Below are 56,404 nucleotides of genomic sequence, written 5' to 3' on the forward strand. Positions count from 1 at the left end.
CGTTCATGTGCGGCGGAAGGGATTCGAACCCTCAAGCCCGATCAAGGGCCACAGATCCTAAGTCTGCTGTGTCGCCATTGCACCACCGCCGCCGGTCGCCTGTCATCGTACCGGCAGTCGCTCGGCGCTTTCCGCCTAGATGTCGAGGTCCTTGATGATCTTTGCTACGTGGCCGGTCGCTCGGACGTTGTACAGGGCTCGTTCGACCTTGCCGGTCTCGTCGACCACGATCGTGGAGCGGATGACGCCCATGTACGTCTTGCCGTAGTTCTTCTTCTCGCCGTACGCCGCGTAGGCCTCGGTGACGGTCTTCTCGGGGTCGGCCAGGAGGGTGACCTTCAGGGACTCCTTGTCGCGGAACCTGCCCAGCTTCTCGGGGCTGTCGGGGGAGATGCCGATGACGTCGTACCCGGCGCCGGTCAGGAGTTCCAGGTTGTCCGTGAAGTCACAGGCCTGCTTCGTGCAGCCGGGGGTAAGTGCGGCCGGGTAGAAGTAGACGATGACCTTGCGGCCCTTGTGGTCCGACAGGGACACCTGGTTGCCGTCGGCGTCGGGGAGGGTGAAGGCGGGGGCCACGTCCCCGGGCTGGAGTCGCTCGCTCATCGGGCCAGCGTAACCGGGGGTCCTGACAGTGCGGCGGCGGGCAGAGCTGACAGACTGTCCAGAACAAGACACAGCTGACTTCGGAGGCCTTACCGTGGCGGAGACGTCGGACACCAGAACCCCGGCGCAGATCGAGGCGGACATCAGGGCCCGCCGCGAGGTGCTGGCGGAGACGCTGGACGAGATCGGGGTGCGGGTGCACCCGAAGACCATCGTCGGGGACGCCAAAGCCAAGGTCGTCGCCAACGTCGATCACACGCTCGGGAAGGCCTACGTCCAGGTCAACCGCGCCGTGAGCGAGGTACGGGCGCAGTTCGTGAACGAGGAGGGCGCGCCCCGGCTGGAGCGGGTCGTGCCGGTGGCGCTCGTGGTCGTCGGCGTGGTGGGGCTGCTCGCGTTCAGCGGGCGGCGCCGCAAGGGCTGATCCCCTGCGCTCCTCGCGTACGCGCGCGGGGTAGGTTCAGGGGTGTGAGCGCCAAGAGAGACGACCTGAGTACCACGCACGACAAGCTGCCCATCCGGATGCTGCACGACCGTGTGCTCGTGAAGCAGGAGACCGGTGAGGGTGAGCGGCGTTCGGGTGGCGGCATTCTGATCCCCGCCACCGCGGCCGTCGGTCGTCGGCTGGCGTGGGCCCAGGTCGTCGCGGTGGGGCAGAACGTGCGGACCGTGGAGCCGGGGGACCGGGTGCTGTACGACCCCGAGGACCGTGCGGAGGTCGAGGTGCGGGGTGTCGCCTATGTGCTGATGCGGGAGCGCGATCTGCACGCGGTGGCGGCCGACCGGTTCGAGGGCTCGGAGGACTCGACCGGCCTGTATCTCTGATCGGGCTGCTGTTGATCGGGCTGCCTCTGATGTAGTGGGCAGGAAGGGCTGGTGACCATGGTCACCAGCCCTTTTGTCGTTTCTTTGCTACGTTGGGAAGGAGCCCGACGAGACGCGCCGTACCGGGAACGCAGGCAAAGACGACGCACCGCCGTCAGTCAGTTCGCGTCTCGGAGGTGTCCCTCATGGCCTGGGTTCTGCTCGTCGTCGCCGGTCTGCTGGAAGTCGGCTGGTCGATCGGGATGAAGTACACGGACGGGTTCACGCGGCTCGTCCCGAGTCTGTTCACCGGCGCCGGCATCGTGACCAGCATGCTGCTGCTGTCGTACGCCGCCCGTTCCCTCCCCATCGGTACCGCCTACGGCGTGTGGGTCGGGATCGGGGCGGCGGGGGCCGCGGTGGTCGGCATGGTGGTGCTGGGGGAGCCGGCGACCGCGGCCAGGATCTTCTTCGTGTGTCTGCTGCTGGTCGCCGTGGTGGGACTGAAGGCGACCAGCGGTCACTGACGTACGTCGGCCGACGTCGGTCCGCGTCAGTCCCAGCCGGTGGCCGTCAGCTGGGGGCCGGTCGTCGTGCCCACCGTGTTGCCGGTGTCTTCGGTCGCGCCGTCGGAGGTGCCGGTGGACGTGTTGCCGTCGGTGGTGCCGGAGCTGGTGCCCGAGGCCGTTCCGCCGGTCGCCGTGCCGCCGTCGGTGGTGCCGGTCGATGTGTTGCCGCTGGTCGTGCCGCCCTGGGTGGTGCTGCCGGAGGTGGTGCTTCCGGTGGTGCCGCCGGTGGTCGTGCCGCCGTTCGTCTGCCCCTGGGTCTGACCCTGCGTCTGGCCCTTGGTGCTGTCGGCGCTCGGCGAGCTGCCGTCGGTCTCCTCGTCGGTGGGCTCGTCCTCGGACGGCGGGGCGGAGGGGTAGGCGGACTGCTCGCCGCCCTCCTGGATCTGGAGGTTGAAGTCCGCGGCCGGTTCGCCCTTCAGGGCGTTCTTGGTGAACTGGGCCCAGATCTCGGTGGGTGCGCCGCCGCCGTTGATGCGGGGCAGACCCATCGCGCCCTTGAGGGACTTGTGGGCGGCGGTCTGCGGGTCCTGGCCCATGACCGCGACCACGGTGGCGAGGTCGGGGGTGTAGCCGGCGAACCAGGCCGCGGTGTCCTCCTCGGCGGTTCCGGTCTTGCCGGCGGCGGGCCGGTCGGCGGCGAGGGCCGCGGTGGCGGTGCCGTTCTGGACGACGCTGCGCAGGACCGAGGTGGTGGTGTCGGCGGCCTCGCGGCTGACGACCTGGGAGGACTTCTGCGCGGGCAGGTCCACCACGTCGGAGCCGTCCTTGGTGACCTTCTCGATCAGGGTGTACGTGCCGTGCTTGCCGTGGTTGGCGAGGGTGGCGTAGGCCTCCGCCATGTCCAGGACGCTGGCGGTGGCCGTGCCCAGCGCGATGGAGGGGTAGGGCTGGAGGTCGGGGGTGTCGGTGGGCAGGCCGAGCTCGATGGCGGTCTGCTTGACCTTCGCGGGGCCGACGTCGACGGCCATCTGCGCGTACACCGAGTTCACCGACTTGTCGGTGGCGGTGCGCACGTCGATGTTGCCGTAGTTGACGTAGTCCTCGTTCTCGGGGGCGTAGCTGCCGCCGCTCCAGCCCTGGATGGGGCGCTTGTTGGTGCCGTCGTAGATCGTGTTGGGCGTGATCGGGCGGCCGTCCTGGGTCTCGGAGTCGTTCTCGACGGCCGAGGTGAAGACGAACGGCTTGAAGGTGGAGCCGACCTGGAAGTCCTGGCGGGTGGCGTTGTTGGTGTACTGCTTGATGTAGTCGATGCCGCCGTAGAGGGCGAGGACCTTGCCGGTCTTGGGTTCGACGGCGGCGCCGCCCGCGCGGACGTAGGTGTCGACCTTGCGGTTCTTCTTGTCGAGCTTCTTGATCAGCTTGTCGTTGACGGCGTCGACGAAGGCGTTCTGCTTCTTCTTGTCGATGGTGGTGGTGATGCGGTAGCCGCCGGCGTCGAGTTCGTCCTGGGTGACGATCTTGTTCTCGCGCAGGTAGTCCTTGATCGCGTTGACGAGGTAGCCGCGCTGTCCGGACATGCCGGTGTCGGCGCCGGAGGTCTCCTTGACCGCGGGGAACTTCATGCCGGTGCGCGCGCTCTCGCCGAGCCAGCCCTTGGTGACCATGCCGTCGAGGACGTAGTTCCAGCGCGACTCGGCGGCGGCCTTGTTCTCGGGGTGGGCGATGATGTCGTACTCGCTGGGCGCGTTGACCAGGGCGGCGAGGTAGGCGCCCTGGGCGGGGGTGAGCTTGGCGGCCTCGACGCCGAAGTAGGCCTTGGCGGCGGCCTGCATGCCGTAGGCGTTGCGGCCGAAGTAGCTGGTGTTGAGGTAGCCCTCGAGGATGTGGTCCTTGGAGGTCTCGCGGTCCAGCTTGATGGAGATGAAGAACTCCTTCACCTTGCGGGTGACGGTCTGTTCCTGCGCGAGGTAGTAGTTCTTCACGTACTGCTGGGTGATCGTGGAGCCGGACTGCTTGCCCTTGCCGGTGGCGGTGTTCCAGCCGGCCCGGAGCATCGCCTTGGGGTCGATGGCGGACTCGGTGTAGAAGTCGCGGTCCTCGGCGGCGAGGACGGCGTGCTGGGCGTCCTTGGAGATCTGGCCGAGGTCGACGTTCTCGCGGTTGACGGTGCCGTCGCGGGCGATCTCGGTGCCGTCGGCGTAGAGGTAGACGTTGGACTGCTTGGTGGCGAGCGCGTTGGCCGGGGGGATCTCGACCATGGAGTAGCCGAGGAAGAAGAGTCCGGCGAGCGCCACGACACCGAGGACGAACGTGCCGAGCACCATCCGCCAGGTGGGCAGGAGCCGGCGCAGTCCGGTGCGCTTGGGTCGCTTCATCTTCTTGCCTCCCTCGCCACTTCCTCCGTCGCCCGCCTCGGGGGCTCCGGGTGCCGAGCCCTCGGTGGGCCGCTGCGGCTGTGGCTCGTCACTCATGTGTTGCTGGACTCCTGTTTCGCGTCGTACGTTCCCGTACGTCTCGTAAGCCTCGTACGCCTTCTGCGTCCCCTGTTGAAGACTCTCGCACCAAGCGTTCCGTTCCCGGCAATCGGCGCGCGTTCGGTCACACGTCGTGCCCGGAAAACGCGTGGCACGCGGCGGGAGCGGCGCACTAGGCTCCTGCGTTTCGGTGCCGAAGAGGGCACCAAGAGTGACTCGCGGGCGAGGAGGACGGTTGCCTTGGGATCGGCGCGGTTGTACGCAGCCGTCGCGGCGGGGGGTTTCAGAAGGTACGCGACGTATCGGGTGGCCACGGCCGCGGGGGTGTTCACCAACACCGTTTTCGGCCTGATCCTCGTCTACACATATCTGGCGTTGTGGGACGAGCGGCCGCACCTGGGGGGCTATGACCAGGCGCAGGCGGTCACCTATGTGTGGCTGGGGCAGGCGCTGTTCGCGACGCTCGCGATCCAGGGCGGCGGTTTCGAGACCGAGTTGATGGAGCGGATCCGCACGGGTGAGGTCGCCATCGACCTGTACCGGCCGGCCGATCTCCAGGCGTGGTGGCTGGCGGGTGATCTGGGGCGGGCGTTGTTCCAGCTGCTGGGCCGCGGTGTGCTGCCGTTCGTGTTCGGGGCGTTGTTCTTTCCGACGGCGTTGCCCCACGATCCGGTGATCTGGCTGGCCTTCGGGGTGACGATCGTGCTGGCGATGGTGGTCAGTTACGGGATCCGGTTCCTGGTGGCGCTGAGCGGGTTCTGGTTGATGGACGGCACGGGTGCGGTGCAGGTGCTGATGGTCACCGGGATGTTCTTCTCGGGGATGGCGCTGCCGCTCAACGCGTTTCCCCAGCCGCTGGGGGACATCGTGACGCTGCTGCCGTGGTCGGCGTTGCTGCAGATGCCCGCGGACGTGCTGATGGGGCGGACGGATCCGCTGTTCGCGTTCGCCTTCCAGGTGGGCTGGGCGGTGGTGCTGCTGGCGGTGGGCCGGCTGGTGCAGGGGGCGGCGACGCGGCGGGTGGTGGTGCAGGGTGGGTGAGGGCGGCCGGCTGGCGGAGGGGTTGCGGGCCTATCGGCTGATCGCCGGGATGTGGATCCGTTCGACGCTGGCCTACCGGGTGTCGTTCGTGCTGACCGTGGTCGGTGGTCTGCTGGTGACCGGGCTGGACTTTGTCGCGATCTTGCTGATGTTCTCGCAGGTGGATGTGCTGGGCGGTTACACGCTGCCGGAGGTCGCGTTTCTGTACGGGTTGTCGGCGACGTCGTTCGGGCTCGCGGACCTGTCGATCGGTTCGGCGGGCCGGCTGGGTTCGCGGGTGCGGGACGGCACGCTCGACACGTTGCTGGTGCGGCCCGCGCCGGTGCTGGCCCAGGTCGCCGCGGACCGGTTCGCGCTGCGTCGGGTGGCCCGGTTGATCCAGGGCGCGCTGGTGCTGGGCTACGCGATCGTGGCGTTGGACGTCGCCTGGACGCCGGTGAAGGTGGCGCTGGTGCCGGTGATGCTGGTGTGCGGCGGGTCGATCTTCGCGGCGGTGTTCGTGACGGGCGCGGCGTTCCAGTTCGTGGCGCAGGACGCGTCCGAGGTGCAGGCCGCGTTCACGTACGGCGGTCAGACGCTGTTGCAGTATCCGCCGACCGTGTTCGGTACGGAGCTGGTGCGCGGGGTGACGTTCGTGCTGCCGTTGGCGTTCGTCAACTGGGTGCCGGCGTCCTATGTGTTGGGGCGGCCGTATCCGTTGGGGCTGCCGGAGTGGGCGGCGTTCGCTCCGCCGCTGGTGGCGGTGGCGTGCTGTGCGGCGGCGGGGCTGGCGTGGCGGGCGGGGCTGCGGACGTATCGGAGTACGGGGAGTTGAGGGTGACCGAGTCGGAGGGTGCGAGGGTGTCGGAGAGCGCGTTCATCGAGGTGGACCGGGTCGAGAAGGTCTTCGACGTACGGCGGAAGACCGGTTTCCTGAAGCGGGAGCTGCGGCGGGTGCGGGCGGTGGACGCGATCTCGTTCACCGTGGCGCGCGGTGAGATGGTCGGTTACATCGGGCCGAACGGCGCGGGGAAGTCGACGACGATCAAGATGCTGACGGGGATCCTGACGCCGAGCGGGGGCCGGCTGCGGGTCGCCGGGATCGACCCGTCCCGTGAGCGGACGCGGCTGGCGCAGCGCATAGGGGTGGTGTTCGGGCAGCGTACGACGCTGTGGTGGGACCTTCCGCTGATCGACTCCTACCGGCTGATGCACCGCATGTACCGGATTCCCGACGGCCGGTACCGGGAGAACCTCGACCGGCTGGTCGAACTCCTCGACCTGTCGGCGCTGTTGGACGTGCCGGTGCGACAGCTGTCGCTCGGCCAGCGGATGCGCGGGGACATCGCGGCGGCTCTGCTGCACGATCCCGAGGTGCTCTATCTGGACGAGCCGACGATCGGTCTGGACGTGGTCTCCAAGGCGCGGGTGCGGGAGTTCCTGCGCGAGCTGAACATCGAGCGCGGTACGACGGTCCTGCTCACCACGCACGACCTCCAGGACATCGAGCAGCTCTGCTCGCGGGTGATGGTCATCGACCACGGCCGTCTGGTCTACGACGGTGCGCTGGCCGGGCTGCACGAGGCGGGGGAGAGCGAACGGACGCTGGTGGTGGACCTGGAGCGGGAGCTGCCGCCGGTGGAGGTGGGGGAGGCGGCGCGGGTGGTGAAGGTGGAGGGGCCGAGGCAGTGGTTGGCGTTCCCCGCGTCGGAGTCGGCGGCTCCGCTCGTCGCCCGGATCGCCGCGGAGTATCCGCTGGTCGACCTGTCGGTGCGGGAGCCGGACATCGAGGCCGTGATCGCCCGGATGTACCAGGACCGGGAGACCGCGAGGGAGACCGTAGTGCCGGCGCCCGGGAACTCGTAGGCTGCTGATATGACCGACGACGCAGCCCCGGGCCTGCCGGATCTCCGTGCCTCCGACGCCGATCGCGAGCGGGTCGCCGAGGTCCTGCGGGACGCCCTCGCGGAGGGCCGGCTCGACATGACGGAGTTCGAGGAACGGCTGGAGGAGACGTACAAGGCGCGCACGTACGGGGAGTTGGCGCCGATCACCCGGGATCTGCCGGTCGCCGGGGTCACGCCGCCCGTCGTGTCGTTGCACAAGGAGCCGGTGGAGGAGGGCAGTTGGGCCGGGCGGATCGTGGGCGGCGAGGGGTCGTCGGCCTGGGCGGTGGCCGTGATGTCCGGCTTCCAGCGCAGGGGCCGCTGGACGGCTCCCCGGCGGTTCAACTGCTTCGCCTTCTGGGGCGGCGGGGAGATCGACCTGCGGGAGGCGAACTTCGCCGCGGGTGAGATCGAGATCAACTGTGTCGCGATCATGGGCGGGGTGCAGATCACGGTGCCGCCGGGGGTAGAGGTCGTGGTCCGCGGGATCGGCGTGATGGGCGGCTTCGACCAGCGGGAGGCCGGTGTTCCCGGTGACCCGGGCGCGCCGCGGGTGGTCGTCGGCGGGTTCGCCTTCTGGGGTGGGGTCGGCATCGAGCGCAAGAAGACGCGGGCCGCCCGGCGGCAGGAGAAGCTGGACCGCAAGGCGGCGAAGCGCGAGCTGCGTTCGTCGTCCCGGGACGAAGAGGGAGAGACCCACCGCCGGATCCTGGAGGGTCACAAGGACATGCTGCACGGGCCTGGACTCGGCCACGGCGCAGGATCCGGGCCCCGGCAGGAACGACGGGAGCGCCGCTACGAGGACTGAGCCCGGCGTGGGGCCCGGCGGAGGTCACAGCCGGGCGGGCGCCGCCCCTGCCAGCTTCGCCAGGTCGATGGTCTCCGCCATCTTGCGGTAGCCCCGGTCGCTGGGGTGCAGATGGTCGCCCGAGTCGTACTCCGAGCGCAGGCTGCGCGGGTCGTACGGGTCGCGCAGTGCCCGGTCGAGGTCGACGACCGTGTCGAACACCCGGTCCGCGCGGATCGCCCGGTTGATCCGTTGCCGTACGTCCTCGCGGCCGTCGTTGTAGCCGCGGTGGCCGCGGAACGGCATGAGGGTGGTGCCGACGACCCTGATGCCGTGGGCGTGGGCGCGGTCGACGAGGGTGCGCAGGCCGTCCACGACCGTCTGCGGGTCGGCGAGTCCCGGGTCGCGCAGGATGTCGTTGATGCCGAGGTCGATGACGACGACCTTGACGTCGGGACGTCCGAGGACGTCCCGTTCGAAGCGGTTGACGGCGGCGGCGCCGCGACGGGAGTCGTCGGCGAGGACCCGGTTGCCGCTGATGCCCTCGTTGACGACGCCGTAGCGGGGCGCGTCCCCGTCGGCGGCGACGCCGGCCCGCAGCCGGTCGGCGAGGACGTCGGGCCAGCGGCGGTTCGCGCCCGCGGTGGAGGTGACGCCGTCGGTGATGGAGTCGCCGAGGGCGACGAGGGTGCCGTCGGCCTCGTTGCTGAGCACGTCGAGGGCGGTCAGGTAGCGCCAGTGGTCGCCGGCCCCGGTGAACGCGGCGCCGCTGACGTCCTCGGTGGACTCGCCCTCGGCGACGTAGTTGGTCTGGCGGGCGTGCGGGTGGTAGGTGACCGGCCCGGCGGAGGTGGGGGAGTAGGTGCTGACCAGGACGTCGGAGTCGTGCGGGACGACGACGGTGACGGCGTCGCTGACCGTCTGTCCGCCGGCCGGGACGACGACGGTGGTGGCGCCGCCGAAGGTGAGTAGGCGCAGCGTGTCGGGGATCGCTGCCGCGCTCCCGCCGCCGGCCGCGAGGGCGAGGGTGGCGTGTGTCACGGTGAGCGGGGCGGTGCCGTAGAGGTTGGACAGCGTGACGCGGGCACTCGTCCCGCCGACGCTGGCGTGGACGACGTTGCGGACCGTGCGGCCCGCCATGCCGTCGGTCGCGGTGCCGGGCTCGCCGCTGACCGGGGAGGCCGCCCAGGTGCCGACCCAGACGCCCGTCGAGATGGGGGCGGCGCTGCCGGGGCCGGGTGCCGCGGCGCGGGTGACGGCCCGGGGGTCGAGCCCGGGGCCGTGGTCGGAGGCGGCGGAGACGTATATGGCGGCGGACAGGCCCACGACAAGGGCGATGATCGCCGACAGGAGGGCGCCGTGTCTTGTGGGGGACACCCCCACACCCCCGACGTGTGGCCTGGTCATGCTGGGGGTTCTCCTCGGTGAGGGGAGCGGCGCGGCTCCGGGTCATGCAGTCGTGCGCGGATGCGTTCACGCAGGAGTTCACCGTTGAGCTCCCCACCAGAGAGACGCCGGGAACTCTTGTTCCGTTCCAGGAGTCGGTCAAGCAGGGACAATATCTGCGTGCGGGACACGGGTGGCACGGGGCGTCGACCGGAACGGATGGAACGGATGGATCGTACGGAAGCGGAGCGGCCGGCCGGCACCGGGGCGGCGCGCACGATGACTGTCTTCAGCGCCGCCGACGAGGAGAAGCAGCGCGGTGTGCGCCGGATGAAGCTCACCGCGGCCGGGCTGCTGCTGTTCGTGGCGGTGGTGTACGTGCTCGCCGAGTGGGCCTCCCATCGGGGCGCGGGCCCCTGGGCGGGCTATGTGGCGGCCGCCGCGGAGGCGGGCATGGTCGGTGCGCTCGCCGACTGGTTCGCGGTGACGGCGCTCTTCCGCCACCCGCTCGGTCTGCCCATCCCGCACACCGCGATCATCCCGAACAAGAAGGACCAGCTGGGTGTCTCGCTGGGTGAGTTCGTCGGAGAGAACTTCCTCTCCGAGGACGTCGTACGGCAGCGGCTGCGCACGGTCGGCATCGGCACCCGGCTGGGCGCCTGGCTGGCCGAGCCGGAGCACGCCGATCGGGTGACGGCCGAGCTGGCGACGGCGCTGCGGGGCGCGCTCACGGTGCTGCGCGACTCGGATGTGCAGGCGGTGGTGGGGGAGGCGATCACGCGTCGGGCGGACGCGCAGGAGATCGCGCCGGGCATCGGGAAGATGCTGGAGCGGGTCGTCGCGGACGGCGGTCACCGGCGGGCCGTGGACCTGGTGGTGACCCGGGCGTACGACTGGCTGGTGCTGCACGGCGACTCGGTGATGGGAGCGGTGGAGGGCGGTGCGCCCGGTTGGACCCCCCGCTTCGTCGACAAGCGGATCGGTGAGCGCGTCTACAAGGAGCTGCTGCGGTTCTGCGGGGAGATGCGGGACATGCCGTCCCATCCGGCCCGGGGTGCCCTCGACCGGTTCCTGACCGACTTCGCCTCCGACCTCCAGTCCGACACGGACACCCGGGCGCGCGTGGAGCGGCTCAAGGGTGAGGTGCTGGGCCGGGGCGAGGTGCAGGATCTGATCGCGTCCGCCTGGACGGCCGTGCGCTCCATGATCGTCGCGGCGGCGGAGGACGAGCGCAGTGAGCTGCGGCTGCGGGTACGGGCCTCGCTGCTGTCCCTGGGGGCGCGGATGGCGACCGAGCGCAAGGTCCAGGAAAAGGTGGACAGCTGGGTCGAGGGCGCGGCGGTGCACGTGGTGACGACGTACCGGAAGGAGATCACCTCCCTGATCACCGACACGGTCGCGGGCTGGGACGCGGAGCACACGACCCGCAAGATCGAGGCCAACATCGGCCGTGACCTCCAGTTCATCCGGATCAACGGCACGGTGGTGGGCTCGCTGGCCGGGTTGCTGATCTACACGGTGGCGCGCGCGCTCGGGGCGTGAACCAGCCGGTCGTGGGAATCCGGTTTTCGTGCCGCCCGATGGGGAGCGTGCCGAGGAGGGAGCCCATGACCAGCACCGAAGCCGCCGTGCCGGCCGAGCAGGACCGCACGATCACCACCGACATCCCCGCCCGCCTCGACCGGCTGCCCTGGTCGCGCTGGCACTGGACCATCGTCTTCGGACTCGGCACCGTGTGGATCCTGGACGGCCTGGAGGTCACGGTCGTCGGGAACATCGCGAGCCGGCTGTCGGAGCCGGGAAGCGGCCTGCCCATCACCTCAGGGCAGGTCACCGGTATCGCGGCCGCGCTGTATGTGGCGGGCGCCTGTGTCGGCGCCCTGTTCTGGGGCCGGCTGACCGACAAGTGGGGCCGCAAGAAGCTGTTCATGATCACCCTCGCGGTGTATCTGGCGGCCACCGCCCTGACCGCGATCTCCTTCGACACCTGGTGGTTCCTGCTCTTCCGGTTCCTCACCGGCTTCGGCATCGGCGGTGAGTACGCGGCCATCAACTCCGCGATCGACGAGCTGATCCCCGCGCAGTACCGGGGCCGCGTCGACCTGATCATCAACGGCAGCTTCTGGCTGGGCGCGGTCGCCGGTTCGCTGCTGTCGATCGTCGCGCTGAACACCGACATCTTCGCGGCGGACGTGGGCTGGCGGCTGACGTTCGCGCTGGGCGCCGTCCTCGCCCTGGTGATCCTGCTCGTACGGCGGCACGTCCCGGAGAGCCCGCGCTGGCTGCTGATCCACGGCCGGGACCGGGAGGCCGAGGAGATCGTCACCTCGATCGAACGGCAGATCGAGGAGGAGAACGGGGAGCGGCTGCCCCGGGCCGAGGGCGAGCTCACCATCCACCAGCGCCGCAGCGTCTCCTTCGTCGAGATCGCCCGTACGGTGTTCTCCTCCTACCGGCGCCGCGCGGTCCTCGGCTTCTCCCTCTTCATCGGGCAGGCCTTCCTCTACAACGCGATCACCTTCGGCTTCGGCGCGATCCTGACCAAGTTCTTCGACGTGCCGAGCGGCAACACCGGCTATTACTTCGCCGTCATCGCCATCGGCAACTTCTGCGGTCCGCTGCTGCTGGGCAAGCTGTTCGACACGGTGGGCCGGCGGATCATGATCTCCTCGACGTATCTGCTCTCCGGTGTGCTGCTGTTCGGCACGGCCTGGCTGTTCGACCAGGGCTCACTGAACGCGACGACGATGACGGCCTGCTGGTGCGCGGTGCTGTTCTTCGCGTCGGCGGGCGCGTCGAGCGCCTATCTGACGGTGTCCGAGGTCTTCCCGATGGAGACCCGCGCGATGTCCATCGCCTTCTTCTACGCCCTCGGCACCGCGGCCGGCGGCATCAGCGGCCCCCTGCTGTTCGCCGAGCTCACCGACACGGGCAAGGTCGGCGACACGGTCCTCGCCTTCTGCATCGGCGCGACGCTGATGTGCGCGGCGGGTCTGGTCGCGGTGTTCCTCGCGGTCAACGCCGAGCGACGCTCCCTGGAGGACATCGCTCAGCCGCTGACGGCGACGGCGCCGGCGACGAAGGGACACGAGACGAGGACGCCGGACGGGCAGACGCCGGGCGGGCCCCGGAAGGCCACCGCCTGAGGGCGCGCGGGGGCTCGCGCGGTCGCCCCACGCGGGTGCCCTCGGCGCCTCCTACCCCTCCTGTTCGGCCCTGCCCGCGGCCCCGTCCCTGGTCCGTCCCCGTCGGCGCAGCAACAGCAGGCCGCCGGCCAGGGCGGTGAGGCCGGTGGCCGCGGTCCACGCGACGAGGTCGGTGGAGCCGGTGGAGGCGAGGCCGCCGCCCTTCGAGGCGGCGGCACCCTCCGCCCCGGCCACCCCCGCCGAGGCGGAGGGCGCGGCCGATCCGCCCGCTGCGGCGGCGCCGGACGGGGAGGGGGAGGGGGAGGGGGAGCGGGACCCCGAGGGGGTCGGGCCGGTCGAGGAGCCGCCCGCACTCGCCGGTGACCTGTCCCGGGTGAACGTCAGTGTCCCGAAGCCGAGTTGGTCGTAACCGCCGCTGTTGGGCCCGTAGTCCCCGCCGCCGCCCTCGGGTGCCGCCTTGGCGGCGACGCGGGTGAGGTAGGGCGCGGACAGCCCCCGGCGCTTGGTGTAGTGGTTGGCGATCATCGCCCAGATCGGCCGGGTCATCGCCGGGTCGACGCCGGCCGCGCCGGAGGCGGTCTCGCTGCCCGACCAGCCGCCCACGGCACCCTTCGCCCGGGTGTTGGCCGTGTAGGCGACATCGCCGCCGAGGCTCCACTTGGCCACGTACTGGGCGCCCTTGAGGAAACGGCTGTCGTCGTGGCCGTAGAGGTCGATGCCCTGGTTCCAGGCCATCTCGCAGAAGGTGCCCATGAGGCCGACGCCGAGCAGCGCGTGTCCCTGGTCCCGGCCCGCCTCCAGCCACTCGGCGAGACCGTCGTCGTGCACCACGGGGATGGCCTTCCTGACGGCACCGAGCCCGGAGCCGTGCTCGAAGTACTCGACGGCCTGTTCCACCTTGGCGCCGTCGTCGCAGAAGATGCCGGTGGCGAGGACGCAGGCCATCGCGGTGAGGTCCCAGTTGGGCCAGTAGTTGGTGACCACGGCGTTGTTGTGGTCGGTCAGGAAACTCTCGCTGAGCGGTGAGAAGACCGTGCTCAGCATCTTCTGGAAGCGTTCCAGTTCGAAGTCGGGCCGGTCGCGCACGAGTTCGGCGGCGTTGGCGGCCTGGTAGCCGTAGAGCCCGGCCGCGAGGAACCGGTCGGCCGAGCCCGCGAGTGAGGTGAGCTTCGCCGACCAGGCGTTGAGGATCGCGACGGCGGTGTCGGCGTACGCGCTCTCACCGCTGACGTGGAACCGCAGGCCGTTCTGGTAGGCGGCGTGCAGGTCGTTGTAGAGGATCGCGTAGTTCTGCGGCGAGCCCGACCCCCGGTACACGGTCGCCTGCGGGTTGGCCGTCCAGCCGCTCTGCGCGTGCCGGTTGGCGGTGAGCCGGGCGTATCCGGCGGTGTAGGGCGCGGCGCCGGCCTTCACCTTGGCGGCCATGCGGGCCAGATCGGCGCCGGTGTGCAGGAGGCCCGGGTGCGCGTATCCGACGGCGGCGGCGGGGGCCGCGGGGAGGGCCGCGGCCACACCGACGGCTCCGGCCGCCGTGCCCGCGGCCTTCAGCAGGCCGCGGCGGCTGATCTGACGGCTGCCGGTCTCGTAGGGGCCGATCCGGCCGCGGCTGGTCTGTCCGGGTCGGGTCAGGTGCGGTTGCAGATGCATGCCGGGGAGACGGACGAGGGGCCGGGCCGATAACGAAAACCTGGCCGGTGGCCGGTACCCGGTGCGGCGGTGCCCGGTGGCGGTGGCCGGCCCCGGGTCAGGCGCCCGTCGTCGACCCCGGCCGGACGATCATCAGGATCGTCACGGTCGCCCACAGCAGGTTGAACACCCCCGTGAACATGGCGAGTCGGACCGTCGTCTCCCGCGCCCCGGTGCCCTCGACGAGCACCTCTTGCCGGGGCAGCACGAGGACCAGCAGCACACCCGCGGCCAGCACGGTCAGCACGATCGACGTGATCAGCCAGGGGTCGCCCATCACGCCCATCGCGCCCGCCGTGGCGAACCCGAAGACGGGGACGGCGAGACCGACGGCCGCGTACACCTGACAGATGCGGTGCAGCAGCCGTACGGTCTCGCTCGCGCGGGCGTCGTCGGGCGCGGCCAGGGCGCGGCGCGCGGCGGGCGGGAACATGCTGGCGGCGACGGTGACGGGCCCGATCGCGACGATCGCGGCGAGGACGTGCACGGCGAGGAGGAACTTGGTCACGCCCCGACGCTAGGCGGAGCGCGCGTCCCGCAGAAGCGGCGGAAATGCCAGAGGGCGACGGGTTCTCGCCAGAGGGGGAGGGGGCGTGGAGGTGCGAGTTGCGGCGATCAGGGGCCGGGGTCCGTCGGCGACCGGGGCCGGGGCCGGCGGCCGTCGACTGCCAGGGCCACCAGGGGTACCAGGGGTACCAGGGGTACCAGGGCTACCAAGGGCTTACCGGGAGCCGAGGTCGGCGGCTGTCCGCAACCGGGGAGGGGAGGGGGCCAGGGTGGCTGTAATCCGTCGTACACCTACTCTCTTGCCATGCACACCGTCGTCGTACTGGTCCTGGACGGGGTCGTCCCGTTCGACCTGTCCGCCCCGATCGACGCCTTCGGCTGGCCGCGGCTGCCCGACGGGCGCCCGGCGTACCGGGTCAGGGTCTGCTCGCCGTCCCCCACCGGGGAGGTGAGCGCGGGGGCGTTCACCGTGCGGGCGCCGTACGGGCTCGAGGCGCTGGCCGAGGCGGACACGATCATCCTGCCCGGGGTGGCGGACCCGCCGGACGAGCTGCCGATCGGCGTCGCGGAGGCCCTGCGGGACGCGGCGGCGGGCGGCACCCGGATCGCCTCGGTCTGCGTCGGCGCGTTCCTGTTCGCCGCGACGGGCCTGCTGGACGGACTGCGTGCGACGACGCACTGGATCGCGGCGCGCGAGCTGGCCGAGCGCTACCCGAAGGTGACGGTCAACCCGAACGTCCTCTACGTCGACAACGGCCAGTTCCTCACCTCGGCGGGCGCCGCCGCGGCCCTCGACATGTGCCTGCACATGATCCGCGGCGACTACGGTTCTGCGGTCGCCGCGCAGGCGGCCAGGATGTCGGTCATGCCGCTCGAACGGGAGGGCGGTCAGGCCCAGTTCATCGTCCACGACCTGCCGCCCGCGCCCGCCGGGGCGACCCTCGAACCCGTGCTGGCCTGGCTGGAGGACAACTGCGGCCGGGAGGTGACCCTGGAACAGATCGCCGGGCGGGCCGGCATGAGCACCCGCACCCTCAACCGCCGCTTCCGCGAACAGACCGGCACGACACCGCTGCGCTGGCTGCACCGGGCGCGGGTACGGCGCGCGCAGTACCTGCTGGAGTCGACGGCGTACCCGGTGGAACGCATCGCCACGCAGGCGGGTTTCGGCTCCCCGACGGCCTTCCGCGAACGCTTCCGCACGGTGGTCGGCACCAGCCCCCAGGGGTACCGGCGGGCGTTCCGGTCGGGGGAGGGGCCGAGGCCGGGAGCCGCGCCACGGGAAACGAAGATCGTATAAGGTGACGCGCCGTGGCACGCGCAAACGCGTGAACCGTACTCGGGGGAGACCTGCACGTGAACACCGGCAGCCCGGGCCGCTTCGGCGCGCGGCGCATCCTGCCCAACCCGTTCGCCGTCGCCTCGGCGCTGGCCGAACCCTCCCGCGCCGACCGGGTGGACGACCCGGCGGTGCGCGTCCTGGCCTGGGCCCGGACGGCGGTGGGGCTGGCCGCGACGATGTGGCTGCTGATGGCGTACCCGCTGCGGGAGGGGCGCGAGCAGTTCGTCATGGACAAGCTGGAGGACCTGCTGATCGGCTGCGGGATCACCTTCGGCACGGCCTTCGTCGCCGTGGCGGCGTTCATCGCCACGGCCCGCTCACCGCTCGGCCGGGTGTACGCGCGTCGGCTGCTGGGCCCGCTGCTGACCGTGTTCGCGATCGCGCTCGGTGCCGCGGTGTGCTGGTTCCTGGTCCGGCTGCTGAAGGGCGAGATCATCACGCTGGGCGACTTCGGCTACCACGGCATTCTCTTCAGCATCCTGCTGATCGTGGTGTTCTTCCTCGGCACCCTCGCCTGCGCCGCCGCGCTGCTCCTCGCGATCCCCGTGACCGTGTTGGCCCTGGTGTACGCCTTCAACTCCTGCTTCCGCCTCGGTGACGTCCACGATCTGCTGCCGGCGCTGATCTCCCCGCTGCTGGTCTGGTCGCTCTTCGGCCTGGGCCTGTTGGACGACCCCGAGGTGGCCGCCCCACCACTCGTCCTCTACGGCTTCCTGGTGGGCGGCCCGCTGTCGGTGACGCTGTTGTCGGTGTGGGAGGTGTGGCGCCTGCGCCGACGGCACGGGGTGACGCTGCGGTCGGCGCTGGGCCGCTAGGCTCCCCGGCCCCGCGCGAACCTGGCTCGGCCCGGCCGGTCGGCGACGGCTGCTCAGCCCGTCGGTCGGCGAGGGTTGCTCGTCCCGGCGGTCGGCACCCGTCGCTCAGCCCCGCCTACCGGCGACGCATCCTCGTCCCGCCGACCGGCGCCCGTTGCTCAGCCCGGCCGACGGGCGACCCTTCCTCGTCCCGCCGGTCGGCGCCCGTTGCTCAGCCCCACCTACCGGCGAGCCTTGCTCGTTCCGCCGGTCGGCGTTCCCGCCTCAGCCCCGCCGGTCGGCGACCGCCCACGATGCGAGTGCGACCGCGCCGGCCACGCCGAACACCGACGGCCAGGCGCCGACCTTCTTCGCCAGCGGATGCGACCCCGCGAAGGCGGCGACGTACGCCACGGTCAGCGCCCCCGCCGCCTTCCCGCCCGCCTGCTGCCGCCACTGCCGCGCGGCCGCGGCCCCCGCGACGGCGAGGACGGCCCCGCCCAGCGGCCGCTTCCTCGTCCACCGGGCCACGCCGTATCCGCCGACCAAACCGCCCGCGGCGATCACCGCGCTGGGAACCTTCGCCATGTCTGCCGCCTGCCTTCTCGTCAGCTTTCTCACCCGTCCGGTCTGCTGCGAGGCTAACGCGCAGGCGAAACCGGCGTGGGGCGCGGGGTGGGGCGCCGGCTAGTGCTGTGACCGAGAAGGTTCGCCGGGTTGGCTGATCAGGCGGTGAGGGCTGGTCGGCGTCCCCGCGGAGGAGCGCAATCTCCGCGAACACGTACGGCGGAGGGCATATTCGGCGGGGTTGCGCGCATCAGGTCCATTCCCCGCAGGAGCGCTGTGTCCTGCTCCGAAAGTGTTCGACCAGCCACCGTTCCCAACTGGAATACGACCGTACGGTGGTCGGTTGCACCGGGACGTGCAACGTGATCTGGAACCAACCGGCGGTATCCATCCTCTGTTGGCAGGACGGTTCAGCCCCTACAAGTTCGACCCGTCAGCGACCGTCGACGACCACGCCCTCAGCTTGCTGCTGGAAGCCGCGCGGTGGGCACCGTCAGCCGGGAACTCCCAGCCATGGGGGTTCTTCACGAGCCGGCCCGGTGAGCCGGAGTACGAGCGAGTAGTACGCCACCTCGCGCCCAGCTCGGCCCGGTGGGCGACGGAAGCAGGCCTGCTCGTCGTCGCTCTGGCACGCCGCTACGTCGGTGAAACGCAACTGCCGTACTCCGAGTTCGCGGACTACGACCTTGGCCAGGCCGTCGCGCACCTGACAGTCCAGGCCCAGGCGATGGGACTGGACGCCCACCAGTTCCGGGCCTTCGACCTGGAAGGCATCACCGAAGAACTGCGCCCGAATCGGGGATGGGTGATCGTCTCCATGATCGCGCTGGGAAAGGCCGCCGGAGGGCCGCCAGCGAGCCGCGACCGGCGCAGCATCGCCGACCTGCGGGCCGCTCCCTGGTCGCTGTCGGAGTAGCGCTGCGATCTGGCAGGTTCGCCGAGTTGGTGGCGACGACGCCTGAACCGATCGGATGTGGGCCGACATCTGATCGATGTGGGGAGGCGCGGTGGCGGTGCCGGTCAAGGTCCAGTAGCTCACCGATCAGGAAGGCCAGCGGTTACAGCGGATCGTACGGCGGGGCAGCACGACCACGGCGCGCTACCGGCGGGCGTTGATACCGCCGGCCTCGGTCGGCGGGAACCGGGCGCCGGGGATCGCCCGGTTGGTTCAGGCGGACGAGGACACGGTGTGGGATGTGATCCACCGGTTCAACGAGATCGGTTTGGCCTGTCTGGACCCTCTGAGGGGCCAGCACGCCTACCTGCGTCGGCGCGACGCCAACGCCCCGCCACCGCGACGTTCTGGCCGCCGAACGCAAGGAACGAGCCCGCATCCGAAGCGCGAAGGGCACCCGCTGGGGCGAACGCCCAGTCAACACCGCGGCTTGATCCAAGTCGGGGAACCTATGCGGTCGCAGCGCCGGCCGACGACGCCTGGGGCGATCGGCGCCGCCCCTTGACCAGGCACCCATGTGACCCGGCTCAGCTACGAGCCGTCTTCCAGCACGAAGCGCAGGTACCGTTCCGCGGAACGCTGGACGGCGGCCGCCCCGTCGGCGCTGACCACGCGTCCCCAGAATGCCCCGTAGATGCGTTCGAAGGCGAAAGGGTCGACCAGCTCAAGCGCGCGGCGGATGGTGCTCGGTCGTTCCGGAATGAAGTTGGGGATGCTGTACATGAAGCTGACCCACCGCCGGTCCATCACGACCATGAAGATGTCGCCGCTGAACAGCGCACCGCGCTTGTCCGGGTCGTCGGCCCAGTGCAGCACGGTGCCTCCGGCGAAGTGCGTGCCCGCGTTGATCAGAGTCATGCCGGGCGCGATCTGGTGGGTGTCGCCCGTCCAGTACTCGATCACCGGATCGGGCCTCCCGACCCAGTCACGGTCCGCGGCATGGACATACACCGGAGCGTCGAAGGCGCGGCCCCACTCGGTCATCACGCCGTAGAAGTGCGGATGGCTGACGGCGATCGCGCTGATCCCACCCAGATCCTCGATCTCGGCGGCAAGGTCGTCATCGAGGTAGCCGATGCAGTCCCACAGCACGTTGCCGGAGGGTGAGCGGATCAGCAGCGCGCGCTGGCCGACGGCCACCGACGGCACCGCACCGACCCCGATCACACCGGGTCCCTCCTCATCGAGCCGACCGCGACGGCCACTGGCGCGCAACTCGGCCAGCGTCGTCCACTGTTGACCATCCCAACCGACGTACTGCCGCTCGTCCAGGCAGATCGGGCAATCAGCCCGCGGCACCCCGTACTGCACGCCGCAGGTATTGCAGATCGGAAGCTGCACACCCGTGACCGACGGGACTCGCTCAGAAGACGACACCAGAACCTAGCCCTTCATGAACTCACCACTTGACGATGCCGACATCAACAGCCGACCCTGCTCGTCCTCTTCCCAAAGGGGACGCAGCCCGACGAGACAAGCCTCTGAGGCAGTTCACCCGCTGCTACCGGGGGTGGCTCAACGCTAACGTCCGCCACTCTGATGTCCTCACCGCTCAACGCGAGGAACGAGCTGGGGCGGACGCCCCGTCGCACCCGCAGCCTGGCCAACCCGGCGAACCTTCTCGGTCACGGCACTAGCCTCGCCCCGCCCGGCGCCGCTCACCCGGTTCCTGCCCCCTCTTGTCGACGACGGCCCGCTCCAGCACCGCACTGGTGTCATAGACCGTCCCCGCCTCGGCCCGCTCGGTGTCCCGGCTGAAGACGGTGCGTACGCCGAGGTAGTCGAGCGTGCCGGGATCGAAGATCCACTCGGTGCGGGTGCCGTGCCGGGTGTCCTCCCGGGCGATGGCGATACCGTGCCGGCCGACGGCGTCCACCGCGTCGGCCACCTCGGTCACACCGGGGATCCGGGCGGTGGCCTTGTAGAACGCGGCAGCGGTCGCGGACGGCATGATCTGCTCGCCGACGAGATCGCCGATCCGGCCGAAGACCGCCTGATCCTTGTCCTCTCCCTCCTCGACCCGGGTGTCGGCGTAGAGCAGCTTCAGCAGGGCGTCGGGGTCGGTGGGCAGCGAGGCGAGCCAGGCGTAGGTGGGCCGGTCGAACCCGGCCGGCACCGCGCTGTCCTTCGGATCCGTACCGTCCGGCACGCCCACCTCGATCGGCCAGTCCTGTCCGTCCTCGCGGATCAGCCCGACGTCGGTCACGGGCCCCTGCCGCTGCGAGAACCACACCTGCCGCTCGTGCATCTTCCCGAGCTCGACGGGCCCGTCGAAGACGCCCTCGTTCCCGGCGCCCGTACTGCGCACATACACGAACTGACCGTCGCCCACGGGCTCGACGTCCGTCCGCAGGGCGACCGCGGCGATCCGGTCGAGGGTCACTACGACGCCACGGCTCCCGCCCGCGCCCGCCGTACTACTCGCACCGGGCCGGGCCGCCGTACCGCCGTCGCCCCGCCCCGCGCCGATCCCGACGGTGAGCCCGGCGGCCAACGCGACGGCGACGGCGACGGATCCGGCGAGGAGAGCGGGCCGTGCCAGGCGCGGAACGCGAGGCCGGCCCGGATCGCCGTGGCCGACGCCGGTGCGGCCGCCGGCGGTGCTGCTGCCACTCGCACGGCCACGGCCACTACCGCTGTCTCTGTCGATGAGCTGCATCAGAACGTCCTTGTGATGGGAGCGACGCCCGGGAGGCAGCACCTGCCGCTCGACGGGACCGGCCGGCAACAGCCGCCGCAGTTCCTCGAGTTCCCCGCGCTCCTCCTGCTCGGACCCGGCGGGAGTGGCGTTCATCGGGCTTCCTCCTGAATGGGCAGGACCGCGAACGCGGTCTCACTCTCTACCTCTCCGCGACGGGAGCGGGGTTCCGTACGTCGTTCCGCACGCCCGGACTGCCGCGACTGCCGCGTCTCCCGGGACTGCCGCGCCTCCCGCTCGACGATCTCCCGAAGCCGGGCACGCGCCCGCGACAACCGGGACCGAACGGTCCCGACCGGCACCCCGAGAGCCTCCGCGGCCTGCGCGTAGTCGAGCCCGCCCCACACGCACAGGGCGATGACCTCCCGCTCGTGCCGCCGCAACCGCCCGAGCACCCGCCGCACTTCGGCGAGCCGTCGGGCGTCGTCGATCCGGCCGACGACGTCCTCGGCGAAGTCACCGACGGCGTCGTCGCCTCCGGTACCGGCTCCGGCCTCGGCCCGCCGGGCGAGAAAGGCGAGCCGCCGGCGAAGACTCCGGTCGGCGTTGCGCGCCTTGTTGGTGGCGATCCCGAACAGCCAGGGCCGCAACGACCCGCCCTCGACCTCCACCGCCCCGCGCCCCCGCCAGGCGGCGAGGAACGTCTCCGACATGACCTCCTCGGCGACGGACCAGTCACCGGTCAGCCGGAGGGCGTGGTGGTACACGGCCGTCGCGTACAACTCGTACAACTCCCCGAAGGCGGCCCGCTCCCCACCCCGAACTCGCGCCCGCAGACGCCCGTCGTCGTCACGGTCGTCGCCACCGTCATCGTCTTCGTTGGAACTCACACATGTACCTCTCCGGGACCGCACCGAGAGTTCCCGTGGCGTGGCTCACAACCGCCACCGCAGCGGACAACCCGCGTGCCCGCCATGCCGGGCCGGGTGTGGTGTTCGGGACCGGCGAGAGCTTCAGGGCTGGGGATGAGGATGGGCCAGGCGACCGAGCAGGGCTACGGCGTCGTCGAGCGGCACGGGCTGGAAGAACTGCGCGTCCGCGTGCTCGACCGCGGCCATCGCGCGGGGAGCCAGTTCGGCGCCGGTGTCGGTGACGCGCAGCCGTTTGGCGCGGGTGTCGGCCGGGTCTACTTCCCGCTCGATGAGCCCCTTGCTCTCCAGGGCGCGCAGAACCTGGGAGGTCATCTTGACGTCGGTGCCGGCCTGGCGGGCGAGGGCCAGTTGGTTGGGGCGTTCGCCCTGGCTGTTGAACCACCAGGTACAGGCGAGCAGCACGAACTGCACGTGGGTGAGGCCGAGGGGTGCCAGGGCCGCGGCGACGTCACGCTGCCAGCGCAGCGTGGCGTGCCACAACAGGAATCCGGGGCTCTCGCCGGGGCTGAGAGCCATCAGCGCAGGGCCAGTTCGACCAGCGAGGCCATGGTGTCCGGCCAGTCGGCGGTGATGCCCGGGCCGATCTGAGGGCCGATCTCGTCGGCGCCCGTGCCGGTGATCTCCATCCGGTACACCACCCGGTTCCGGCCCTGATCGATCCGGTCGATCCGGTGGCTGGTGCGCAGCAGCAGGTCCCCGAAGACGGCCTCGTCGACGAACAGTTCGCCTTCGACGGCCTCGGCGATCCGCAGCAGTATCGGGTCGTCCCCGGGCGGCGTCATCGTGATCCGACTCCCCGCCGCGAACGGGCCACTGAGCTCGATCTTCTCGATCTCGGCGTTCCAGGCACCCCAGTGCTCGACGTCGGCCCAGAGCCCCCAGATCGCCTCAGGCGTGGCACCGGTCTCGATGCTGTGCTCGTACGTCCACATGCGGGGCCTCCTCGATCAGATGATGTATCCATAGATTATCTGCGCGCAGACTATCTGTCGAGAGGCCGGCATGACCCGCATCGTGCGGCGCGCGATCACTTCCCGTTCGTGCCGCCGCAACCGGGCGAGTGCCCGCCGTACTTCGGCGAGCCGAGGGGTGTCGTCGCAAGGGCGAGCAGCCGCCGCGGACTCCGGTCGGGGTTACGCGTAGGCCCGGTCTCCCGGCCGGTGCCCCGGTACCGGCTTCGACGCAACGGGGCCGCTCCCCTGGGATCAGTGTTCTCCCGGCAGGGTGATCCGGCCGGTCATGAGGACTTCGTGGTTCGCGAAGAGGGCGTTGAGCTCGAAGCGCCGACGGATGTGCGCCGTCCACGCCGCGTTCCGCAGGTCCGTGTACGACGTGACCACGCGGGCCCGGCTCGCCTGCGTGAGGATCCAACGGGCCTGGTCCGCGCCCAGGGTTCGCCCGCCCAGGTCACGAGCGAGCCGCCACAGTTCCTCGCCGTCCGTCTGCGATGCCCTGCTCCGTCCACTCCGTCGCAGCGCTGCCGGGTACGGGGTGAGCCGACAGCAGCCAGTAGGCAGTGGCCAACTCGCGGACGGCGCGGGAGTGGAGGCGGATCCCTGTTTCTGGTGGGGCGGGTTGCAGAGCCCGAGTTCTCGTCTCGAAGGTCACCTTGCCGAAGCTAGGGCTGAGGCGCGCGGCACGACCAGCAATGTGCATAGATGTGCACACCACCTCAAATGTCATGTCTGGTGGCTTTATGACCTTGACCGCGCGTCTCGTAGGCGGGGAAATTTGATGCACATCAGCGCACAGGACCGACACGGAGGCAGCCATGCGCTTACGGTTCATCGGGATCGACCCGGACACGGGAAAGAACGGGTCGCCGACAGCGTGGGTCGACCTGGAGACCTCTGACATCGTGATCCAGAGCTACACGGCGGACGAGCCGACGCGAGCCCAGTGTGTGGAGAACCCGGCACCCGGGCACGCCAAGGGCATCCCCGACCACGAGACGGTGGTGCGCATCCCCGCACGCCTGGTGCCGATCCTGCGGGAGGCCTGCGATGTCGCAGAACGTACCCAGCTTTGACGAGCTGATGGAGGCCGCTCAACACTCCGCCGTACACCTCGAAATGCGTGACCAGTACGCGGTCGGCGATGAAGCGGACGACTACGACAGCTGGCTGCGCACAGGTCGGCGGGACGCCGATCCCAGCTCGGAGTACTGGGCGCCGTGGGTGGACCTGATCTCCCGAGCGGTGGCCCGTGGGGTCGTCGTACGACGGGCCCGCATCGTGTCCGAGCCGGTCACCGACTACATCCGCTACGAGCACGCCGGAACCGTCGTCAACGTGCGGGCGGGCGAGCGGGTGCGCTGGCTGCCTCGTCGGCAGGCGGCCGACCTGATGCTGCCAGGCGCCGACCTGTGGATCTTCGACGACGCACAAGTACTCTTCAACCACTTTGCGGGCAACGGCGATTGGAGTGGCACTCCCAACGAACTGCGTACCGAGTCGAACCTCGTCAAGCAGTGTTCGGACGCCTTCGAGGCAGTATGGGAGCGCGCCGTCCCGCACGACGACTACGAGATCCACTGACAGAAAGCATCCCTGGCCAGCTCATGTCCATCTCCCCGTCCTCCTCCGCCCAGGCCGCACGCGAGAACGTGGCTCGACGCCTACGCGACCTGAGGAGGAACGCCGGCCTCACGGTCACCGAGCTGGCCTCGCAATGCCATTGGCACCACGCCAAGACGTCCAGGATCGAAAACGCCCGGACGCCCCCGTCCCCCGCGGACATCCGCTCGTGGTGCGGTGCGACCGGCGCCGAGGACCAGGCCAATGATCTGATCGCGGCCTCCCAGGACGCGGAGTCCCTCTACCGCGAGCGGCGACAACGCGTGCGGGCGGGACTTCGCAAGCTCCAGGACAGTTACGTGGAGCTCTACCGGGCGACGGACCTGCTGCGCACGTACTCCCCGGTCTTGGTGCCCGGGCTGCTGCAAACAGAGGGCTACGCGCGGGCACTGCTGAGCACCAACGCACGCCTTCTCGACGTCCCCGACGACGCGGCCGAAGCCGCGTCGGCACGCCTCCAGCGCTCCCGGATCATCCACGAGCCCGGCCACCGCTTCGTGATGGTCGTCGAAGAGGCAGTGCTGTACTACCAGCTCGGCAACGCGGACGCGATGGCCGCGCAGCTCGGCTACCTGTTGACCGCCGGGGCGCTCCCGGCGGTGTCCCTCGGCGTCATCCCGATGTCGACCCGCGAACGGACGCTCTGGCCGCAGGAGACGTTCGACGTCCACGACGACACCCTCGTGTCCGTTGAGCTGATCTCCGCCGAGGTGAACATCACCCAGCCGTCGGAGATCGCCCTGTACATCAAGGCTTTCGAGCGGTTGCGCCGCATGGCCGTCTACGGCGCGGATGCCCGCGCTCTGATACTGCGGGCGATCGAGGCGCTGCAGTAGTAGTCCACAACGGGCAGCACCTCAGGTGCGTCAGGCCTCGGTATCGCGCTTCACGGCACGCAGGAAGGAGAACCAAGCCCCGCTTCGTACGGCGATCTCGGGCCCTCCCGTACTCTTCGAGTCGCGCACCAGCGCGCCGTCATCCGTCAGCGCGCACTCGACGCACTCTCCCCCCGCCCCATTGCTGTACGACGACGTGAACCACGCCGACCGTCTCTTCTCACTGGTCACAGCAACGCTCACGTGGCGTATCCCTTCAAGACCGTCTCGATCAACCGGGCCGAGCGATGAGGACTCAGAGCCGCGGCTCGCAGACCGTCGAACGCTCGGGTGTACTCACGAACATGATGCTCGCCCTCCAAGTAGACGGCATCGGTGATTCCGTCGCGGTAGACGATGTCGGGGTCTTCCGGCGCGGGGAAGCCCAGCATGGTGAATGAGCCGGTAGCCGGACAGGTGCCGGAGTCGAAGGGGAGGACCTGAAGCGTGACGGCGGGCAACTGGGCAACTTCCAGGACATGTTCGATCTGCTCGCGCATCAACGACCGGTCCCCGACGACGTTGTGCAGCGCACCTTCGTTCACGATGAACCAGGATTCGGGAGCGTCGGACCGCCTCAGCATGCCTTGACGCTCCATTCGAACCCGTACAGCCCTGCCGATGTCCTCGGCGGACATGTGCCCACCGGTCTTGTGCAGTTCAGAGATGTACGCGTGGGTCTGCATGAGGCCGGGCAACAACTCGCACTGGTACTGCCGGAAGGTCGAGGCTTCCTGCTCCAGGCCGATGTAGATGTTGAACCACTCCGGCACACCTGAGCCGTGCACCTGCCACCAGCCGCGCACCTTGGCCTGCCGGGCCAACGACTTGAGAAACTCCCGCAGTTCCTCGCTGGTGTCATAGAACCGGCAGAGGGCGTCGATGTCCGACGGCTGGACCCGGCCGCTGCCCGTCTCCAAACGGTTGACCTTGGAACCGCTCCAGTCGAGGCTGGCCCCCACCTGCGCGCAGGTGAGTGTCGACTGTTGCCGGAGCTTCTTCAGCTCGATCGAGAGACGGCGACGGCGTGCCGTTGGTGATCCGGCCATTTCAACCCCGTTTTGGATAGCGGACGTTCAGTCTCAGGCCAAGGGGCACGGTTGCCAATCACTCAGAAGTGGGATTCTCGCCGTGCACATTGCACGGGGGGATTCGCAGGATGCACTCTGAGGCAACGCAACTCATCGTGATTCCCTGTGACGCTGTGTGTCTCCATGGGGTGTCACCTGCGACGAAAGGGCTCCTCATGGGTCAGCACGCCTGCATGACGCGCAAACCGTGGGACCTTGACTTCACTGCCGTGCCGACGGAAGTGGCAGCCCTGCGCCGGATCCTGCGGCTGCATCTGGGCATCTGGGGCCTCCAGGACGTCGTCGACGACGCCCAGCTCTGCATGAGCGAGCTGGTGTCCAACGTCATCACCCACGTCGGCCCCGGGACTCCGGCCACGCTCGCGGTGTCGATGAGTGGCGTTCGCCTGCGCATCGAGGTCCACGACCCCGACACGCGGGCGTTGCCCACCCTCCTCGACGCGAACGTCGACGCGGAGGGCGGGCGGGGCATGGCGTTGGTCGACGCGGTCGCCGCTTGCTGGGGCGTCCAGCTCCGTCTCGACCGGAAGGTCACGTGGTGTGAACTGGCCACGGGGCTCGCCTCGCCGAACAGACACATGGAAGGCCCCGGCGTGCGGCGGGCCGAGGCGTTGTTGGAGTGCTACGCGGGTGCGAAACCGCTTCTGCGGCCCGGCCCGGGCAAATTGGGGAGAGCCGTGGCCGAGGAATCGATGATCACAGTCATCACGGACTTCCTTCACTGGCTTCGTGCGCACGGCTGCGATGTGGACGAAGCCTTGGATCGTGCTCAGGCGCGCTGCGACGCCGAACTGGGCAGCCGTGGTGACGGGGTCTGAGCATGTCGAGTGCCTGGCCCACCTGATACTCCCGCCCTGGTCGGGCAAGCCCGCCCCATGGCGACAAGCCACTGCTCGCTGCGCCACCACGTGCACGGCTGCCGAGGCGGGGACCGGAACCGTAGCGTCAGCCACCGTGTCCGTCCCCGCCCCTGTGGAGATCTGCGCGCGGTCGGGAGCGCCGTCGCGCGTCGATTTCCCCATGGCCCGTCGGCGTCACTGCTCCAGTACGCCGGCGAAGAAGCCGAGTTCAGGATCTTCCGGGGTTCCGACAAGCAGCGCTCGGTCCAACAGGACGTTGTTGTGCTCGCAGCTCGTCTCCGGGAGCATCACGCAGGCGTGACAGGCGGCCATGTTCGTACCACCGGTGCCGGACACGCCGCTCTCCATGCAGAGCGGGTCACTGGAGCACCACTCGGCACGGCGGACGGCCGAGCGGACCGTGTGGTCCAGCAGGTGCGGTTCGCCCTGTGCGACCAGGCCGCCGAGACTGCCCGCCGAGTCGCTCGTCGCCGTGTAGATCAGGACCCCGGCCATGTCCTCGTCCGCGTACAGACGCTCGCGGAGCGCCGCCGCCGGGTAACCCGCTTCCAGACTCCACTCGTTGATGAGCACATGGGCCAGCGTGTGGAGCAGCACCATGCGGGGGGAGGCGGGGGACCGGACGGCCTCGCGGCGATCGCCCGCCCGCTCCTCCAACACCCGCTGATGGGACGCGCGCAGACGTTCAGCGCGGGCCGCCACGCCGACTGTTCGCTCCCAGGAGCCGAGTCGTTCCTCGTCCAGACGGAGGAACACGCCCTCGCCACGGACCTCCATGGCCGGGAGCCACGGCAGAGGACCGCCGGCGAGTGGCACCTCCTTCGTGCCGGTGGACGAGTCCGGGTCGGCGAGCCGGGTGAAGGCCTTCAGCGCGCGCACCTCGCGGAGCCGCTTGACCAGCATCGGGTCGGTGACGCCGAGCGGCTTCAGCACGGCCGTGTCGCCCGTCGGAGGCTCGCAGAGGAACTGCTCGTCGCGGGTGTGCTCGCTCTCCTCGTTGCCGGCGCGGAGACGCTCGTACTCTTTGTTGCGTAGAGCGCGATAGCGGTGGTCGAAGGTGGGAGCCGTGTCGCCGTCGGGGTCCTCCTCGCGCTCCGCGTCCAGGAGCGTCATCACCACGTCCAACGGGATGGGCGCCTTGCCCTTGAGGACGGCCTTGAGGTACCCCGCCACCTCACTGCGGTCGGCGCACTCGCGCAGCGCGTCCCAGTGTTCGGCGAGCGGGTCCGAACGGCCGTCGCTCCACGGCGGGATGGACAGCGCAGACCTCAACACCGGCTGCCACACGGTGGAAGAGCCGCGCTGGAGGGTGCGCAGGGGCAGCCCGCACCTCTCCCTGGCCGAATCGCCCAGCCAGGGGCGAGCGCCCTGGCACCTGAGTCCGAGGTCCTTGAGTGCCTCCTTGCGGAAGGAGCCCTCCATCGAGACCTCGGGCTTCGGGACGCAGTCGCAGGAGACGACGATCGAGCGGAGCGAGGACGTGCGACCCGACGAACGCAGCCGGAGCTTCCCGCCGCACCGTCCTGCGGTGACCCCCGGTTCGGTGGACCGGTGGACCCAGTGCCAGTACGGGAACTCGTCGAGGTGCCCGTCCTCGCAGGCGACGACGAAGCGGGAGGGGACCAGGTCGACCTCGCAGGTGCCGCAGACGCTGCGCCCCTCCGGCGGGTTGAAATCGCGGTGTCGCTGCAGTTCGTCGCAGTCGGGGCAGGAGTGCATCTGGGGGAACCGCCGGACCCGCATACCGTCTTTGCTGTCGTCGCCGGACGCGGGGGGCAGCCGGAAGTAGCCGACGCCGAGTAGGCGGGCCAGCCGCCGTTCGTGGATCCGGGGAGCTTCGTCAGACCGCCAGCTCTTCTCGGCGTCGTCCAGGCCCGAGACGACGAAGGACTCCTGGTCGACCGCGATGAGCGAGCCGACTCCGTAGGTGGTGATGGCCTGGGCGCGGCGGAACGAGCCCCGCCGGGGCAGGTTGTGGGCCGGCGCGCCGCTCTGGCCCGTACGGCGGCGGCGGGCGGGGGGCGGGGTCATCGGTTTCCCTCCATGAACAGTGCGGACTCGGCGTCGACGTCGCGCAGGCTCCACAGCGTGGGCCATGCCTCGCGGTCCTCGGTCTCGTCGTCGTACGACTTCAAGATCGACGGGGAGCGGTTGCCTCGCCGGGGTTCGAAGAGCAGGCCGCTGTGGTAGTCGGCCTCTTCGCACCACCAGTCCACGAATTCGTCGAACGCCAGGGACACGGCGGCGGTCTCCTTGCTGTCGACCGCTGCGACACGGTCGAGGACGATGCGCTTCACCTCGTCCTTGAGCACGTCCTCGTACGACTCGACTTTGGCGGCACCGTCGTTGGGGCGGGCGGCCGGGATCAGGATGCGGGCCAGGGCCACGATCACCGCGTGCAGGCCCCGGTCGCGGGCGCGCGCGGAGAACGGGGTGACGGAGGTCGATTCGACCTCCCGGTAGAGAGCCGAGTGGAAGTGCTGGAAGCTCTCGTAGTGCGAACGGTCTCGGGACCGGGCGGAGTTGAGCATGACCGCCACCAACCCTGGGTGTGCGCGACCGACGCGGCTGGTGGCCTGGATGTACTCCGCCGTGGTCTGCGGCTGACCCATCACGGCCATGAGACCGAGGCGGTCGACGTCCACACCGACCGCGATCATGTTGGTGGCGAGCATGACATCCACGACGTCCTCGTCGGGGTATCGCTTCTCGATACGCTTGAGGCGGGTCGGGATCTCGCTGGCGTCGACACGGCTCGTCAGCTCCGAGTAGTTGGCGATCTGTCGGACCTCCTTCCCTTCGCGCTCGGCGAGCAGCTCCAGGTAAGCCACCACGTCGTCGTGGACCTGCAACTCCGCGGCCGAGAGCAGCCGCAGGCTGTTGAAGTAGCCCACGAGGCTCCAGTACGTGTCCTTCACCCTGTCGTCCTCGGTGTCCGCGTGCATCGCCCGATGCAGCAGGGTGGCGTACGTGCGGATCAGCAGCGTGGACTGGCTGGTGCCGGGGGCCAGGAGGCCGACGTAGCGGCGACTCGCCTTCTCCTCGCGAGGGGTCTCCACGGCGAACCACGAGTCGCGCGCGTCCAGCCCGGCGGGCGGGAACTGGCGCACGCCACGGGCGAAGAGGTGCTTGCCCTGGCTTTCGGCGCGGCGGATGGTCGCGGTGGAGGCGATGACCTTGGGCTTGTCGGCGAGGGCGTCCACCGCCGTCTCGTAGAGGCCGGTCAAGGTTCCCAATGGGCCCGAGATCAGGTGGAGTTCGTCCTGGACGATCAACTCCGGCGGCGGCGTGGGATCGTTCGTGTCGTCCCGGTTGAACAGCGCCGCGGTGGCCGGGCGCCACGGCATCGACGCGAACTTGTCGACGGTGGCGATCACCAGCGTCGGCCGGGCGGCGTAAACCGCCTCGTCGACCAGGTGAACGGGCAGGCCGTCGGCGAAGTCACAGTCCTCGCCGGGGCAGCGGACAAACATCCTTGCGGCCTCGACGTCGGCGTCGTAGTCGCGTGCGTCGAGCCGCTCGCCGCACCACGGACAGGCGTGCAACTGAACGGGGTTCTCCGTGGCGAGTCGCTTGCCGAGGTCCCGCCGCAGCTCGTCGAGCTTCTTGTCGGCCTCGGCCAGCGTGTTGGGGGTGGCTGAACGGCCCACCCACATGCCGACGGAGAACTCCTCGTCTCCCAACTCAGATGTGTGGCGACGCAGTTGCTCCATCGCGCAGAGCAGGATCGCCGCACGCTCGAACTGCTGAAGGGTGAGCAGTCGCAGCGTGTACCGCATGATGACCGTGACCCCGCCGCCCGCGTCTCCCTTACGGATGCGGCGCAGGAACGACGTGAGCGCGATCAGGCCGAGATAGGCCTCCGTCTTGCCACCACCGGTGGGGAACCAGAGCAGGTCGGAGAGCTCACGGTCGTCGTGCCCGGGGTCGTCGACGCCCGCCAGGCAGAGCAGTACGAAAGCGATCTGGAACGGGCGCCATTGCCCCTTGGCCAGGTCGGGCTTGCCGACCCGTCCCTTCCGTACCCAGTCGCTGCGCGCGCGCTGGTCGGCCATGGCCCGGTTGGCCAGACGGAACGCCCGCATCACGTCGGGCTTGGTCCGCAGCAGCTCGATCCCCTCACGGATACGTCCGAGAGCCTCGTGGCAGGCCGTCACCTGGTTGCGCGCGGCCTCCTCGTGGTGAGTGCCGGTCAGGGCCTCGGCCTCGGTCCGCTTGCGGTCGATCCACCGCTCGTACCCCGAGGCGAGATTCTCCAGCGCGGCCAGGACCTCGGCGTCGGGCTTCTCCGCCAGCCCCAGCATGGACAGCGCCGAGTTGTCGATCTCAGGGTTGGAGTCGGTGAGCAGTACCTCCACGGACGGTACGAACTGGCTGCGCACCTCGGGTATGCCGCCCTCGGTCGTGTCGGTCACCCCGATGGGCGGCGGCGTCCAGTCCCATTCCGCCGAGCAGCCGTGCCCGACGGCGAAGGTCGGCGCGTGCCGGTGCAGCAGGCGGCTCGTGGCGATCTCCGGGTCGTGGGAGGTCGTCCTGGCGGAGCGTTCGACGAACGCGGTGGAGCCATTGGCGGCGCGGACCCGGAGACCACACTGGAACAGGGAGAACGCGTCCTTCAGGTCGTACTTGCCGACCTGTTCCGCGTTGATCAGGGTCACGGTGACGCTCACCGTTCCCGATCGCGGGTCGGGGCGACGGACGATCGCGTGCAGGTCGAGCTTCCTGTCCGTGTGCAGCCGGGCCCGTACGCCGCTGCCCGGCACGGTGACGTCGATCGTGTGGTCCGGGAGGTCGAGTTCCTCCCGCTGCCAGTGCTCCCGCTGGGCGGACAAGGTGCGGGCTTCGGCCCTGCGTGCTTCGACCGGCCTGCCGTCCGCGTCGGTCGGACGGTAAGCGGCGGCGCGTGTCGAGACCGTGATCGTCCCGCTTATCGTCGGGTCGACCGCGAAGGTCAGGCCCATGGACGAGGGCCGACGGTCTCCGGGCCGGCCCGGGTCCCGCTCCGCACCGGACTCCTCCGCACTGTCGCGGGTCAGCACCGGCGCGGCGTCCAGGCCGTCCTGTTCGTCGGCCTCCTCCTTCCGTGCTTCTGCCGCGCCCTTGTCCGCCGAACCCGGGTACAGCACCCCGGTCGGGTAGCGGTCGATGGGTGTGTCCTGGGTGAGGATCTCGTCCCGGTCGTCCTTGTCCGCGTCCTCGGCGGGGCCGAGGAGTTCACGGCGGAGGCCCACGAGGAGGTCTTCGTCCCGCACGCGGTAGTGCTCGGCGTGCCCGTCCGCCCCGTTCGTCACGTGTTCTGCTCCTCGTCGTTGTCCGTCCACCGGTACCGTCCGACGCCGGTGATCCTGGGGGCGATCCACACGCCCCGGTCGCCGAGACCGGCGTTGGCGCCGGCCGCGGTGCTGCCCGTCACGGTTTCCACGGTGTCGATCCGCAGGCCGTGGATCTCGGCGGGCCAAGAAGGCGCCCACGTCCTGTTCACCTTCTGCACCCGGAACAGGTCCTCGCGGAACCGCCGCGAGGCCTCCCCGATCTCCCGCCCCTCGTGCAGCAGGGCGTAGGGCGGGCTCTGCGACTCGCCCATGGGCATGTCGTGCCGCTTGCGCAGCACGACGGCGTGCCCGGGTGCGACCCGCTCCAACAGGTAAGCCTGGACGTCACCTGCATCCCCCTCGGCGCACGGCGGGTCGTCCCGATCCACGTCGCCCGCCTCGGCGACGATGCCGAATCGCTTGTACGCCTGCCAGCCACCGAGGTAGCGCCGGCCGTCGCCCCGCTTGCCCGTCCGCCCGAAGTGCGGCAGCTCCGGGGACTTCACGTGGTAGAGGTCCTGTCGGGCACGGGTCATCGCCACGTAGAGGGCACGTGCCTCGGCGGGCAGGTCCAGGTCGTCCGTGTACCGCCGGCCGAGTTCCTCGGCGCTGGGAGGGGTCAGGAGGATCACCCGGTCGAACTCAAGTCCCTTGGCCCGGTGGACGGTCGAGACGACGATCCGGGCGGTCTCGGGGTCGGCCGCCTCGTCCGGGAATCTGCCACCCGCGACCGCGTGCCGCAGTCGGTCGAGGTCGAGCACACCCCGCGCGGACCCGCGGGCCACCCGCCTCAGGACGGTCCACAGCGTCGACGCGTCCGGCCGGAACGGCAGGGGGATCTCGGCGAGCATGGTCCGGAAGCGGTCCTCGGTGAGACCGGTCGCCTCTGTACGACGCAGCAACTCACCCACCCAGTACGGAACGGGACGGTCTTCGAGCGGACGTCTCAGCCGGTGCTCGACTCCGTGCGCGTGCAGCAGTTCGGAGACCACGAGAGCCTCCCTGTTGTCGCGGGTGAGGACGGCGCAGGTGTCGGAGAGGTTCCGCAGACCGGCCAGGGCGAACTCGTCGGTGAGGTCGCCCATGCCGTTCGCCGGGTCCAGGAGCAGGTCGCGCAGTTCGTGGTAGAGCGATCCCGCCTCGTCCGGGTTGGTGAGCGTTTGGAGGCAGGGGCCGTGGGCCAGCGCGATCCGGGCCTCGGCGGTGGTGGCTCGGAAGTTCTTGGTGAGGCGCAGCTCCACCAGGTCATCGGGGTACGAGAAACGCAGCCAGTCGAAGAACCTGCCGGTTTCGTCCGCGCGTTCGCCCGGGTCCGCGATCTGGAAGCCGTAGACGGACTGGGCCGCATCCCCGACGACGGTGAAGCCGCAGCTGTCCTGGTATCGGTCGAGCAGCGTCTCCACGAGCTCGCGTCGCGCGCCCAGCAGGTCCTGCACCTCGTCGATCACGACATGGGCCGGGGGGACGGCGTCGCAGACCTCCAGCGCGCCCTTCTCGACGGCGTCGGTCGCGGCGGCGATCCGCTCGTCGAAGCCGGTCGCCGTCCAGTCGCCGTCAGGATGGATCCGGTGGAGCACGGCGTACGCCCACGCGTCGAAGGTCTGCGCGCGCACCCGCCGGGCGCGTTCGCCGTGCCGGGCGATCCGCTCGCGCAGCTCGCGGGCGGCGGCGCGGGAGAAGGTGAGCACCAGGATCTCGGCGGCCTCCAACGCCCCCTCCGGGTCCTCATGACCGCACAGTGCGTCGAGCCGGCGGACCAGGGTGTGCGTCTTCCCCGCCCCGGCTCCCGCCGTGACCAGGACACGCGCGTCCCAGGGCTGATCGACCACGGCCCGCTGCTCGTCGGTGAGCGGGGGGCTGTCGAGGTAGACGTCGGTCACTTGCGGCTCCAGAGATGTTCGAACTGGGTGAACGCGAGCTGGGTGTCGAAGTTGGCGATGTTGTCGCTGACGTTGAGGATCAGGCAGGATTCCTTGCCGCCGTTCCTCTTGCCGCGCAGGCCCCGGCCGATCATCTGCTGGTAGACGTTGGTGCTGTAGACCGGGCGGGCGACCACCACGACGCGGGTGGCGGGGGCGTCGAACCCTTGGGTCAGCACCCCGTAGTTGGCGAGGACTCGGATGCGTCCCGCGCGGAAGTCCTCGATGCGTCGGCGTCGGTCCTGCGTGCTGGTCGTCGAGTCCACGGCGGCGGCGGACACTCCCCGATCGTTCAGCAGGGCGGCCAGGTAGTTGGCGTGGTCCACGGAGGTGGCGAAGAGCAGGGTCGGCCAGTCCCCGGGAAGGCCGGCGACCTCGTCGACGATCCGACGGCTGCGCGCGTGGTCCTCCGCGAGGCGTTGCTCGGCGGAGCGGGAGAGCATGGCCATGCGCTCGGCCTGCATCTTCTCGTCGCGGGTCAGCTCGATGCTGCCACCCTCGAGGGTGCGGTGCTCCACCTGCGCGAGCATCCCCCATTCCTGGAGGTCCCGGTAAGGCTCTCCGGAGGGGAAGACACCCTCGTCGAGACGACGCCGGCCGAAGCGGCCGGCCAGCCGCTTGGTCTCCTCCTCGTTGGTGTTGCGGTACGGGGTGGCGGTCAGGCCGAGCAGATGACGACGGGTCTCGTACTGGGTGAGCCCCAACTTGCCCAGGATGTCGGTGTATCGCGGGGAGATCGCAGTATGGGCCTCGTCCACGATCACCAGTGAGGCCTCGAGTAGCCACTCGTACTGTTCGGTCCCCAGGCACCGCTCCAACTTGGCGTCCGTGGCCACCACCAGATGCGGGTGTCCCTCGACCTCCCCGACCTCATTGCCGCTCCACAGTCGACTGATGGCGAGGGGTCGCTCCGCCCCCACCTTGCTCCATACGAACTTCCAGCTCTGTACGGCCTGCTCGCAGAGCTCCTCGGTCTGCGCGATCCACAGCAACGGTCCCCGCAGTTCGCCGACCCGCTTCACCCAACGGATCACGGCCTCGGCGGTGACACGCGTCTTACCGGCGCCGGTGGGCAGGGACAACATGGCGCGCTGCGGGGCCAGGCGGTCGAGCAATGTGGTGATGTTGCGGACCAGGTCCTCCTGGTACCCGTGGAGGCCGGGGAAGTCCCTCGGACCGTCGATGGTCTCGAACACGGGCGGCGACGGCGTTCGTGATCCGGCGAAGGTCACCGGTAGTCCGAGGCTCGACACGAAGGCGATGGCGGCCGACGCTCCTCCGTATCCGACCGGGGCGTGGGGGAACCCGGCCTGAATGTCCCGTGCGTGGTGGTGGAGCACTCTGTCGCCACGTGCGTTGAAGGCCATCTGCGCGATCCGCTGCCCGGACGGCTCCTCGCCGCCGGTCGCCTCCAGTTCGGCCTCCATCAGTCCCTCGGGGAGACCGGACCGCAGGGCCTCGGCACCGATCAGCAGCTCGATCTTGGTGACCACGTCATCGGCGTCTCGCACGGCCTTCAGAGCGGCCTTCATCGCGCTGTCCCGAACCATTTGCTCCTGGCGTTCCAGGACGGCTCTGCAACCGTCCGTGCCCAGTCCGAGTTCCAGCTCACGGTCGATCAGGCGGAGCATCGGCTCGGGCTCCAGGGGGACGCGGACCTTGACGGTGGTGCCCTGGCGCACCGCGTCCAGAGGACGGGTCTTCGCTGCGTTCGGCGTCCGGGTCACCTCCTCCAGCTCTCGGCACCGCTGCACCAGGCTGTTCCGGTTGCCGCTGCTGAGTCGCTGGCGCAGGGCGGGATACAGCTCCACGAGCGGGACCGGGTCGCCGTCCGGGACCTCGCGGGTCTCCCGGGTGATGGCCTCGGCGTAACGCTTCATACTCCACTTCTCGATCATGAGCTCGGCGTCCTCCGCGGTCGCCACGAGCAGGGCGGGAAGCTGTTCTGCGCGCAATGCCCGGTACTCGGTCGTCCCGACGGCGACGGTGATCTCGTCGTCGGGACGGGTGTCCCAGGTGTCACCGATCCGGCAGCGGGTCAGCGCATCCTCGGGGAAGTCGGCCCCGAACCGGGTGAGCATGACGTAGGTGTTGCCGACGAAGGCGTCGTCCTCGCTCCGGGTCACCTCCGAGAGGAGAGTCTCCCAGCGTGCGGCCGGGACCTCGTCGACCGTGATGGGCAGGCGCAGCTTGCGCGCCTTCTCGGGGGAGATGTCGGCGACCGGCAGGACGTCACGGTAGGCGGCGAGCTGGGGACCGACCGCTTCGGCCAGCGGCTTGACTCCCTGGGAGGTCGAGACGGCTCCGTACTTCCTGAGCATCCAGCGGATCGGCGACATCACTGCCTGCCGGGTACTCGACTGCGCGCCGATCTGGCGTGTCCAGCTGTCGACGACGGCGTCGTCCGGCAGCGCTTTCAGGAAGGCCGCACGGGACTCCTCGGACAGCGACCGGAAGAGGTGCAGCGGGCCACCGATCGCGGAACCCTCCACCTTCATGCGGTTGAGGGCCGGGCGGGGAGCCCGCTGGTCCAGGCTGCGCAGATAGGCCGCGTGGACCGCTTCCCGATACTCCTCGAACCAGTTCTCGCCTTCCGGACGCACCGAGGTCGACGGTCGTTCCCGCAGACCGATCTCCCGGAAGAATGCGAGGTCGTCGGAGTGGAACCGCATGTCGACGGCGATACCGGGGTCGCGTCCCGCGTCGACGACCACGCCGGGCAGCATGCAGTCGCGCACCGGCCGGAACTTCCCGTCCGCCGTCCGCACGCGCAGGGTCGCGCCGACGTTCGACACGTTCTGGAGCACCGTGTGGGTCAGTCGGTGACCGCCGGCCTGGCGGAACAGATCCCAGAAACGCTCCCATTCGGTGGGGCCGTAGCCGCCGAAGCCCTGGTCGAGCACGCTGATGAACCGGCCCTCGACGTCCGCCTCCCGGATGCCGAGCACGTTGAGTGCCGAGGCAAGTCCTTGGTCTTGGGCGATCTCGCCGACGACGTAGACCAGGGACTCCCGCAGCCCGTCCTCGTCGGCGCGACGGAACACCTGACCGGGGACAGGGGGGACCAGGCCGTGCTCCTCCGTGAGGACGATCTTCGCCTTGCGGGCGTCATCGGCGTACGGCGACCGGGACTCGACCATGTCGGCGAGGATGCGGATCGCGGTCGCGGACGCCTCGGCGGTGCCGCACTCCACGAGGGCCTCCAGCCATGTGCGCACGTCGGACCGCTTGTGCCCGGCCGCACCGAGGATGTGCTCGACCTTTCCCGAACGCAGCGGGTCGACCTCGGCGTTCGGGTGCAGCCAGTCCGACGGGCGCCCGGGCGTCTCGTGCCACATCCGCAGCCAGCCCGCGTGCCGGTCCTTGTCGAGACGCGGTGGGACGTGCAGCTCGGTGGGGACGCGCAGCGCGCCCTCCTGGTCGGGGAGAGATGGACGGACAGCCGTCCGCTCCCAGATCTCCCGGGTCAGGAACTCGTCCGCCCAGCTGATCGCCTCCTTCACACGGCCAGGCAGCAGCGGGAGGTACGCGGCCGGGTCTTCGGCGGGCGCCAGACCGGGCAGTGAGTCGACCACCAGCGACGCGGAGACCTTCACCATCTCCTCGTTGAACGCGGAGGAGTCGAGAAGATTCTGACGGTCCTCGTTGGTCTTCCAGGCACCGTTGAGGATGCCACTCAGGGACATCTCGTACTTGGTGGGGAAGAAGGACCAGAAGCGCCCCCGCCCGCGCGACTGCGGGCTGACGTGCAGCCCGGTCTTCTCGTCCTTCTCCAGTGCGGGCACCGCCCAGGCGAGGCCCAGGGCGAGTCGGTCGTGCAGTTCTCCGGCGTCGGCCCGGGCCGTGGGACCCGGCTCGTGCGTGGTGGAGAAGACTCGCCAGCGGGCGCTGACCGTCGGCCTCCCCGTCCGCTCCTCCACCACGGTGTGCAGGTTCCCGGTGCGCTCTGTCGTCAGCACGCGCCGGATGGCCGGGCGAGGTCGGCGGTCTTCGAGGACGACCTTGGCCACGTGCGGGGAGAGCAGCTGGAATCCGAGCGGGAACTCCTCGCGTACCGCCCCGGCAGTGGTCCGCCCGCCGTGCATGTCCAGCGCCAACTTGCCGGCGGCGCCGGGGAGCAGTGGCAGGCGGACGACGGTGGTGGCCCAGCCGAGCAACTCGTCGAGGTCGGGGTCCTGGGCGCGTTCGGCGGCCGCGTCGAGGGGGCGAGCCATCCGTAGCACCGGTGCCTCGAACCGCTCGCCCAGGTGCTTCAGGACGCCGGGGACCGACCGGATCTTCTCCAGCGCCCATACGCGGTCGAATCCGAAGTCACCGGTTCTGCTGAAGAACTGTGGAGTGTCGGTGACGACCAGAACGGATTTCACACCCACGCCGAATCGGCCGATCTGGCCGCCTCGCTTGCGCGACATACTCATTCGGAGAATTGTTTCCGCGCCCACGGGAGTGACAGGGGACCCCTCGTTGGCGCAGTAGAGGTGCGTCTCGGTGAGAACGACGTGGACGCTCCCTCCGGGCTCGTTCGCGATCTCGTCGGCCGCGTTCTGTACGAGTTCGAAGAGTTGGCGGTCGCCGTATCCGCCCTGAGTGATGCGACGCTCGCCGTTGGCATGCTCGGGAATGAGGCCGGGGTCGACCTCGTACGTCTGCAGGACGCGGGAGGACTGTTCGAGGACGGTGCGGATGACCGATGATGAGGAATCGGACATTGCTTCTTCACGGCTCCTGCGATAGATGGCATGACGAAACACGTGCGAGAACGTCGGGCGTTGAGTGGCCCGAGCTTGTTCGACCTGGGTAGATGTGGTTCGGCGACCCTGTGACCTCGCCGTTGCGGGTCAGGCCTCGCGGAGGCCGGTGGGTCCAGGACGGTGGTCGAAGAGCTCGTCGAATTCCTCGATCGTCATACCGAACGAGTCGAGAATCTGCTTTCTCTCTGTATTGGAGCTGGCTAAACCGAGTTGTAAGCGAACCGAGTTGATCTCACGCATCGAATGAGGGGCACAGTGGTGCGGAGATTCCGTCTCGCCGGGATGGCCTTCCATGGATTCCACGTCCTTGGGTGCATGTCGAGGACCCCCGCACCGCAAGCACGTTCGGGTCCGTGAAAATACAAGAGGGCATAACTCACCTGTTGCCACACGGGAGTTCCCGAATGAGGCGGACACTTTCCGCTGCCGTGATCCTAGGGTGCGTCACCCGTTCGGTCTACCCCCAATTCCTCGACGGGTTACCGGAGTTGACCTCTCCGCTTTGCGATGGGGTTCACGCCGGAGAATTCTCCGTACCACCTCTCGGTCTGCTGCCGAAGCGGCAAATATGGAGGTAGCTCCTGAATCGGTCTTATCGGTCAGGCTGAGTACGTGTCCACGAGGTCTGATCGGGCCTCGTCAAGCGCCAGTTGACGTGTGTCCTGGTGTCAAATTAGCCTGTCCATGACTGTGGCACAACGACATACGGCAGAGAGCGGGAGGCCCCATGGAGGTCGGTGAGGAGTTCGGGCCGTGGCTGTCCCGTCAGCTCAGGCTGGCGAACAAGACGCAGGCAGAGCTGGCGGAGGAACTGGGACTTACCCGCGCCGCCGTCTCGGCGTGGATCACCAGGCGCTCTGTCCCGCGCCCCACCGTCATGGGTGAGATCGCCAAGGCACTCGGCACGGACCTGGGCACCGTGCACACCCGGACCACCGACACGCAGGCCGGCCTGCCGGTCACCTGGTACCACCGACCCGGATACCAGGACGGAGGCCGCGACGGCGGAAACGCCGCGGCCTTCGCTTTCGATGCGGACGTCCAGGTTCTCGCGCGCGAGACCTGCCAGAACAGCCTTGACGAGCGGCTCGTGAAGAACGGGCGACCCGTTCGGGTGCGCTACACCCTCCACGAACTCACCGGCGAGAAGCTGGAGGCGTTCCGAGCCGCCGTCCTCTGGGACGAGCTCCGACCGCACTACTCGGCGGTCTCCGAGTCCGCCGCCGACCAGAAGGTCGGCCGCGTCGTGGACGCCGGCGTGCGCGACATGTTCGAGAAGGGCCGCCTGATCCTTCTCCGGGTCGACGACTACAACGCCTCCGGCCTCACCGGCGACGACTACGGAGACGGCAAGTTCGCGGCCGTCGTCCGTAGGCAGTTGGAGAGCCTCAAGTCGGGGCGGGACGCGGGCGGTTCCTACGGTCTCGGCAAGGCGACGCTCTGGGCCACCAGCGCGCTGGGCATGGTGCTCATGAACTCCACGCTCTCCGTGCCGCACGAAGGTCGCACCGAGCGCCGCGTCATCGGACGACTGGAGCTGCCGTGGCGTTCCGTCGACGGCACCCCGTACGCGGGCCCCGCTTGGCTGGGTCGCCCCGACCCCGAGACGCACAACGCAGAGGTGGTCCGCTCCTGGTGGGCCGACGAGGAGACGGTCGAACGCCTGTACCTCACCCGTGACAACGACGAGCCGGGCACGTCCTTCCTCATCGTCGGCGCCCACGACGTGGCGAGCCTCGAGCAGGGCGGAACGGACTCGGACGACGAGGACGGGAACGCGGGCGACGGCGACGGGATTCGCGACATTCGCGTCATGCATCGACGTCTTGTCGAGGCACTGGGCCGGGACTTCTGGGCGGCCATGACCGGAGGCGGCAGCAGACTTCCGCTGTTGGAGACCTCGGTGCGCACGTATCGCAACGGGGAAGTGGTCGTAGAGGAGGAGGCGGTCGACCCCACCGACACCCAGCCCTCGCGCAGCCGGGCGCTGCGCGCGTTCTACGAGGGGACGACAGTGGACCGGCTCACCGAGGCCGGCCAGGTGGCCCTCCGCGCCGTTCCGCTCCGGCTCCCCTTGTCCGGCGGCCGTTCGGGCACGCTCGGCACGCACCAGGGAGCGCTCCTGGTCACGGAGGCGGAGGACAGGGACGGCGTGCCGAACCAGGTCCACTCGCTGCGTGGCAACCGGATGACCATCAAGAAGTCGACGGTCCACGGTCTGCCCCTGGGCGTCACCCAGTTCCAGGCCGTTCTCCTGGTGGGTCACGCGGCGGGGGAGTCGGCACCCTTCGCGGGGGAGGCCGAGGAGTTCCTGCGCGCCGCGGAACCACCTGAGCACGACCGCTGGGGACAGACGGAGGAGCTGACCCTTCGCTGGTCCCACAGCGCACACCACCGCATCTCCAGATTGACCACCGAGGTCAACGCCGCTGTGAAGGAACTGGTCGTCCGTCCGAAGCGGCCCGGATCACAGGAGAGCGCCAAGTTGCGCAAGAAGCTCACGGTCCCCAGCAAGAGTGCCGCGACGAAGCGTGGCTCCGGGCCGACCCTGCCGGAACTCGACGAACTCCACGCCGAGATCGGCGCGAGCCGGGAGTGGCGGATCACCGCCGAGGTGAAGTTGCCACGTGCCGAAGAACTGCCCGCCATGACACCGGTGGTCCTTCTCGACGTCCGGTCCGGCAGCCGCCCGCGGCTCGATTGGGCCGAACTCGTCGCCGTGGAGGGATGCGAGGTCGAGGACGGCGCGCTCCGCTTCACCCCGCAGGCCCGTCGTGCGGTCTTCCGAGGATCGACTGATCCCACCAGTCATCCGGTCCGCACCGAACTCACGCGGCTCGTACTCGAACTCCGTGCCGGTACGGGGGAGTGAGGCATGAAGTTCTATCCGTACAAGCGGCTCAACCGTCCCATTGCCCTGAGGGTGACCTCGGTCTCCCTGAAGCTGCCCGACGGCACGCGTGACTACCTGGACACCTCGGCATACTCCACACCCCAGCGGACCGTGGCGCTGGGAGTGGCGCAGCACGAGGACTGGGTGACCGGCAGGATCGGCCTGTCCGCCACTCTTCCTCCCGGCGCCACCGACCCCGACGCCCCGTGGAGCGACCTGCAGGTCCTGGCGGTGCTCACCGACGGTGACACCAACGTGCGAACCACGGTCGACCTGCGGCAGGACGCCCCGGGCAGCAAGGAGTGGTCCGGTCAGATCGAGGTACTCCGCGACGACCATGTGGGCCGCGCCGAACTGGCGGCCCACGCCGTGGCCACGGTCGACGGTGTGCGAGGCAGGACGATCACCGAGACCGACGTCCAGTGGACGGTCGACGTGGCCGCCGAGGAGCCCCTCGGAGGCCTGCGACTCGACGTGAAGCAGGCGAGCTTCTCCAAGAGTGCCCGGGAGTGGCTGCGCCCGTACGCAGAGGCGCCGTGGATCGTCGACGCCTCGGGCCGGTTGCCGTTGGTGATGGTCAACACCGATGTGGAGGGGTTCTCAGATCTGCTCGGCGGCGAGACCGGGGGGATGGAGAACAAGGTCCACGAGTTGCTGGTCTCCCAGATGGCCACGGACGTGTGGACGGCTGTGTTCCACAGTGCCGTCGGCGACCTGGAGGTCGAGCCCGACGGCTCGCCGGTCTTCCCCGGAGACTGGCGGGGAGAGGTGTTGCGGGAGATGCTCCCCGACGTGGTGCCGGGCCTGAGCGTCGAGGAGGCGCTCCGTCAGGTGCACCGTCGCCGGACCGGTGACGCGGGATGGGTGGAACTCCAGACCCGTGTGCACTACGCCGCCGTGCGCCGCGCCGGTGCCCGCCAGGCACTGGCTCACGTACTGCGCGCGCTCCAACAGAACAACCGAGAGGACAGCCGGTGATCGAGCAGCCGCATCACCTTCCCGAGCGGCTCGGTCTGCTCTCCGCGACGGCCGCCGACCCCTTCCTCACCGAGGACCTTCTCCGGGGGATACAGGGGCATGGGGGTGTCGACCTGGCGAAGGTCGTCGAACCGCTGCCCGAGGATGACGCCCGGTGGCTGGTGGAACCCCTCAGGGAGCTCGTCGACGACGCGTTGCACCAGTTCAAGGACAACCGGACGGACGCCGACGCCTGGCTCGCCCCCCGTCTGCACGCCGCTCTGCGTCTCACCCGGCGGGAAGCCGCCGACAAGAGGATCTGGAACCACCTCGCGCTTGCCGTCGCGCCGGACTACGTGGCGTGGCGACACCTGATCACGTCCTCGGCGGGTCGGGCCGAACCTCGCATCAACCCGGCGCGCTTCAAGGGCGCTCCCGACCGGCAGTGCTTCTCACGGCTGTGGTGGGCGGCGGAGATGTTCCGCAACGGTGGGGACTACTCGCCGGTGGTGAAGGCCTGTTCCAACCAGGAACTCCTCCACTACGCGCTTCGCGTGGAGCTGGTCGACCACCGCCCCACTGCTCAGGCCTTGGTTCGGGTGATGGAACAGGGGGTCGTGAGCGGCACTCGGGAGGTCAACGGCCTGGTGGCGGCGATCAATACCGCCGGTGCCACCTTGGTGTACGACGCGCTCGCCCCGGACGAGCCGCGGGACCCCGAGGCGCTCCGCCAGTGGATCGCGGACGCCGGGTCCGCGCTCCCGGTACCGCGCCACGACCTGCCTGACGGACCCGCCGAGGAGCCGGCTCCGGAGAAGTCGGTGACCGCGCTGGTCGAGTACTTCACCGATCTGTTCGAGACGGCCCCGGTCAGAGGTCGGACCATCCAGCTCTGAGAGGGAGTGGTCATCTGCCGGTGAGCGGATGGCCCTCCCACTGCCCGTGCAAGCGGACCCTCACCGGCTCGCCGGGCTGCCAGGCCTCCAGGTCGGCCGCGGCCTCCTCCAGCCTGGCGCGGGCTGCCTCGCCGGTCAGATCCGGTTCGAGGACCTGCCGCAGCACGTGCAGGGCGAGCCGGGGCGGTACGGCGTTGCCGATCTGCTGAGACTGGTCGCCGCCCCTCCAGGGATACGCGACCGGGAACGTCTGGAGCACGCCCGCCTCGGCGAACGTGAAGCGGTCGAACCGGGGGAGTGCCGTGTCGGTGCCCTGGTGGACCAGGCGATTCCGCGACACCTTCCCCGTGATCGTCGAGGATGGTGCGTCGTGGTCGCGGCGGCCACGTGCGCTGGGATCGCCGCCGGTGCCGTAGTTGGAGACGACGGTGAAAGCGGGGCGGTCCGGCAGGTCGGGCGCGATGCTCCGTGCCTTCTTGAGGGCGGCTTCCATGGACACCCACGATGCCTTCGGCGTCCTGCCGGGGCTGTCGTCCGTGGCGTCCCAGAGAGCGTCCTCATGCCTGTGCTTCGCCGACCCGGAGGGGGCGGCCCGCGGGCGGTAGCGCTCGTGGGTCTCGGCCACCTCGGGGATGTCGGTCTCCCCGAGCCGGGCCATCAGCACCGCGCGCTTCCGGGTCTGCGGAACTCCGAACGCCTCGGTCAGCATCAGCTGGGTCCTGGTTCGGTAGCCGAGGGTCGCAAGAACCTCGGCGTACTTCTCCCACACCGGCATCACGGCTTGGACCTGTTCCAGGACGACAGCCTCGTAGGGCTCCGATCCCGGACGTCGACTCCGCTCGATCACCCACCACAGCGGCTGGAGCACGAGCCCCGTCCGTTCGTCGCCCAGCTCTTCGAGCCTGACCTTGCAGGCATCGATCTCGCATCCCAAGGCGCTGATCTCCTCGATCGCACGCTTGAGGTCCGTGTCTTCGACCCCCGGGTCGGTGCCGAGCTTCTCGAGGAAGGCCTCGACTTCCTTCGCGGAGTTGCCGCGCTCCGCCAGGCTCTTCCGGAGAGTCTTGCGCAGCGTGGTGCGGCGCCCCTCGGCCTCACGCTTCTTGCCCTTGACCTCCTGGGCCAGGACGGCCTTTCGTCGGAGTTCCTCGGAGATCGCGCGCCAGGTCCGGAAGATCTCCTTCCACTCCCTGTCGTCCGCGCGCACGGCGTCGTGAAGACGTTCGATGTACCCCAAGACCTGGTCCAGCGCTCTGCGACCGGCTCCGTGCCCGGCGACGGTGAAGGTCTGGCAGGGAGGGCCACCGGTCAGGACCTGGGCGCGGGGGAAGAAGGCTGCCCGGTACTTCCTTACGTCGCCGATGAAGGTGTCCATCCCCGCCGCGCCGCGGGTGGCACACGCGTTGCTGTCCCACTCGATGCCGGTGACCCGGTGGCCCAGGACGTCCGCGGCCACATCCAGTCCACCCGGTCCCGCGAACAGGTCCATGATGCGGAAAACCGCAGGTGGGGTGGGTGCGTTCTCGATGTGGCTCATGGGCTTGAAGTGTAGCCGGCGATGGAGGCCGACATTCCCGTCTTGCCTAGGCACGGGCGGGCGACCGCAACGCCGTCGCGATGGCCGTGCCGAGAGCTCTTCCCACCGGGGGAGGGGTGGCGTGACCGATCTGCCGATACCGGGCCGTCTTCTGGCCCATGATCCGCCACTCCGGAGGGAAGGACTGCAGCACGGCCGCCTGGTCCACCGTGAGTTTCACCATCTGGGCCGTGTCGTCCGAGCGCAGCCACGCGTAGTCCGGCCCCGGCACGTCGTCGGCGAACGCGCCGCCGTTCACGCCCATCCGCGCCCAGGCCCTCTTCGTGCCGCTCGGGCCGAGGTCCGGGCCGCCCCGGTTGTCCGATCCTCCGACGAGGGTCGGCGCCACGGCCAGCGCCTGGTCCGCCCAGGCATCGGCCTCGGGCCAACCCCGCGCGCCCATGGAGCGGCGCAACGCCCGACCGACCGAGACCCGCTCGCTCACCGTCGGCTCCGGCGGAACGAATGCGTGGAACCAGGGTTCTTTGAGCGCCACGAGGACGCCCTGTAGCCGCTCCTGCGGAACGCCGAAATCAGCCGCGTTCAGTACGAACCACCGGAACCGGTAGCCGAGATGTGTCAGTTCGGCCTCGACGAACTCCCGCACCTCCGCATACGCGGGCGAGTCGACGAGAGCGGGCAGGTTCTCCAAGAGCACGGCGCGCGGCTGGATCGCGTGGACCAGATAAATCGTGGCAGTGAGCAGCCGCAGTTCGGGCTCGCTGTCCGACCGCCCCACCGCGGCCGCGGACTTCACCCGGGGCAGGCCCGCCGAGAGCAGATCGACGTCCAGGGTCTCTGGGTGCTCCTCCGGCAGGAACTCGATCAGGTCCTCGCAGACGATCTTCCACCGCGGCCGGTTGGTCAGCAGCGTTTCGCACGCCTGGCGCTTGTTGTCGAGCAGGAGCACCGGCGAGAAGCCCGCGCTCTCCAGCCCTGACGCCAGGCCGCCCGCACCCGCGCAGACATCCACGAAACTCAGTCGGTCGGTCATTCGCTCCCCCTCTGTCCTTCACGCGGTCCGACGACCGCGTTCTCCCCTCGCGATGTCCCGCCGCCGCTTCTCCAGGTCCACCGCCGCCCGTACCGTGGCTGCCACCTCGTCGGGCGGCACGTGCTCCCAGAACCTCAGGACCGTCCAACCCTGGGCGGCGAGGTGCTCGGTGGTCTCTCGATCACGGCCCATGTTCCGGTCCAACTTGGTGCGCCACCACTCCGCGTTGGCCTTCGGCTGCGTGGCGTGCTGCGGGCAGCCGTGCCAGAAGCAGCCGTCGATGAGAACCGCCACCTTTGCCCGGGGGAACGCCACGTCGATCCGTCGTCGTGGCATGCCGGGGACGGGGTACTCCACGCGGTAGCGCATGCCGGTTGCGTGCAGGAGTCGTCGTACGGCCAGCTCGACACCGGTGTCCTTGCTCGCCTGCCTGCTCATGCGGGCCGAGACGCCGGGAGAGGAGGGCGTCACGCTGTTCACTGTCGTCATGCCTCACGAATGCATGTGGTCACGGTCGATGATCGCCTTGCACGAGGACTCCCGGCACCGGCGCGTCGCATGTGCGTGTGCTGGAGGCTGAGAGTCCCAGGAGCGCCACGGCGCCGGGTCTTGAGCCCTCAAGCCCTTGAGGCCCCGTGGCACGCTTCATAGCCGTTCCCCGACCCGCACCAACATCCAGCCCCCCGCTCCGGCGGCCACCCCACCGCCCGCCCCCGCGCCGCCAGTGTCGTCGCGTACTGCGGCAGCAGATCCGTGTCGGCCGGGGACGTGCCCTCCGAGGCCGCGAAGGCCTCGTAAGACGGAACCGTGCCGGTGACGATGCCGAGGTTGGCCGTGCCCGAGGCGGACAGTTCGGTGAGGGACGCCTCTATGCCTGCCAGGTGCTCGTCGTGGGAGGGGTACTCCTCCGACAGGGACGGGTACGCGGCGATGAGCTCAGCCAGTTCGTCTGCCGGCCAGTGCAGGACGGCCACCGGGAACGGGCGGGAGAGTTCCTCGCGGTACGCGCCGAGCTCCGCGCGCAGGCGGGAGATCTCCGCCTCCAACTCCGCCGGGTTGTCCGAGCCCAGGGACCAGACGCGCTTCGGGTCGTGGAGCTCGTCCAGGGAGACGGGGGAGGAGTGGAGGGTGTCGGCCAGGACGTCCCAGTCGTCGTGGGCCGCGCCCAGCATGCGGCGTACCCGATGGCGGCCGAAGAGCAGAGGGTGGGAGGCGTGCGGAGGGGGTTCGGGCACATCCGCCAGGAGCAGGGTCACCCCCTCCGTGAACGTCTTCTGCGCCGCCTCCAGCTCGTCGTGGGCTTCCAGCGACTCCGCGACGATCACCCAGGGGGCCGGGTCGCGGGGGGCCGCGGCCCGGATACCGTCGATGATGGCTCGGGCCTCGGCCTCGTGGCCGTACTCCCACAGGTTGGCGGCCTTCAGGGCGCGGACCAGGTGGGGGGCTTCCAGGTTCTCCGGACCCTCCGAGGAGGACAGGAGACGGTCGTACAAGGTCGTCGCGGCGGGACGGTCGCCGGCCAGTTCCAGGTGGGCCGCGGCCTGCAACAGCAGGGCTTCCGCGTCCTCGGGATACAGGCCGGCGGTCCGCTCCAGGCGTGCCGCTTCGGCGGTGTGGTCGACGTTCTCGGCAGGCGTGTCGGGGCGCATGGTTGACACCGTAGCGCCGCCCGGTGACGAAAGAGAGATATCTGCTGGCCAGAGCCGCAGATCAGCTCCCCGAGTCGGTCAGGGACCGCGGGGCGGTGGCGATCAGCAGCGCCCGGCCGTGCGGGGCAGCACCAAGCAGCGCCCGGCAGCACCAGACCGTGCCGGGCAGCACCAAGCAGTACCAGGCAGCGCCCGGCCCTGTCGGCCCTGTCCGGCCGTGTCCGGTGGTCCCTAGATCGTCACCCCGTCCACCTGAAGCGTCTGCACCGCGCCCGCCGCGAACGGCACGCTGATCGTCTTGCCGCTCAGGTAGGTGTCCGAGCGGGCCGTGTAGAGGTCGCCCGAGCCGCTCGTCACGGTGTTCCAGCGGGGGACCAGGCCCGACGAGCCGCCCGTCACCGTCGTGAAGCGGGAGAGGTCGAAGGTCAGGGTCTGGGCCGAGGTGGAGGTGTTCGCGGCCACGATCACCAGCCGCTTCGCCGTCTTGTCGATCGCCGCCGCCGCGTAGCTCACGCCCGTGTCGAGGATCGTCATGCCGGGGCGGATGTGCCGGCTGAACTGGGCCATCACGTAGTACTTCGTGGTGACCGCGCCCGCCGCCAGGGTGCTCGCGTCGTACGCGATCATCGCCCAGTTCGTCGACGGGTCCATGACCTGCCAGTAGACCCAGGCCGTCGGGTGCAGCCAGCGGAAGTCGTAGAGCAGGTTGCTCGCCATCGACAGGCCGGTGCCGTCGTTGTCGCCCGATTCCGAGTTCCACAACGCCTTGCCGGCCGTGGTCACCACGTCGGTGTAGAGCAGGTCGCGGCGGCCGCCCGAGCCCTGGTAGCCGTGCACGTTGACCCGGTTCACGTACCCCTTCGTCGTCGACGAGAAGGAGTTCCACGTGGTGCGGGCGAGGTCGTAGCTCGTCTCGTCCGACGCCGAGATCTTCGTCGCGGTCAGGCCGCGCTTGTCCAACTCGCTGCGCATGTACGGGAGTACGGCCGACTGGACGGTCGCGTCCATGTGGCAGCCCTCCTGCGTGCCGGTCGCGGTCCACCAGGACGACGACGGCTCGTTGAAGGGGTCGACGGTCGCGAAGTTCACGCCCCAGTTCGACTTCGCGTACAGCGCGACCGCCGCCAGGTGGGAGGCGTGCTGGCGGTAGTTCCAGGTCTGGAGGTTGTTGCCGCCGCCCGAGGCGCCGGAGGGGTTGTGGTTCGCGCACATCCACCACATGGGGGAGTTGGCGAAGAGCTCGGTCGTCGCGCCGCGCGACACGGCCTTCTGGAGCATCGCGCGCTGAGCCGCGTCCGCCGTCCAGTCCCAGGCCGAGGAGGTGGGGTCCTCGTTGTTCCAGTCCTGCCAGTAGCCCTCGATCTGCTTGAACGCGGGGATGTTGGCGGAGGCCACCATGCTCGAGCCGCTGACCGTGTTCCAGCTGCACGCGCCCAGGTTGTAGCGGGCGATGTTGAGGCCGAGACCGGGGAGGGTCTTGCCGTTGTAGGACACCGACTTGGTGGTGAAGAAGATGTCGGCGAAGTCGTCCCGGGCGCCGAAGACGTTCGCCCACCAGGCGAGGGAGGTGCCCCAGCCCTCCCAGGTTCCGTACGTCGTCGACGGGTTGACCGAAATCGTCGCGTCGGCGTGGGCGGTGCCCGTCGCGAGGGCGCTTCCGAAGAGCGCGCCGCCCGTGGCCGCCAGCAGTGTCCTGCGTCGGATCATGACTTCTCCGCTTCGATCACGTGGAGCAATCGGCTCGTTTCCGATCGACTCCCGGTTGTCCCTGCCGGCGGCGATCGGGTGCGTGAGCGCACTGGAGGCTCAGTGCGTCACGAAGCATCGGGTGCGGTCCGTGGTGTTGTCGAGAGTTATGACAGCCCTTTCTCAAACCTGTGGAGAAAGGCTGGGAAGGGGTTCGAGGGGACGAACGGGCGGGGTGGGAACGGGCCGTGAATGTACGGGTCTGGAGACCTTGTCCCCTTCCCCTTATGGTGCCCGCGTGCGGATACCCCTCGTACAGCGGAGCTTCCTCGGGCAGCGGATCCCCCTCGTGCAGCACAGCACCCGGCGGCGGCGCGCCCGCTACCGGCGGGTGCTCTGGAGCGGTGCCGAAGTCCTCGTCACGGCAGGGGTGTTGGTGTTGCTCCTCGTCGCGCATCAGCTGTGGTGGACCAACCGGGAGGCGAAGGACGGCGCCGAGCGGAGGGTGGAGGAGCTGGAGCGGGAGTGGGGGGCCGTCACGAGCACCGGTGATCCGGCCGGTACCGGCGGGGGCGAACCCGGGACCGGCTCCGCCACCGGGGACGAGGCCGGGGGCGCGCCCTCGGCGTCCGACGGCGGCACCGGACAGGGCGGGACGCACGCGTCGTCCGTCGCGCCGCGCTCCTCCCAGGCCTACGCCGTGCTCCGCATCCCGCGGCTCGGTCTCCGCGTCCCCGTCGCCGAGGGCACCAGCAAGCAGAACGTGCTCAACAAGGGGTACGTCGGCCACTACGCCGGCACCGAACAGCCGGGCCAGGAAGGCAACTTCGCGGTCGCCGGGCACCGCAACACGCACGGCGAGCCCTTCCGGTATCTCAACCGCCTCAGGAAGGGCGACAGGGTGGAGGTGGCGACCCGGAACGCGACCTACACCTACCTCGTCGACAAGGTCCTGCCGCAGACCTCACCCCGCGACTCGGGCGTCATCCGGCCCGTGCCCCGTTCCCTCACCGAGCCCGCCTACGGCTACGACGCCCCCGGCCGCTACCTCACCCTCACCACCTGCACGCCCGAGTACACCTCCCGGTACCGCCTGGTCGTCTGGGGCAGGCTCGTCGCGACCCTGCCCCGGGGGTAGCACGCCGACGCGCCGCCCGGCCCCGCAGATCACGAAGGTGACGCTGATCAGCAGGGCCCAGGAGACCCACTTGGACACGGACACGGGTGCCCAGCCGTGGAGTTGGTACGGGTATCTCCAGGCCCCGAGATAGGTGGCGATGTTCTCCGCCAGCCAGAGGAAGAAGCCGATCAGCGCGAAGGCCAACGCGAGGGGCATCCGGTGCCGGCGCTCGACGATCGTGTAGTGCACCCAGGTTCCCGTGGTCGCCGCCAGCAGCAGGGCGCCGAGGGGCAGACGCAGGTTCGGCAGCCAGTGATGGGTCAGGAAGTTGAGGTACAGCCCGACGGCCAGTGCGGCGGTGGCGCGGGCGCGGTAGCCGGTGACGGTCAGGTCGAGCAGCCGCCGGGCCCGGCAGACGTAACTGCCGACGGCCGCGTACATGAAGCCTCCGTACAGCGGCACCCCGGCGATCTTCGCCAGTCCCGGCTCGGGGTAGCTCCACGACCCCACCCGCACCTTGACCATCTCGAAGGCGAGCCCCAGCACATGGCAGGCCGCGACGACCGCGACCTCGCGCCGGGTCTCCCAACCGAGCAGGAAACCCACGGCGGTCAGCAGCACACCGTAGGCGAGCAGCAGGTCGTAGCGGGTCACCGGCAGGGACGGGAGCAGCGTCGAGACGGCCATGCCGCCGAGCAGCGCGACCGCGAACGCGCAGCAGCGCGCCTGGAGCCGGCCGAAGCGCACCAACTGCCGGGCGAACGTTTCTGCACGCTGCCTGATCCCGTGCGCGGTCGTCGCGTCCGTGGGTGCCCCGGGCGTGGTCGTCTTGTGCATGGTCATGTAGAGCGCTCCGACGGGGGCGGCGGTTGCACCGGGCGTCGCCGTCTCCGCCGAGGACGAGCAGCAGCTGACTGGAGACCAGCAGTCCCCAGGCGGCGGTGATCGGCACCGAGGGTCAGCCCGGCCCAGCGGGCGCAGAGGTGTGGCCGACACTGCGCTCGCTCGGCCGGTGGGGCCGCGAGCACTTCGGTGAGGCCAAGCTGCGGATCTTCCGGCACGCGGACTGCGGCACCGAACTCGGCCCGTACGGCGAATGTCCCACCTGCGGAACTGTCGTACCGGTCCCGGACGTCCTCATGGTGCCGGGACCGGGGCTCGACCCTGATCCGGCGGATCCGGTCAGCCGGTCGCTGCTGAAGCCGAAAAGGCTGCTGGAGCCGATCGAGGCCGGTCAGGTATAACCGACATCAGACAGACAGACAGGCAGAGGTCGGCGCCGAAGGGTGCCGAACAGCACCGGAGACAGCCGGAAGCACCGGCGACGACCGGAGACGGCCGGGTAGCACCGGAGAGAGGGCGAGGCAGTGATCCGTAGTCGGTTCGTCCCGCGTCCCGCCCTCGTCCTGTTCCTCCTCTTCCTCGACGTCGTGCTCCTCGACGCCGGCAGCCTCTCCGCCGCCGTCGCGCTCGCCGCGACCGCCGCGGCCGGCTCCGCCCTGGCCGTCTGCACCCTCGTCGCCGCGCGCAGCGCTCCCGCCGTCCCGCCCACCCGGGTGCGGACGGCCATCAGGGACCGGGCCCGCCGTACGGCCTTCCTGCCGCAACGCGACCCCGACGCCTCCGGCCGCCCCCGCCCCCGGGCGCCCGGCCACGCCCTCCCGACGACCGTCGCGTAGGGCCGCTCTCCACCGTCACGTGGGTGACCCGCGCGGGTCGTCATGCCGTCATCCCGTTCCCGGCACGACGAGACCCCCGGAGGGCTCCCCACTCATGTCCGTTTTCGCCAACCTGGTCGAGCGGCTCGCCGACCTGCTCCACCCCCTGTTCGGCGCCACCGCCGCGGCCGCCGCGATCGTCCTGTTCACCGCCCTCGTACGACTCCTCGTGCACCCCTTGTCCCGCGCGGCCGCCCGTGGTCAGAAGGCCCGCACGGCATTGCAGCCGAGGATCGCCGAACTGCGCAGGAAGCACGCCAAGAACCCCGAGCGGCTCCAGCGGGCGGTGCTGGAACTGCACGCCGAGGAGAAGGTGTCGCCGCTGTCCGGACTGCTGCCCAGCCTCTGCCAGATACCTGCCTTCTTCCTGCTCTACCACCTCTTCTCCAGCTCCTCGATCGGCGGCCAGGACAACGGCCTGCTCGGTCATCGGCTGTTCGCCGCGCCCCTCGGCGACCGCTGGGCGGACGCGCTGGCGGGGGGTGGGCTGTTCGGCGCGGCCGGACTGGTCTACCTCGGGCTGTTCGCCGTCGTCGCGGCCGTCGCCTCCTTCAACTTCGTCCGGGCGAAGCGGGTGCCGCTGCCCCAGGTCGGCGGCGGTGAGGAACTGCCCGGGGTCGGCGCGATCGCCAAGGTCATGCCGTTCCTGTCCTTCTTCACGCTGGTCACCGTGGCCGTCGTACCGCTGGCCGCCGCGCTGTACGTGATCACGAGCACGACGTGGAGCGCGCTCGAACGGGCGGTCCTGTACCGGTGACGGTCCTGCACGGGTAGGCCGTCCTGAACCGGTGACGGTCCAGTCCGTGAACGGGGGCTTGCGGACCGAATCGCGAGCTTGGAGGATCGACCAGTCCTCCGATGGCTGCACCCATCGGACGGGTGCCCCGCGATCGAGGGAGATAGTGACCATGAAGCTGCTGCGAGTCGGTACGGCGGGAACGGAGCGGCCCGCGCTGCTCGACCCCGAGGGGACCCTGCGGGACCTCTCCGGGATCGTCCCGGACATCGACGGAGCGCTGCTCGCCGACGACGAGGCGCTCGGCCGGGTCCGAGAGGCCGCCGAGTCCGGGGAACTGCCGGTGCTGGACGCGACCGGGCTGCGGATCGGACCGCCGCTGGCCCGGATCGGCAAGGTCGTGTGCATCGGGCTGAACTACCACGACCACGCCCGGGAGACCGGGGCCGAGCCGCCCGCCGAGCCCGTCGTCTTCTTCAAGGCGGCGGACACGGTCGTGGGGCCCTACGACACCGTCCTCGTGCCGCGCCGGTCCCTCAAGACCGACTGGGAGGTGGAGCTGGCCGTCGTCATCGGGCGCACGGCCCGCTACCTGGAGTCGGCGGCGGACGGGCTCGCGCATGTCGCCGGATACGCCGTCGCGCACGACGTGTCGGAGCGGGAGTTCCAGATCGAGCGGGGCGGGACCTGGGACAAGGGGAAGAACTGCGAGACGTTCAATCCGCTGGGCCCGTGGCTGGTGACGGCCGACGAGGTCGCCGACCCGCAGGACCTCTCCCTGAAGCTCTGGGTCAACGGGGAGTTGAAGCAGGACGGGACCACGGCCGAGCAGATCTTCCCGGTGGGGGAGGTCGTCCGGTACGTCAGCCAGTTCATGACCCTGTACCCGGGGGACGTCATCAACACCGGGACGCCCGCCGGGGTCGCCCTGGGCGAGCCGGAGCCCAAGCCGTACCTGCGGGCCGGGGACGTGGTGGAACTGGAGATCGCCGGGCTCGGGCGCCAGCGCCAGGAGTTCAAGGACGCGTAAGCGCTCCGCTGGGGGCGGGGAACCGGGGTCGGTCGGTTGTCGGTTGTCGGCTGCGGGCCGGCTGTGGCTGATCGCGCAGTTCCCCGCGCCCCTTCGGGCGCGTTTCACCCGCGCCCCCTTCGGGCGCGGGTCATCCGTGCCCCCTTCGGGCGCGTGTCAGCGCAGGTACTTCTCCAGGAACTGTTCCAGTACCTCCACCACGAAGCGGTGGTCCTCCAGCTGGGGGAGGCCCGAGACCGTCACCGCGCCGATGATGCCCACGCCCTCCACGTTGACGGGGAAGGAGCCGCCGTGCGCCGCGTACTCGTCGGGGTCGAGCCGGGAGGCGTCCTCGAACGTCGTGCCCTTGGCGCGGAAGCGGGAGCCCACCAGGTAGGAGGAGGCGCCGAAGCGTTCCACCACCCGGCGCTTGCGGGCGATCCAGGCGTCGTTGTCGGGCGTCGAACCGGGCAGGGCCGCGTGGAAGAGCTGCTGGCCGGCCCGGTGGATGTCGACGGCGACCGGCGCCTGGCGCTCGCGGGCCAGCTCCACCAGCAGTGAGCCGAGCTCCCACGCGTCGTCGTGGGTGAACTGGCGGAAGACCAGCCGTCGTTCCTGGGCCTGGAGCTCCTCCAGGGTCGGGGTGATCTCCGGGGTGAACTTCGGGGTCATCTGGTGGGTTCCCATCACAGCGTCACCGCCACCTTGTCTCGTGCCGAACGGCGGGCCGCCTCGAGTACGTCCAGAGCGGCGGCCGCCTCGGCGGCGGTCACCGGATTGGGGCCGCCGTCGATCAGTGCCCTGGCCACCGCAGCGTAGTAGGCCGGGTAGTCGCCGGGGAGGGTCTGTTCGGGTCGTCCGCCGCCGGTCAGCGGGGACTCCCCGGCGCCGACGCGGCCCCACAGCTCCTCGGGCTCGGTGCCCCAGCCGGGGGTGCCGTCGGGCCGTCCGCCGTCCCGCAGGGCGGCCTCCTGCGGATCCAGGCCGTACTTCACATAGCCCGCCTTCGAGCCCAGCACCCGGAAACGCGGGCCGAGCTGGGGCGTCGTCGCGGAGGCGTAGAGGTGGGAGCGGACGCCGCTCGCGTGCGTCAGCGCGAGGAAGGTGTCGTCGTCGGTCTCCGCGCCGGGCCGGCGGACGTCCGCCTCGGCGTAGACGGAGACCACCGGGCCGAACAGCACCAGCGCCTGATCGACGAGGTGGCTGCCGAGGTCGTAGAGGAGACCTCCGATCTCTGCGGGGTCGCCGGACTCCCGCCAGCCGCCCTTCGGCAGCGGCCGCCACCGCTCGAAGCGGGACTCGAAGCGCCGGACGTCGCCCAGTTCGCCTTCGGCGAGCAGCTTGCGCAGGGTCAGGAAGTCGTTGTCCCAGCGGCGGTTCTGGAAGACGGAGAGCAGCAGACCGCGCTCCTCGGCGAGAGCGGCCAGCTCGCGCGCCTCGGCCGCGGTGCCCGCGACCGGCTTGTCGACGACGACCGGCAGCCCGGCCTTCAGCGCGGCGGTCGCGAGTGGGACGTGCGTCTTGTTCGGGGACGCGATGACGACCAGGTCCAGCTCGTCGGCCCGGGCGAGGAGGCCGTCGGGGGTGGCGGCGACGCGTACGTCGGGGAACTCGGCGCGGGCCTGCTCCTGCCGCTCGGGGTTCGAGGTGACCACCGTGTCGAGGGCGAGGCCCTCGGTCGCGGCGATCAGCGGGGCGTGGAACACGGATCCCGCGAGGCCGTAGCCGATCAGGCCCACGCGCAGCGGGG

49 protein-coding genes, 1 tRNA gene, 3 pseudogenes and 1 riboswitch (1 of these 54 only partly in view) are annotated in these 56,404 nt (G+C 70.0%); of the genes and pseudogenes, 25 read left to right on the forward strand and 28 right to left on the reverse strand.

Annotated elements, in window-relative coordinates; all coding sequences use genetic code 11:
- Positions 1–8 precede the first annotated feature (8 nt).
- Positions 9–92, reverse strand: a tRNA-Leu gene (locus ACFVYS_RS00605).
- A 43-nt stretch (positions 93–135) separates the two neighbouring features.
- A complete protein-coding gene (gene bcp, locus ACFVYS_RS00610) occupies positions 136–603 on the reverse strand; it encodes a thioredoxin-dependent thiol peroxidase (protein WP_389497458.1) in 468 nt (155 codons plus the stop codon).
- 94 nt (positions 604–697) lie between these two features.
- On the opposite strand from bcp, the gene ACFVYS_RS00615 reads away from it, so the two are divergent.
- The 3 genes from ACFVYS_RS00615 to ACFVYS_RS00625 all read left to right on the forward strand — a co-directional run bounded on the left by ACFVYS_RS00615 (position 698) and on the right by ACFVYS_RS00625 (position 1,934).
- On the forward strand, positions 698–1,027 hold the full coding sequence (locus ACFVYS_RS00615) for a DUF3618 domain-containing protein (protein ID WP_267019696.1): 330 nt from the start codon (positions 698–700) through the stop codon (positions 1,025–1,027).
- Positions 1,028–1,125: 98 nt separating this feature from the next.
- The gene (locus tag ACFVYS_RS00620; RefSeq protein WP_372481747.1) at positions 1,126–1,428 is read left to right on the forward strand and encodes a co-chaperone GroES; all 303 of its coding nucleotides are present in this window, start codon (positions 1,126–1,128) and stop codon (positions 1,426–1,428) included.
- 76 nt (positions 1,429–1,504) lie between these two features.
- A riboswitch (guanidine-III (ykkC-III) riboswitch) is annotated at positions 1,505–1,578 on the forward strand.
- A 35-nt stretch (positions 1,579–1,613) separates the two neighbouring features.
- Positions 1,614–1,934: a DMT family transporter gene (locus ACFVYS_RS00625; RefSeq protein WP_389497460.1), complete on the forward strand. Its 321-nt coding sequence runs from the start codon at positions 1,614–1,616 to the stop codon at positions 1,932–1,934.
- Between the two features lie 26 nt (positions 1,935–1,960).
- On the opposite strand, the gene ACFVYS_RS00630 is transcribed toward ACFVYS_RS00625, so the two are convergent.
- A complete protein-coding gene (locus ACFVYS_RS00630) occupies positions 1,961–4,387 on the reverse strand; it encodes a transglycosylase domain-containing protein (protein ID WP_389497462.1) in 2,427 nt (808 codons plus the stop codon).
- A gap of 243 nt (positions 4,388–4,630) precedes the next feature.
- Here ACFVYS_RS00630 and ACFVYS_RS00635 point away from each other — a divergent pair, with 243 nt between their 5' ends.
- Genes ACFVYS_RS00635 through ACFVYS_RS00650 form a run of 4 tightly spaced genes read left to right on the forward strand, consistent with a single transcriptional unit; the run spans position 4,631 to position 8,104 of the window.
- Positions 4,631–5,431, forward strand: a complete 801-nt coding sequence (locus ACFVYS_RS00635) for an ABC transporter permease (RefSeq protein ID WP_389497464.1) — start codon at positions 4,631–4,633, stop codon at positions 5,429–5,431.
- 49 nt (positions 5,432–5,480) lie between these two features.
- Positions 5,481–6,245: an ABC transporter permease gene (locus ACFVYS_RS00640; protein WP_389498005.1), complete on the forward strand. Its 765-nt coding sequence runs from the start codon at positions 5,481–5,483 to the stop codon at positions 6,243–6,245.
- A 2-nt stretch (positions 6,246–6,247) separates the two neighbouring features.
- Positions 6,248–7,276, forward strand: a complete 1,029-nt coding sequence (locus tag ACFVYS_RS00645; protein WP_389497466.1) for an ATP-binding cassette domain-containing protein — start codon at positions 6,248–6,250, stop codon at positions 7,274–7,276.
- 9 nt (positions 7,277–7,285) lie between these two features.
- Positions 7,286–8,104, forward strand: a complete 819-nt coding sequence (locus ACFVYS_RS00650) for a DUF1707 domain-containing protein (protein ID WP_389497468.1) — start codon at positions 7,286–7,288, stop codon at positions 8,102–8,104.
- A 24-nt stretch (positions 8,105–8,128) separates the two neighbouring features.
- Here the strand turns inward: ACFVYS_RS00650 and ACFVYS_RS00655 are convergent, their stop codons facing one another.
- A complete protein-coding gene (locus tag ACFVYS_RS00655; RefSeq protein ID WP_389497470.1) occupies positions 8,129–9,490 on the reverse strand; it encodes an SGNH/GDSL hydrolase family protein in 1,362 nt (453 codons plus the stop codon).
- Positions 9,491–9,688: 198 nt separating this feature from the next.
- On the opposite strand from ACFVYS_RS00655, the gene ACFVYS_RS00660 reads away from it, so the two are divergent.
- A complete protein-coding gene (locus ACFVYS_RS00660; protein WP_389497472.1) occupies positions 9,689–11,011 on the forward strand; it encodes a DUF445 domain-containing protein in 1,323 nt (440 codons plus the stop codon).
- A gap of 65 nt (positions 11,012–11,076) precedes the next feature.
- Positions 11,077–12,615, forward strand: coding sequence for an MFS transporter (locus ACFVYS_RS00665; RefSeq protein WP_389497474.1), 1,539 nt, complete (start codon positions 11,077–11,079; stop codon positions 12,613–12,615).
- 51 nt (positions 12,616–12,666) lie between these two features.
- Here the strand turns inward: ACFVYS_RS00665 and ACFVYS_RS00670 are convergent, their stop codons facing one another.
- Positions 12,667–14,262, reverse strand: a complete 1,596-nt coding sequence (locus ACFVYS_RS00670; protein ID WP_389497476.1) for an alginate lyase family protein — start codon at positions 14,260–14,262, stop codon at positions 12,667–12,669.
- Between the two features lie 97 nt (positions 14,263–14,359).
- Entirely contained in the window at positions 14,360–14,809 is a 450-nt protein-coding gene (locus ACFVYS_RS00675; RefSeq protein ID WP_351764387.1) for a hypothetical protein, read from the reverse strand.
- Positions 14,810–15,112: 303 nt separating this feature from the next.
- Here ACFVYS_RS00675 and ACFVYS_RS00680 point away from each other — a divergent pair, with 303 nt between their 5' ends.
- Together ACFVYS_RS00680 and ACFVYS_RS00685 are read left to right on the forward strand one after the other, a co-directional pair.
- Positions 15,113–16,108 (forward strand): GlxA family transcriptional regulator, encoded by a 996-nt coding sequence (locus ACFVYS_RS00680; protein ID WP_389497478.1) that lies wholly within the window; start codon positions 15,113–15,115, stop codon positions 16,106–16,108.
- Positions 16,109–16,164: 56 nt separating this feature from the next.
- The gene (locus ACFVYS_RS00685; protein ID WP_389497480.1) at positions 16,165–16,965 is read left to right on the forward strand and encodes a hypothetical protein; all 801 of its coding nucleotides are present in this window, start codon (positions 16,165–16,167) and stop codon (positions 16,963–16,965) included.
- Between the two features lie 264 nt (positions 16,966–17,229).
- Here the strand turns inward: ACFVYS_RS00685 and ACFVYS_RS00690 are convergent, their stop codons facing one another.
- Positions 17,230–17,532 carry a hypothetical protein gene (locus ACFVYS_RS00690; protein ID WP_385559490.1) on the reverse strand — a complete coding sequence of 101 codons (303 nt, stop codon included), beginning with the start codon at positions 17,530–17,532 and terminating at the stop codon, positions 17,230–17,232.
- Positions 17,533–17,905: 373 nt separating this feature from the next.
- Between ACFVYS_RS00690 and ACFVYS_RS00695 the strand changes: the two genes are divergently transcribed.
- A complete protein-coding gene (locus tag ACFVYS_RS00695; protein WP_389498007.1) occupies positions 17,906–18,427 on the forward strand; it encodes a nitroreductase family protein in 522 nt (173 codons plus the stop codon).
- A 151-nt stretch (positions 18,428–18,578) separates the two neighbouring features.
- Positions 18,579–18,752 (forward strand): annotated as a pseudogene (locus ACFVYS_RS00700) (IS630 family transposase); the annotation flags it as partial.
- 245 nt (positions 18,753–18,997) lie between these two features.
- Here ACFVYS_RS00700 and ACFVYS_RS00705 read toward each other — a convergent pair.
- The 6 genes from ACFVYS_RS00705 to ACFVYS_RS00730 form a co-directional block, all read right to left on the reverse strand.
- The gene (locus ACFVYS_RS00705) at positions 18,998–19,807 is read right to left on the reverse strand and encodes an MBL fold metallo-hydrolase (protein WP_389497482.1); all 810 of its coding nucleotides are present in this window, start codon (positions 19,805–19,807) and stop codon (positions 18,998–19,000) included.
- A gap of 292 nt (positions 19,808–20,099) precedes the next feature.
- Positions 20,100–21,260, reverse strand: coding sequence for a CU044_5270 family protein (locus ACFVYS_RS00710; protein WP_389497483.1), 1,161 nt, complete (start codon positions 21,258–21,260; stop codon positions 20,100–20,102).
- Positions 21,257–21,940, reverse strand: coding sequence for an RNA polymerase sigma factor (locus ACFVYS_RS00715; protein WP_389498008.1), 684 nt, complete (start codon positions 21,938–21,940; stop codon positions 21,257–21,259). Before ACFVYS_RS00715 ends, ACFVYS_RS00710 begins: the two co-directional genes overlap by 4 nt.
- A gap of 177 nt (positions 21,941–22,117) precedes the next feature.
- On the reverse strand, positions 22,118–22,552 hold the full coding sequence (locus tag ACFVYS_RS00720) for a MarR family winged helix-turn-helix transcriptional regulator (RefSeq protein WP_389497485.1): 435 nt from the start codon (positions 22,550–22,552) through the stop codon (positions 22,118–22,120).
- Positions 22,552–22,968, reverse strand: a complete 417-nt coding sequence (locus ACFVYS_RS00725; protein WP_389497487.1) for a polyketide cyclase — start codon at positions 22,966–22,968, stop codon at positions 22,552–22,554. Before ACFVYS_RS00725 ends, ACFVYS_RS00720 begins: the two co-directional genes overlap by 1 nt.
- A gap of 273 nt (positions 22,969–23,241) precedes the next feature.
- Positions 23,242–23,376, reverse strand: coding sequence for a hypothetical protein (locus ACFVYS_RS00730; protein WP_389497489.1), 135 nt, complete (start codon positions 23,374–23,376; stop codon positions 23,242–23,244).
- 431 nt (positions 23,377–23,807) lie between these two features.
- On the opposite strand from ACFVYS_RS00730, the gene ACFVYS_RS00735 reads away from it, so the two are divergent.
- Genes ACFVYS_RS00735 through ACFVYS_RS00745 form a run of 3 tightly spaced genes read left to right on the forward strand, consistent with a single transcriptional unit; the run spans position 23,808 to position 25,448 of the window.
- Positions 23,808–24,065 carry a hypothetical protein gene (locus ACFVYS_RS00735; RefSeq protein ID WP_389497491.1) on the forward strand — a complete coding sequence of 86 codons (258 nt, stop codon included), beginning with the start codon at positions 23,808–23,810 and terminating at the stop codon, positions 24,063–24,065.
- Complete coding sequence (locus ACFVYS_RS00740; protein WP_389497493.1) at positions 24,040–24,573, forward strand: DUF6879 family protein; 534 nt, start codon at positions 24,040–24,042, stop codon at positions 24,571–24,573. Before ACFVYS_RS00735 ends, ACFVYS_RS00740 begins: the two co-directional genes overlap by 26 nt.
- A 23-nt stretch (positions 24,574–24,596) precedes the next feature.
- Positions 24,597–25,448 (forward strand): helix-turn-helix domain-containing protein, encoded by an 852-nt coding sequence (locus ACFVYS_RS00745; RefSeq protein ID WP_389497495.1) that lies wholly within the window; start codon positions 24,597–24,599, stop codon positions 25,446–25,448.
- A gap of 30 nt (positions 25,449–25,478) precedes the next feature.
- Here the strand turns inward: ACFVYS_RS00745 and ACFVYS_RS00750 are convergent, their stop codons facing one another.
- Positions 25,479–25,691, reverse strand: a complete 213-nt coding sequence (locus tag ACFVYS_RS00750) for a DUF397 domain-containing protein (RefSeq protein WP_389497497.1) — start codon at positions 25,689–25,691, stop codon at positions 25,479–25,481.
- Positions 25,688–26,536 (reverse strand): helix-turn-helix domain-containing protein, encoded by an 849-nt coding sequence (locus tag ACFVYS_RS00755; protein ID WP_389497499.1) that lies wholly within the window; start codon positions 26,534–26,536, stop codon positions 25,688–25,690. Before ACFVYS_RS00755 ends, ACFVYS_RS00750 begins: the two co-directional genes overlap by 4 nt.
- A gap of 215 nt (positions 26,537–26,751) precedes the next feature.
- Between ACFVYS_RS00755 and ACFVYS_RS00760 the strand changes: the two genes are divergently transcribed.
- Entirely contained in the window at positions 26,752–27,396 is a 645-nt protein-coding gene (locus ACFVYS_RS00760; RefSeq protein ID WP_389497501.1) for an ATP-binding protein, read from the forward strand.
- 216 nt (positions 27,397–27,612) lie between these two features.
- Here ACFVYS_RS00760 and drmB read toward each other — a convergent pair whose 3' ends face one another.
- The 5 genes from drmB to ACFVYS_RS00785 all read right to left on the reverse strand — a co-directional run bounded on the left by drmB (position 27,613) and on the right by ACFVYS_RS00785 (position 39,714).
- Entirely contained in the window at positions 27,613–29,469 is a 1,857-nt protein-coding gene (drmB, locus tag ACFVYS_RS00765; protein ID WP_389497503.1) for a DrmB family protein, read from the reverse strand.
- Positions 29,466–32,729 (reverse strand): helicase-related protein, encoded by a 3,264-nt coding sequence (locus ACFVYS_RS00770; RefSeq protein ID WP_389497505.1) that lies wholly within the window; start codon positions 32,727–32,729, stop codon positions 29,466–29,468. The genes drmB and ACFVYS_RS00770 overlap by 4 nt, the downstream gene beginning before the upstream one ends.
- On the reverse strand, positions 32,726–34,630 hold the full coding sequence (locus ACFVYS_RS00775; RefSeq protein WP_389497507.1) for a UvrD-helicase domain-containing protein: 1,905 nt from the start codon (positions 34,628–34,630) through the stop codon (positions 32,726–32,728). The genes ACFVYS_RS00770 and ACFVYS_RS00775 overlap by 4 nt, the downstream gene beginning before the upstream one ends.
- The gene (locus ACFVYS_RS00780) at positions 34,627–39,378 is read right to left on the reverse strand and encodes a DEAD/DEAH box helicase (RefSeq protein WP_389497509.1); all 4,752 of its coding nucleotides are present in this window, start codon (positions 39,376–39,378) and stop codon (positions 34,627–34,629) included. The genes ACFVYS_RS00775 and ACFVYS_RS00780 overlap by 4 nt, the downstream gene beginning before the upstream one ends.
- Before the next feature lie 129 nt (positions 39,379–39,507).
- Entirely contained in the window at positions 39,508–39,714 is a 207-nt protein-coding gene (locus ACFVYS_RS00785) for a hypothetical protein (RefSeq protein WP_389497511.1), read from the reverse strand.
- 433 nt (positions 39,715–40,147) lie between these two features.
- Here ACFVYS_RS00785 and ACFVYS_RS00790 point away from each other — a divergent pair, with 433 nt between their 5' ends.
- From ACFVYS_RS00790 to ACFVYS_RS00800, 3 genes are read left to right on the forward strand one after another with little or no spacing between them, the layout of a single operon-like run.
- Positions 40,148–42,292 (forward strand): helix-turn-helix transcriptional regulator, encoded by a 2,145-nt coding sequence (locus ACFVYS_RS00790; protein WP_389497513.1) that lies wholly within the window; start codon positions 40,148–40,150, stop codon positions 42,290–42,292.
- 3 nt (positions 42,293–42,295) lie between these two features.
- Positions 42,296–43,291: a hypothetical protein gene (locus ACFVYS_RS00795; protein WP_389497515.1), complete on the forward strand. Its 996-nt coding sequence runs from the start codon at positions 42,296–42,298 to the stop codon at positions 43,289–43,291.
- Positions 43,288–44,166, forward strand: coding sequence for a DUF6339 family protein (locus ACFVYS_RS00800; protein WP_389497517.1), 879 nt, complete (start codon positions 43,288–43,290; stop codon positions 44,164–44,166). The genes ACFVYS_RS00795 and ACFVYS_RS00800 overlap by 4 nt, the downstream gene beginning before the upstream one ends.
- Before the next feature lie 10 nt (positions 44,167–44,176).
- Here the strand turns inward: ACFVYS_RS00800 and ACFVYS_RS00805 are convergent, their stop codons facing one another.
- From ACFVYS_RS00805 to ACFVYS_RS00825, 5 genes are all read right to left on the reverse strand, one after another.
- Complete coding sequence (locus tag ACFVYS_RS00805; protein ID WP_389497519.1) at positions 44,177–45,703, reverse strand: DNA cytosine methyltransferase; 1,527 nt, start codon at positions 45,701–45,703, stop codon at positions 44,177–44,179.
- Positions 45,704–45,749: 46 nt separating this feature from the next.
- On the reverse strand, positions 45,750–46,736 hold the full coding sequence (locus tag ACFVYS_RS00810) for a DNA cytosine methyltransferase (protein WP_389497521.1): 987 nt from the start codon (positions 46,734–46,736) through the stop codon (positions 45,750–45,752).
- A gap of 18 nt (positions 46,737–46,754) precedes the next feature.
- Positions 46,755–47,225: a very short patch repair endonuclease gene (locus tag ACFVYS_RS00815; protein ID WP_389497523.1), complete on the reverse strand. Its 471-nt coding sequence runs from the start codon at positions 47,223–47,225 to the stop codon at positions 46,755–46,757.
- A 128-nt stretch (positions 47,226–47,353) separates the two neighbouring features.
- Entirely contained in the window at positions 47,354–48,385 is a 1,032-nt protein-coding gene (locus ACFVYS_RS00820) for an SEC-C domain-containing protein (RefSeq protein ID WP_389497525.1), read from the reverse strand.
- Between the two features lie 231 nt (positions 48,386–48,616).
- Complete coding sequence (locus ACFVYS_RS00825) at positions 48,617–50,092, reverse strand: beta-1,6-galactanase (RefSeq protein WP_389497527.1); 1,476 nt, start codon at positions 50,090–50,092, stop codon at positions 48,617–48,619.
- Between the two features lie 277 nt (positions 50,093–50,369).
- Between ACFVYS_RS00825 and ACFVYS_RS00830 the strand changes: the two genes are divergently transcribed.
- Positions 50,370–51,209, forward strand: coding sequence for a class E sortase (locus ACFVYS_RS00830; protein WP_389497528.1), 840 nt, complete (start codon positions 50,370–50,372; stop codon positions 51,207–51,209).
- Between the two features lie 93 nt (positions 51,210–51,302).
- Here ACFVYS_RS00830 and ACFVYS_RS00835 read toward each other — a convergent pair.
- Positions 51,303–52,034: pseudogene (locus ACFVYS_RS00835) on the reverse strand (DUF817 domain-containing protein); the annotation flags it as partial.
- Positions 52,035–52,165: 131 nt separating this feature from the next.
- Between ACFVYS_RS00835 and ACFVYS_RS00840 the strand changes: the two are divergent.
- The 4 genes and pseudogenes from ACFVYS_RS00840 to ACFVYS_RS00855 form a co-directional block, all read left to right on the forward strand.
- A pseudogene (locus tag ACFVYS_RS00840) lies at positions 52,166–52,435 on the forward strand (transcriptional regulator); the annotation flags it as partial.
- Between the two features lie 123 nt (positions 52,436–52,558).
- The gene (locus ACFVYS_RS00845) at positions 52,559–52,870 is read left to right on the forward strand and encodes a DUF6412 domain-containing protein (protein ID WP_389497530.1); all 312 of its coding nucleotides are present in this window, start codon (positions 52,559–52,561) and stop codon (positions 52,868–52,870) included.
- A 94-nt stretch (positions 52,871–52,964) separates the two neighbouring features.
- On the forward strand, positions 52,965–53,666 hold the full coding sequence (locus ACFVYS_RS00850) for a YidC/Oxa1 family membrane protein insertase (protein ID WP_389497531.1): 702 nt from the start codon (positions 52,965–52,967) through the stop codon (positions 53,664–53,666).
- A gap of 151 nt (positions 53,667–53,817) precedes the next feature.
- A complete protein-coding gene (locus ACFVYS_RS00855) occupies positions 53,818–54,675 on the forward strand; it encodes a fumarylacetoacetate hydrolase family protein (protein WP_389497533.1) in 858 nt (285 codons plus the stop codon).
- Positions 54,676–54,831: 156 nt separating this feature from the next.
- On the opposite strand, the gene ACFVYS_RS00860 is transcribed toward ACFVYS_RS00855, so the two are convergent.
- Positions 54,832–55,341, reverse strand: coding sequence for a heme-degrading domain-containing protein (locus ACFVYS_RS00860; RefSeq protein ID WP_389497535.1), 510 nt, complete (start codon positions 55,339–55,341; stop codon positions 54,832–54,834).
- Positions 55,341–56,404: the 3' portion of a Gfo/Idh/MocA family oxidoreductase gene (locus tag ACFVYS_RS00865; RefSeq protein ID WP_389497537.1), read on the reverse strand. Its footprint extends 82 nt past the window's final position; the window shows 1,064 of its 1,146 coding nt (coding positions 83–1,146); its start codon lies off the right edge, out of view — the gene reads right to left on this strand; the stop codon is at positions 55,341–55,343. The genes ACFVYS_RS00860 and ACFVYS_RS00865 overlap by 1 nt, the downstream gene beginning before the upstream one ends.

Origin of the sequence: Streptomyces sp. NPDC058295, assembly GCF_042880655.1 — a bacterium.
GTDB lineage: Bacteria > Actinomycetota > Actinomycetes > Streptomycetales > Streptomycetaceae > Streptomyces > Streptomyces coriariae.

Bases quoted from the DNA above. Each gene is read 5' to 3' on its own strand.
- bcp (WP_389497458.1), bottom strand. From the start codon at position 603: ATGAGCGAGCGACTCCAGCCCGGGGACGTGGCCCCCGCCTTCACCCTC.
- ACFVYS_RS00620 (WP_372481747.1), top strand. From the start codon at position 1,126: ATGCTGCACGACCGTGTGCTCGTGAAGCAGGAGACCGGTGAGGGTGAG.
- ACFVYS_RS00625 (WP_389497460.1), top strand. From the start codon at position 1,614: ATGGCCTGGGTTCTGCTCGTCGTCGCCGGTCTGCTGGAAGTCGGCTGG.
- ACFVYS_RS00630 (WP_389497462.1), bottom strand. From the start codon at position 4,387: ATGAGTGACGAGCCACAGCCGCAGCGGCCCACCGAGGGCTCGGCACCC.
- ACFVYS_RS00640 (WP_389498005.1), top strand. From the start codon at position 5,481: ATGTGGATCCGTTCGACGCTGGCCTACCGGGTGTCGTTCGTGCTGACC.
- ACFVYS_RS00650 (WP_389497468.1), top strand. From the start codon at position 7,286: ATGACCGACGACGCAGCCCCGGGCCTGCCGGATCTCCGTGCCTCCGAC.
- ACFVYS_RS00655 (WP_389497470.1), bottom strand. From the start codon at position 9,490: ATGACCAGGCCACACGTCGGGGGTGTGGGGGTGTCCCCCACAAGACAC.
- ACFVYS_RS00660 (WP_389497472.1), top strand. From the start codon at position 9,689: ATGGAACGGATGGATCGTACGGAAGCGGAGCGGCCGGCCGGCACCGGG.
- ACFVYS_RS00665 (WP_389497474.1), top strand. From the start codon at position 11,077: ATGACCAGCACCGAAGCCGCCGTGCCGGCCGAGCAGGACCGCACGATC.
- ACFVYS_RS00670 (WP_389497476.1), bottom strand. From the start codon at position 14,262: ATGCATCTGCAACCGCACCTGACCCGACCCGGACAGACCAGCCGCGGC.
- ACFVYS_RS00680 (WP_389497478.1), top strand. From the start codon at position 15,113: ATGCACACCGTCGTCGTACTGGTCCTGGACGGGGTCGTCCCGTTCGAC.
- ACFVYS_RS00690 (WP_385559490.1), bottom strand. From the start codon at position 17,532: ATGGCGAAGGTTCCCAGCGCGGTGATCGCCGCGGGCGGTTTGGTCGGC.
- ACFVYS_RS00710 (WP_389497483.1), bottom strand. From the start codon at position 21,260: ATGAACGCCACTCCCGCCGGGTCCGAGCAGGAGGAGCGCGGGGAACTC.
- ACFVYS_RS00720 (WP_389497485.1), bottom strand. From the start codon at position 22,552: ATGGCTCTCAGCCCCGGCGAGAGCCCCGGATTCCTGTTGTGGCACGCC.
- ACFVYS_RS00725 (WP_389497487.1), bottom strand. From the start codon at position 22,968: ATGTGGACGTACGAGCACAGCATCGAGACCGGTGCCACGCCTGAGGCG.
- ACFVYS_RS00735 (WP_389497491.1), top strand. From the start codon at position 23,808: ATGCGCTTACGGTTCATCGGGATCGACCCGGACACGGGAAAGAACGGG.
- ACFVYS_RS00740 (WP_389497493.1), top strand. From the start codon at position 24,040: ATGTCGCAGAACGTACCCAGCTTTGACGAGCTGATGGAGGCCGCTCAA.
- ACFVYS_RS00745 (WP_389497495.1), top strand. From the start codon at position 24,597: ATGTCCATCTCCCCGTCCTCCTCCGCCCAGGCCGCACGCGAGAACGTG.
- ACFVYS_RS00755 (WP_389497499.1), bottom strand. From the start codon at position 26,536: ATGGCCGGATCACCAACGGCACGCCGTCGCCGTCTCTCGATCGAGCTG.
- ACFVYS_RS00760 (WP_389497501.1), top strand. From the start codon at position 26,752: ATGACGCGCAAACCGTGGGACCTTGACTTCACTGCCGTGCCGACGGAA.
- drmB (WP_389497503.1), bottom strand. From the start codon at position 29,469: ATGACCCCGCCCCCCGCCCGCCGCCGCCGTACGGGCCAGAGCGGCGCG.
- ACFVYS_RS00780 (WP_389497509.1), bottom strand. From the start codon at position 39,378: ATGTCCGATTCCTCATCATCGGTCATCCGCACCGTCCTCGAACAGTCC.
- ACFVYS_RS00785 (WP_389497511.1), bottom strand. From the start codon at position 39,714: ATGGAAGGCCATCCCGGCGAGACGGAATCTCCGCACCACTGTGCCCCT.
- ACFVYS_RS00790 (WP_389497513.1), top strand. From the start codon at position 40,148: ATGGAGGTCGGTGAGGAGTTCGGGCCGTGGCTGTCCCGTCAGCTCAGG.
- ACFVYS_RS00795 (WP_389497515.1), top strand. From the start codon at position 42,296: ATGAAGTTCTATCCGTACAAGCGGCTCAACCGTCCCATTGCCCTGAGG.
- ACFVYS_RS00805 (WP_389497519.1), bottom strand. From the start codon at position 45,703: ATGAGCCACATCGAGAACGCACCCACCCCACCTGCGGTTTTCCGCATC.
- ACFVYS_RS00810 (WP_389497521.1), bottom strand. From the start codon at position 46,736: ATGACCGACCGACTGAGTTTCGTGGATGTCTGCGCGGGTGCGGGCGGC.
- ACFVYS_RS00815 (WP_389497523.1), bottom strand. From the start codon at position 47,225: ATGACGACAGTGAACAGCGTGACGCCCTCCTCTCCCGGCGTCTCGGCC.
- ACFVYS_RS00820 (WP_389497525.1), bottom strand. From the start codon at position 48,385: ATGCGCCCCGACACGCCTGCCGAGAACGTCGACCACACCGCCGAAGCG.
- ACFVYS_RS00825 (WP_389497527.1), bottom strand. From the start codon at position 50,092: ATGATCCGACGCAGGACACTGCTGGCGGCCACGGGCGGCGCGCTCTTC.
- ACFVYS_RS00850 (WP_389497531.1), top strand. From the start codon at position 52,965: ATGTCCGTTTTCGCCAACCTGGTCGAGCGGCTCGCCGACCTGCTCCAC.
- ACFVYS_RS00855 (WP_389497533.1), top strand. From the start codon at position 53,818: ATGAAGCTGCTGCGAGTCGGTACGGCGGGAACGGAGCGGCCCGCGCTG.
- ACFVYS_RS00860 (WP_389497535.1), bottom strand. From the start codon at position 55,341: ATGGGAACCCACCAGATGACCCCGAAGTTCACCCCGGAGATCACCCCG.